Origin of the sequence: Laedolimicola sp., assembly GCF_051972735.1 — a bacterium.
GTDB lineage: Bacteria > Bacillota > Clostridia > Lachnospirales > Lachnospiraceae > Laedolimicola > Laedolimicola intestinihominis.
The window spans coordinates 1-57,671 of record NZ_JBOKYU010000004.1 but is presented as its reverse complement, the minus strand read 5'-3'; the positions used below and the strand labels follow the sequence as shown (position 1 = coordinate 57,671).

52 protein-coding genes and 1 tRNA gene (1 of these 53 running past the window's edge) are annotated in these 57,671 nt (G+C 47.6%); 47 read left to right on the top strand and 6 right to left on the bottom strand.

Annotation, left to right across the window (positions count from 1 at the left end; genetic code table 11):
• The 8 genes from trpE to ACTRC3_RS02240 form a co-directional block, all read left to right on the top strand.
• Nucleotides 1-394, top strand: partial view of an anthranilate synthase component I gene (gene trpE, locus ACTRC3_RS02275; RefSeq protein ID WP_440321244.1) — the end only. It extends 1,148 nt beyond the left edge of the window; 394 of the gene's 1,542 nt are visible here — the last part of the coding sequence; the start codon falls outside the window, past its left edge; the stop codon is at nucleotides 392-394.
• Nucleotides 391-963, top strand: a complete 573-nt coding sequence (locus ACTRC3_RS02270; protein WP_440321242.1) for an anthranilate synthase component II — start codon at nucleotides 391-393, stop codon at nucleotides 961-963. The genes trpE and ACTRC3_RS02270 overlap by 4 nt, the downstream gene beginning before the upstream one ends.
• The gene (gene trpD / locus ACTRC3_RS02265) at nucleotides 960-1,973 is read left to right on the top strand and encodes an anthranilate phosphoribosyltransferase (RefSeq protein WP_440321240.1); all 1,014 of its coding nucleotides are present in this window, start codon (nucleotides 960-962) and stop codon (nucleotides 1,971-1,973) included. The genes ACTRC3_RS02270 and trpD overlap by 4 nt, the downstream gene beginning before the upstream one ends.
• On the top strand, nucleotides 1,970-2,812 hold the full coding sequence (gene trpC, locus ACTRC3_RS02260; protein ID WP_440321238.1) for an indole-3-glycerol phosphate synthase TrpC: 843 nt from the start codon (nucleotides 1,970-1,972) through the stop codon (nucleotides 2,810-2,812). Before trpD ends, trpC begins: the two co-directional genes overlap by 4 nt.
• A 90-nt stretch (nucleotides 2,813-2,902) precedes the next feature.
• Nucleotides 2,903-3,520: a phosphoribosylanthranilate isomerase gene (locus tag ACTRC3_RS02255; protein WP_440321236.1), complete on the top strand. Its 618-nt coding sequence runs from the start codon at nucleotides 2,903-2,905 to the stop codon at nucleotides 3,518-3,520.
• A gap of 70 nt (nucleotides 3,521-3,590) precedes the next feature.
• Nucleotides 3,591-4,775 carry a tryptophan synthase subunit beta gene (trpB, locus tag ACTRC3_RS02250; protein WP_440321234.1) on the top strand — a complete coding sequence of 395 codons (1,185 nt, stop codon included), beginning with the start codon at nucleotides 3,591-3,593 and terminating at the stop codon, nucleotides 4,773-4,775.
• Entirely contained in the window at nucleotides 4,768-5,553 is a 786-nt protein-coding gene (trpA, locus tag ACTRC3_RS02245) for a tryptophan synthase subunit alpha (RefSeq protein ID WP_440321232.1), read from the top strand. Before trpB ends, trpA begins: the two co-directional genes overlap by 8 nt.
• A gap of 75 nt (nucleotides 5,554-5,628) precedes the next feature.
• A complete protein-coding gene (locus ACTRC3_RS02240) occupies nucleotides 5,629-6,156 on the top strand; it encodes a VanZ family protein (RefSeq protein WP_440321230.1) in 528 nt (175 codons plus the stop codon).
• 92 nt (nucleotides 6,157-6,248) lie between these two features.
• On the opposite strand, the gene ACTRC3_RS02235 is transcribed toward ACTRC3_RS02240, so the two are convergent.
• Nucleotides 6,249-6,322, bottom strand: a tRNA-Pro gene (locus tag ACTRC3_RS02235).
• A gap of 222 nt (nucleotides 6,323-6,544) precedes the next feature.
• On the opposite strand from ACTRC3_RS02235, the gene ACTRC3_RS02230 reads away from it, so the two are divergent.
• On the top strand, nucleotides 6,545-8,125 hold the full coding sequence (locus tag ACTRC3_RS02230) for a glucose-6-phosphate isomerase (RefSeq protein ID WP_440321228.1): 1,581 nt from the start codon (nucleotides 6,545-6,547) through the stop codon (nucleotides 8,123-8,125).
• A gap of 217 nt (nucleotides 8,126-8,342) precedes the next feature.
• Here ACTRC3_RS02230 and ACTRC3_RS02225 read toward each other — a convergent pair whose 3' ends face one another.
• Nucleotides 8,343-10,436: a hypothetical protein gene (locus ACTRC3_RS02225; protein WP_440321226.1), complete on the bottom strand. Its 2,094-nt coding sequence runs from the start codon at nucleotides 10,434-10,436 to the stop codon at nucleotides 8,343-8,345.
• Between the two features lie 197 nt (nucleotides 10,437-10,633).
• Between ACTRC3_RS02225 and ACTRC3_RS02220 the strand changes: the two genes are divergently transcribed.
• The 13 genes from ACTRC3_RS02220 (at nucleotide 10,634) to ACTRC3_RS02160 (ending at nucleotide 25,932) form a co-directional block, all read left to right on the top strand.
• Complete coding sequence (locus ACTRC3_RS02220; protein WP_440321225.1) at nucleotides 10,634-11,260, top strand: AAA family ATPase; 627 nt, start codon at nucleotides 10,634-10,636, stop codon at nucleotides 11,258-11,260.
• A gap of 79 nt (nucleotides 11,261-11,339) precedes the next feature.
• Nucleotides 11,340-12,302: an alpha/beta fold hydrolase gene (locus ACTRC3_RS02215; protein ID WP_440321223.1), complete on the top strand. Its 963-nt coding sequence runs from the start codon at nucleotides 11,340-11,342 to the stop codon at nucleotides 12,300-12,302.
• Nucleotides 12,303-12,304: 2 nt separating this feature from the next.
• Nucleotides 12,305-13,201 carry a DUF1002 domain-containing protein gene (locus tag ACTRC3_RS02210; protein WP_440321221.1) on the top strand — a complete coding sequence of 299 codons (897 nt, stop codon included), beginning with the start codon at nucleotides 12,305-12,307 and terminating at the stop codon, nucleotides 13,199-13,201.
• A 24-nt stretch (nucleotides 13,202-13,225) separates the two neighbouring features.
• The gene (locus tag ACTRC3_RS02205; RefSeq protein ID WP_440321219.1) at nucleotides 13,226-14,839 is read left to right on the top strand and encodes a response regulator; all 1,614 of its coding nucleotides are present in this window, start codon (nucleotides 13,226-13,228) and stop codon (nucleotides 14,837-14,839) included.
• Nucleotides 14,836-16,620 carry a cache domain-containing sensor histidine kinase gene (locus ACTRC3_RS02200; protein ID WP_440321217.1) on the top strand — a complete coding sequence of 595 codons (1,785 nt, stop codon included), beginning with the start codon at nucleotides 14,836-14,838 and terminating at the stop codon, nucleotides 16,618-16,620. The genes ACTRC3_RS02205 and ACTRC3_RS02200 overlap by 4 nt, the downstream gene beginning before the upstream one ends.
• Complete coding sequence (locus tag ACTRC3_RS02195; protein WP_178039012.1) at nucleotides 16,613-17,590, top strand: substrate-binding domain-containing protein; 978 nt, start codon at nucleotides 16,613-16,615, stop codon at nucleotides 17,588-17,590. The genes ACTRC3_RS02200 and ACTRC3_RS02195 overlap by 8 nt, the downstream gene beginning before the upstream one ends.
• Before the next feature lie 264 nt (nucleotides 17,591-17,854).
• A complete protein-coding gene (locus ACTRC3_RS02190) occupies nucleotides 17,855-18,856 on the top strand; it encodes an ABC transporter permease (RefSeq protein WP_440321214.1) in 1,002 nt (333 codons plus the stop codon).
• Nucleotides 18,857-18,876: 20 nt separating this feature from the next.
• Nucleotides 18,877-20,370: a sugar ABC transporter ATP-binding protein gene (locus ACTRC3_RS02185; protein ID WP_440321212.1), complete on the top strand. Its 1,494-nt coding sequence runs from the start codon at nucleotides 18,877-18,879 to the stop codon at nucleotides 20,368-20,370.
• A 14-nt stretch (nucleotides 20,371-20,384) separates the two neighbouring features.
• Complete coding sequence (locus tag ACTRC3_RS02180) at nucleotides 20,385-21,389, top strand: ABC transporter permease (RefSeq protein ID WP_440321210.1); 1,005 nt, start codon at nucleotides 20,385-20,387, stop codon at nucleotides 21,387-21,389.
• 96 nt (nucleotides 21,390-21,485) lie between these two features.
• A complete protein-coding gene (locus ACTRC3_RS02175) occupies nucleotides 21,486-22,631 on the top strand; it encodes a substrate-binding domain-containing protein (RefSeq protein ID WP_440321208.1) in 1,146 nt (381 codons plus the stop codon).
• A gap of 97 nt (nucleotides 22,632-22,728) precedes the next feature.
• On the top strand, nucleotides 22,729-23,169 hold the full coding sequence (locus tag ACTRC3_RS02170; protein WP_178039017.1) for an RbsD/FucU domain-containing protein: 441 nt from the start codon (nucleotides 22,729-22,731) through the stop codon (nucleotides 23,167-23,169).
• Nucleotides 23,170-23,287: 118 nt separating this feature from the next.
• Nucleotides 23,288-24,760 carry a GDSL-type esterase/lipase family protein gene (locus tag ACTRC3_RS02165; protein WP_440321206.1) on the top strand — a complete coding sequence of 491 codons (1,473 nt, stop codon included), beginning with the start codon at nucleotides 23,288-23,290 and terminating at the stop codon, nucleotides 24,758-24,760.
• Nucleotides 24,757-25,932, top strand: coding sequence for a substrate-binding domain-containing protein (locus tag ACTRC3_RS02160; protein ID WP_440321205.1), 1,176 nt, complete (start codon nucleotides 24,757-24,759; stop codon nucleotides 25,930-25,932). Before ACTRC3_RS02165 ends, ACTRC3_RS02160 begins: the two co-directional genes overlap by 4 nt.
• A 16-nt stretch (nucleotides 25,933-25,948) precedes the next feature.
• Here the strand turns inward: ACTRC3_RS02160 and ACTRC3_RS02155 are convergent, their stop codons facing one another.
• On the bottom strand, nucleotides 25,949-26,818 hold the full coding sequence (locus ACTRC3_RS02155) for an AraC family transcriptional regulator (protein WP_440321203.1): 870 nt from the start codon (nucleotides 26,816-26,818) through the stop codon (nucleotides 25,949-25,951).
• Between the two features lie 212 nt (nucleotides 26,819-27,030).
• Between ACTRC3_RS02155 and ACTRC3_RS02150 the strand changes: the two genes are divergently transcribed.
• From ACTRC3_RS02150 to ACTRC3_RS02115, 8 genes are all read left to right on the top strand, one after another.
• Nucleotides 27,031-28,389, top strand: coding sequence for a sugar phosphate nucleotidyltransferase (locus ACTRC3_RS02150; RefSeq protein WP_440321200.1), 1,359 nt, complete (start codon nucleotides 27,031-27,033; stop codon nucleotides 28,387-28,389).
• A 58-nt stretch (nucleotides 28,390-28,447) separates the two neighbouring features.
• Nucleotides 28,448-29,515 carry a GDP-mannose 4,6-dehydratase gene (gmd, locus tag ACTRC3_RS02145; protein WP_440321198.1) on the top strand — a complete coding sequence of 356 codons (1,068 nt, stop codon included), beginning with the start codon at nucleotides 28,448-28,450 and terminating at the stop codon, nucleotides 29,513-29,515.
• Between the two features lie 107 nt (nucleotides 29,516-29,622).
• Nucleotides 29,623-30,609 carry a GDP-L-fucose synthase family protein gene (locus ACTRC3_RS02140; RefSeq protein ID WP_440321197.1) on the top strand — a complete coding sequence of 329 codons (987 nt, stop codon included), beginning with the start codon at nucleotides 29,623-29,625 and terminating at the stop codon, nucleotides 30,607-30,609.
• A 56-nt stretch (nucleotides 30,610-30,665) separates the two neighbouring features.
• Nucleotides 30,666-31,496 carry a class I mannose-6-phosphate isomerase gene (locus tag ACTRC3_RS02135; RefSeq protein ID WP_440321196.1) on the top strand — a complete coding sequence of 277 codons (831 nt, stop codon included), beginning with the start codon at nucleotides 30,666-30,668 and terminating at the stop codon, nucleotides 31,494-31,496.
• 9 nt (nucleotides 31,497-31,505) lie between these two features.
• The gene (locus ACTRC3_RS02130; protein WP_440321195.1) at nucleotides 31,506-32,996 is read left to right on the top strand and encodes a phospho-sugar mutase; all 1,491 of its coding nucleotides are present in this window, start codon (nucleotides 31,506-31,508) and stop codon (nucleotides 32,994-32,996) included.
• Between the two features lie 356 nt (nucleotides 32,997-33,352).
• The gene (locus tag ACTRC3_RS02125; RefSeq protein WP_440321193.1) at nucleotides 33,353-33,760 is read left to right on the top strand and encodes a hypothetical protein; all 408 of its coding nucleotides are present in this window, start codon (nucleotides 33,353-33,355) and stop codon (nucleotides 33,758-33,760) included.
• A gap of 82 nt (nucleotides 33,761-33,842) precedes the next feature.
• Nucleotides 33,843-34,631 carry a nickel pincer cofactor biosynthesis protein LarB gene (gene larB / locus ACTRC3_RS02120; protein ID WP_440321191.1) on the top strand — a complete coding sequence of 263 codons (789 nt, stop codon included), beginning with the start codon at nucleotides 33,843-33,845 and terminating at the stop codon, nucleotides 34,629-34,631.
• Nucleotides 34,624-35,388: a LarC family nickel insertion protein gene (locus ACTRC3_RS02115; RefSeq protein WP_440321189.1), complete on the top strand. Its 765-nt coding sequence runs from the start codon at nucleotides 34,624-34,626 to the stop codon at nucleotides 35,386-35,388. Before larB ends, ACTRC3_RS02115 begins: the two co-directional genes overlap by 8 nt.
• Before the next feature lie 30 nt (nucleotides 35,389-35,418).
• On the opposite strand, the gene ACTRC3_RS02110 is transcribed toward ACTRC3_RS02115, so the two are convergent.
• On the bottom strand, nucleotides 35,419-35,988 hold the full coding sequence (locus tag ACTRC3_RS02110; protein ID WP_440321187.1) for a chromate transporter: 570 nt from the start codon (nucleotides 35,986-35,988) through the stop codon (nucleotides 35,419-35,421).
• Between the two features lie 79 nt (nucleotides 35,989-36,067).
• On the bottom strand, nucleotides 36,068-36,628 hold the full coding sequence (locus ACTRC3_RS02105; protein ID WP_440321185.1) for a chromate transporter: 561 nt from the start codon (nucleotides 36,626-36,628) through the stop codon (nucleotides 36,068-36,070).
• Between the two features lie 104 nt (nucleotides 36,629-36,732).
• Here ACTRC3_RS02105 and ACTRC3_RS02100 point away from each other — a divergent pair, with 104 nt between their 5' ends.
• From ACTRC3_RS02100 to ACTRC3_RS02085, 4 genes are all read left to right on the top strand, one after another.
• Complete coding sequence (locus tag ACTRC3_RS02100; protein ID WP_440321184.1) at nucleotides 36,733-37,623, top strand: LysR family transcriptional regulator; 891 nt, start codon at nucleotides 36,733-36,735, stop codon at nucleotides 37,621-37,623.
• Entirely contained in the window at nucleotides 37,616-38,518 is a 903-nt protein-coding gene (locus ACTRC3_RS02095) for a LarC family nickel insertion protein (protein WP_440321182.1), read from the top strand. Before ACTRC3_RS02100 ends, ACTRC3_RS02095 begins: the two co-directional genes overlap by 8 nt.
• Before the next feature lie 78 nt (nucleotides 38,519-38,596).
• On the top strand, nucleotides 38,597-39,793 hold the full coding sequence (locus ACTRC3_RS02090) for an AAA family ATPase (protein ID WP_440321180.1): 1,197 nt from the start codon (nucleotides 38,597-38,599) through the stop codon (nucleotides 39,791-39,793).
• On the top strand, nucleotides 39,790-40,530 hold the full coding sequence (locus tag ACTRC3_RS02085; RefSeq protein ID WP_440321179.1) for a hypothetical protein: 741 nt from the start codon (nucleotides 39,790-39,792) through the stop codon (nucleotides 40,528-40,530). Before ACTRC3_RS02090 ends, ACTRC3_RS02085 begins: the two co-directional genes overlap by 4 nt.
• Before the next feature lie 31 nt (nucleotides 40,531-40,561).
• On the opposite strand, the gene ACTRC3_RS02080 is transcribed toward ACTRC3_RS02085, so the two are convergent.
• Nucleotides 40,562-41,944, bottom strand: a complete 1,383-nt coding sequence (locus tag ACTRC3_RS02080; RefSeq protein WP_440321177.1) for an alanine/glycine:cation symporter family protein — start codon at nucleotides 41,942-41,944, stop codon at nucleotides 40,562-40,564.
• A 333-nt stretch (nucleotides 41,945-42,277) separates the two neighbouring features.
• On the opposite strand from ACTRC3_RS02080, the gene loaP reads away from it, so the two are divergent.
• From loaP to ACTRC3_RS02015, 13 genes are all read left to right on the top strand, one after another.
• The gene (loaP, locus tag ACTRC3_RS02075; RefSeq protein WP_440321175.1) at nucleotides 42,278-42,805 is read left to right on the top strand and encodes an antiterminator LoaP; all 528 of its coding nucleotides are present in this window, start codon (nucleotides 42,278-42,280) and stop codon (nucleotides 42,803-42,805) included.
• Between the two features lie 82 nt (nucleotides 42,806-42,887).
• Complete coding sequence (gene cps2T, locus ACTRC3_RS02070) at nucleotides 42,888-44,120, top strand: beta 1-4 rhamnosyltransferase Cps2T (protein WP_440321173.1); 1,233 nt, start codon at nucleotides 42,888-42,890, stop codon at nucleotides 44,118-44,120.
• 717 nt (nucleotides 44,121-44,837) lie between these two features.
• Nucleotides 44,838-45,473: a glycosyltransferase gene (locus ACTRC3_RS02065; RefSeq protein WP_440321171.1), complete on the top strand. Its 636-nt coding sequence runs from the start codon at nucleotides 44,838-44,840 to the stop codon at nucleotides 45,471-45,473.
• Nucleotides 45,474-45,508: 35 nt separating this feature from the next.
• Nucleotides 45,509-46,348 (top strand): glycosyltransferase, encoded by an 840-nt coding sequence (locus ACTRC3_RS02060; RefSeq protein ID WP_440321170.1) that lies wholly within the window; start codon nucleotides 45,509-45,511, stop codon nucleotides 46,346-46,348.
• 52 nt (nucleotides 46,349-46,400) lie between these two features.
• On the top strand, nucleotides 46,401-47,666 hold the full coding sequence (locus tag ACTRC3_RS02055) for an O-antigen ligase family protein (RefSeq protein WP_440321168.1): 1,266 nt from the start codon (nucleotides 46,401-46,403) through the stop codon (nucleotides 47,664-47,666).
• Nucleotides 47,638-48,255: a CatB-related O-acetyltransferase gene (locus ACTRC3_RS02050; RefSeq protein WP_440321166.1), complete on the top strand. Its 618-nt coding sequence runs from the start codon at nucleotides 47,638-47,640 to the stop codon at nucleotides 48,253-48,255. The genes ACTRC3_RS02055 and ACTRC3_RS02050 overlap by 29 nt, the downstream gene beginning before the upstream one ends.
• A gap of 1 nt (nucleotide 48,256) precedes the next feature.
• On the top strand, nucleotides 48,257-49,171 hold the full coding sequence (locus ACTRC3_RS02045; protein WP_440321164.1) for a glycosyltransferase: 915 nt from the start codon (nucleotides 48,257-48,259) through the stop codon (nucleotides 49,169-49,171).
• A gap of 12 nt (nucleotides 49,172-49,183) precedes the next feature.
• A complete protein-coding gene (locus ACTRC3_RS02040; RefSeq protein WP_440321162.1) occupies nucleotides 49,184-50,116 on the top strand; it encodes an NAD-dependent epimerase/dehydratase family protein in 933 nt (310 codons plus the stop codon).
• A gap of 18 nt (nucleotides 50,117-50,134) precedes the next feature.
• Nucleotides 50,135-51,469, top strand: a complete 1,335-nt coding sequence (locus ACTRC3_RS02035) for a lipopolysaccharide biosynthesis protein (protein ID WP_440321160.1) — start codon at nucleotides 50,135-50,137, stop codon at nucleotides 51,467-51,469.
• Nucleotides 51,450-52,409: a glycosyltransferase family 92 protein gene (locus tag ACTRC3_RS02030; protein ID WP_440321158.1), complete on the top strand. Its 960-nt coding sequence runs from the start codon at nucleotides 51,450-51,452 to the stop codon at nucleotides 52,407-52,409. The genes ACTRC3_RS02035 and ACTRC3_RS02030 overlap by 20 nt, the downstream gene beginning before the upstream one ends.
• Complete coding sequence (locus ACTRC3_RS02025) at nucleotides 52,409-53,515, top strand: acyltransferase (protein WP_440321157.1); 1,107 nt, start codon at nucleotides 52,409-52,411, stop codon at nucleotides 53,513-53,515. The genes ACTRC3_RS02030 and ACTRC3_RS02025 overlap by 1 nt, the downstream gene beginning before the upstream one ends.
• A gap of 1,445 nt (nucleotides 53,516-54,960) precedes the next feature.
• Nucleotides 54,961-56,304 carry an antiviral reverse transcriptase Drt2 gene (gene drt2, locus ACTRC3_RS02020; RefSeq protein ID WP_440321155.1) on the top strand — a complete coding sequence of 448 codons (1,344 nt, stop codon included), beginning with the start codon at nucleotides 54,961-54,963 and terminating at the stop codon, nucleotides 56,302-56,304.
• A 273-nt stretch (nucleotides 56,305-56,577) separates the two neighbouring features.
• On the top strand, nucleotides 56,578-57,671 hold a 1,094-nt coding region (locus ACTRC3_RS02015; protein ID WP_440321153.1), incomplete at its 3' end, for a hypothetical protein.

Below are 57,671 nucleotides of genomic sequence, written 5' to 3'. Positions count from 1 at the left end.
GACTGTGGAGCATTTCTCCCATGTGATGCATCTGGGTTCCACTGTCACCGGAATCATCCGGGACGATAAGGACGCGGTAGATGCGGTGGACGCCATTCTCCCGGCAGGCACCCTTTCAGGCGCGCCGAAGTTCCGGGCCTGCCAGATTATAGAGGAGCTGGAGCAGTCCAAGCGGGGCATCTACGGCGGGGCCATCGGTTATCTGGATTTCGCCGGGAACCTGGATACCTGCATCGCCATCCGGCTGGTCTACAAGAAAAACGGAGAAATCTGTATCCGCTCCGGCGCGGGCATCGTGGCGGACAGCGTACCGGAGAAAGAATTCGAGGAGTGCTGCAGCAAGGCCCGGGCCGTGGTACAGGCCATCGAAAAGGCACAGGAGGGACTGGAATGATACTATTAATCGACAATTATGACAGCTTTTCCTATAACCTCTACCAGCTGGTGGGCTCGGTGGAGCCGGACATCCGGGTTATTCGAAATGACGAAGCCACCGTGAAGGAAATTGATAGCCTAAAGCCGGAAGCAATTCTGCTTTCTCCCGGCCCCGGCAGACCCGCGGACGCAGGCATCTGTATTCCGGTCATCCGTCATTTCGCGGGCAAGGTTCCCATCTTCGGAGTCTGCCTGGGGCATCAGGCCATCTGCGAGGCCTTCGGCGGAACGGTCTCCTACGCAAAAGAGCTGATGCACGGCAAGAAAAAGCTGATCCATAAGACCGGAGAAAGTCAGCTATTCAAAGGCTTGGATGAGACATTCCCGGCGGCCCGGTACCATTCATTGGCGGCCCTGGAGGAGACTTTACCGGAGGAGCTTCGGGTGACGGCCCGCTCCGACGACGGCGAGGTCATGGCAGTGGAACATACGAAATATCCCATTTTCGGCGTACAGTTTCATCCCGAATCGGTGATGACGCCCGATGGGAAACAGATGATAGAAAATTTTATGGAGGTAGTAAGATGATTAAGGAAGCGATTTTAAAACTGGCAAAGAAAGAGAACCTGACTTATGAAGAGGCAGAAGCAGTCATGAATGAGATCATGAGCGGCGAGGCGACGCCGGTGCAGATGTCCTCTTATCTGACAGCTCTGTCTCTGAAGGGTGAGACCATCGATGAAATTACGGCTTCGGCGGCCGGTATGCGGGCCCACTGCGTGAAGCTGCTTCACGACATGGATGTGCTGGAAATCGTGGGAACCGGCGGCGACGGCTCCAATTCCTTCAATATCTCCACCACGGCTTCCATGGTCATCGCGGCAGGTGGCGTCCCCGTAGCCAAGCACGGCAACCGGGCGGCATCCTCTAAATCCGGCGCAGCGGATGTGCTGGAGGCTCTGGGCGTGAACATCACCATTTCCCCGGAAAAGAGCGCGGAGCTTCTGAAGAAGATTAACATCTGTTTCCTGTTTGCCCAGAATTATCATATCGCCATGAAATATGTGGCTCCCATCCGCAAGGAGCTGGGCATCCGCACCGTGTTTAACATCCTTGGACCATTAAGTAACCCGGCCGGAGCCAATATGGAGCTGATGGGCGTCTTCGACGGCAGTCTGGTGGAGCCTCTGGCACAGGTTATGGAAAATCTGGGCGTGACGAAAGGCATGGTAGTCTACGGACAGGATAAGCTGGACGAAATCTCCATGTGCGCACCCACCTCCGTCTGCGAGATTCGGGATGGCAAGTTCACCTCCTACGAAATCGCACCGGAGCAGTTCGGTTATACACGTTGCAAAAAGGATGCGCTGAAGGGCGGTACACCCCAGGAAAATGCGGAGATTACCAGGAATATTTTAAATGGCGCTGACAAAGGTCCGAAGCGCCAGGCGGTCTGCCTGAACGCAGGCGCAGCCCTCTATATCGCAGGCAAGGCCGAGACCATGGAGCAGGGCGTGCGGATGGCCGAAGAACTGATCGACAGCGGCGCGGCACAAAAGAAACTGGAAGAATTTGTAAAGGAAAGCAATGCGGAATGAATATCTTAGAGGAAATAGCAGGAAAGACAAGGGAACGAATCGAAGAGGAAAAACGGCGGTGCAGTCCGGCGGAAATGAAAGGGTTGGCGGAAGAACTGCTTCGATCTAAGAAACATGGCGGGGCGGGGGCTTTGACAGGAGCAGATAACGCCGCAGCAGGCGGATGCTTTTACCGGGCTTTGGCGGTACCGGGCATGTCCTACATCTGCGAGGTGAAGAAAGCGTCCCCATCCAAGGGGCTCATTGCGCCGGATTTTCCGTATCTGGAGATTGCCAAGGAATATGAGGTGGCAGGTGCGTCGGCCATCTCCTGCCTGACGGAGCCCTTTTATTTCCGGGGTGCGGATCAGTATCTGAAGGAGATCACCGGCTCGGCGCGGATTCCGGTGCTGCGAAAAGACTTTACCGTGGACGAGTACATGATTTACCAGGCAAAGACATTGGGAGCATCGGCGGTACTGCTGATTTGCGCGATTCTCGACAAAGTGCAGCTTCGGGACTATCGGCAGCAGGCCGAAAGCCTGGGGCTGGACGCGCTGGTGGAGGCCCACGATGAAACAGAGGTGGAAATGGCGCTGGACGTCGGCGCAAAGATCGTCGGCGTCAATAACCGGGATCTGAAGACTTTTCAGGTGGATATGCAGAACAGCATAAGACTTCGGAATCTGGCTCCCAGAGAGGTGCTTTTCGTATCCGAGAGCGGGATTAAGGGACCGGAGGAAATCAGTATCTTAAGGGAACATCAGGTGGACGCGGTGCTGATTGGCGAGACGCTGATGCGGAGTACAGATAAGAAAGCGGAGTTGGAGCGGTTAAACGGAAGCCCGCTGAAAAGATAACCAGCAGGAAATTTTTGAGAGAACGCATGGAAAGGATAAGCAAGAGTTCCTGCGAGGCTTTCGGCGGGACGCCGCAAGGAGTGAAAGAACATGACAAAAATCAAAATCTGCGGCCTGAAACGACCCGAAGACATCCGGGCAGTCAACGAGGCACAGCCGGATTTCGCAGGCTTCGTCATCGAAGTGTTGAAGAGCCGCCGGAATGTAAGCGTCGAACAGGTACGGGAGCTGGCGAAAGGCCTGTCAGAGCAGATACAGGCCGTGGGCGTCTTTGTAAACGCGCCCCTGGATTTGGTGGCCGGACTGCTGAACGACGGCACATTGGCGCTGGCACAGCTTCACGGCAGTGAGGATGAGGCCTATATCCGGCAGCTGCGGCAGATGATCGATAAGCCGCTGCTCCAGGCTTTTTCCATCCGCACAGAGGCTGACATAGAACGGGCCTTACAGAGCAGCGCCGACTATCTGCTCCTCGATCAGGGAGGCGGCGGAACCGGCCAGTGCTTCGACTGGTCCCTGGTTCCGGAGCTTGCAAGGCCGTTTTTCCTGGCGGGAGGCCTCGGCGCTTCGAACCTGTCCGAAGCCATCTCCCAGGTGAAGCCCTGGGCGGTGGACTTAAGCAGCAGCCTGGAGACGGATGGCGTAAAGGATCCGATAAAGATACAGGCAGCGGTGAAAATGGTGCGAACACTGGAAATCGGTTTCTGATAAAAAAGACATAAGATAGAAACGATCAGACTGGGCGGAAAACGCGCAGCCAACATACAGGAGGAACCATATGTCAAAGGGAAGATTTGGAATCCACGGAGGCCAGTACATTCCGGAAACACTGATGAATGCAGTGATTGAGCTGGAAGAGGCCTATAATCACTATAAGGATGACCCGGAATTCAACCGGGAGCTGACAGAGCTTCTGAACGATTACGCGGGACGGCCCTCCAGACTTTATTATGCGGAGCGCATGACAAAGGATCTGGGCGGTGCGAAGATTTACCTGAAGCGTGAGGACCTGAACCACACCGGAGCCCACAAGATCAACAACGTGCTGGGTCAGGTGCTGCTGGCGAAAAAGATGGGCAAGACCCGCGTCATCGCCGAGACCGGCGCAGGCCAGCACGGTGTAGCGACGGCCACTGCAGCGGCGCTCATGGATATGGAATGCGAGATTTTCATGGGAAAAGAGGATACAGAGCGGCAGGCGCTGAATGTGTACCGGATGCGGCTCTTAGGCGCGCAGGTACATGCGGTCACCAGCGGCACGGCCACCCTGAAGGATGCGGTTTCTGAGACCATGCGGGAGTGGACCAACCGGATTTCGGATACCCACTATGTGCTGGGTTCCGTCATGGGACCTCATCCGTTCCCAACAATTGTAAGAGATTTCCAGGCAGTTATTTCCAAGGAGACGAAGCAACAGCTCATGGAGAAAGAAGGACGGCTGCCGGATGCGGTGCTGGCCTGCGTGGGCGGCGGCTCCAATGCCATCGGAAACTTCTACCACTTCATCGAGGATCCGGAGGTGCAGCTCATCGGCTGCGAGGCGGCAGGACGGGGCGTCAATACGGCGGAGACGGCGGCTACTATCGCCACAGGCCGCTTAGGTATCTTCCACGGCATGAAGTCCTATTTCTGCCAGGATGAATATGGACAGATAGCGCCGGTATACTCCATTTCCGCAGGACTGGATTATCCGGGCGTGGGACCGGAGCATGCGCATCTTTACGATATTGGCCGGGCTCAGTATGTGCCGGTGACCGACGACGAGGCTGTGGAGGCCTTCGAGTACCTGTCCCGGACTGAGGGAATCATTCCGGCCATCGAGAGCGCCCATGCGGTGGCCTACGCAAGAAAGCTGGCGCCCACCATGGACAAGGAGCAGATTATCGTCGTTACTATTTCCGGACGGGGCGACAAGGACTGCGCGGCCATTGCCCGTTACAGAGGGGAGGATCTTCATGAGTAAAAAAGTTGCAGACGCATTTGCAAATGGAAAGGCATTTATCCCGTTCATTACCTGCGGCGACCCGTCGCTGGAGGTGACGGAACAGCTGGTCTATGCCTGCGAGGAGGCGGGCGCGGACTTGATTGAGCTGGGTATTCCGTTTTCAGACCCTACCGCAGAGGGTCCGGTCATTCAGGCGGCCAATATGCGGGCCCTGGCGGGCGGCGTGACCACGGACAAGATCTTTGCCATGGTAGAGCAGATCCGGCAAAAGACCGATATTCCCATGGTATTCATGACCTACGCCAATGTGGTATTTTCCTATGGAAAAGGTACCGAAGACTTTATTGGCCGGGCAGCGGAAATCGGTATGAACGGCCTGATTCTTCCGGATGTGCCCTTTGAAGAAAAGGAAGAATTTGACAGCGTATGCAGGCAGTACGGACTGGATTTGATTTCCCTGATTGCACCCACATCCCATGAACGCATCAAAATGATCGCAAAAGAGGCGAACGGTTTCGTTTACTGCGTATCTTCCTTAGGCGTTACCGGAACTCGGACTGAGATTACCACGGATATCGGAGCCATGGTGAGGCTGGTAAAAGAGGCGAAGGACGTCCCCTGCGCCGTGGGCTTTGGCATCGCTACCCCGGAGCAGGCGAAGAACATGGCCTCTCAGTCCGACGGTGCCATCGTGGGTTCCGCCATCGTGAAGCTCTGCGCGGCCTACGGAACCGAGTGTGTGCCAAAGGTGAAGGAGTATGTGAAAGCCATGAAGGACGCGGTGCGGGAAGCGTAAATTTTCTTAGTGTTTCCTTAATCTTCCGTTTACCGCCTAGACAGCCCGGGGAAATGGTGCTATGATAGCCCCGTTATGATAAAAGCATTATTAAGAGCGATTTTAAAGCCCCTGTCCTTCCTTCCGGCGTTGGCCATGATGTATGTCATCTACGGTTTCTCGGCCCAGGATGGAATCACATCGGGGAATTTAAGCTACAAGGTAAGTGAAATCATCGTCGAGACGGCAAATGAGAGCTTTGATCTGCACTGGAGCGCGCAGGAGGAGGCGCAGTATATTCAGAGAATCAATTATCCGGTGCGGAAGCTGGCTCATATGACAGAATATTTTCTGCTGGCGGTCTCGGTATCCTTTCCGCTGTATGTATACGGCGTGCGCGGGATCTGGTTGCTGCTTCTGGCAGGCGGTTTTTGTGTGGGCTTCGCGGCGCTGGACGAGTACCACCAGTCCTTTGTGGCGGGCCGCGGACCGTCGAAGCGGGACGTGGCTATCGACAGCGTCGGCGTGACGGTGGGCGTCATTCTGGTGCAGATTATCTGTTTTATTGGCAGGGTGACGGTCTTCCGTCCGTTGGCGAAGAAGAAAAAGAAGAGACGGGCATAAAACGAAAGAGCGAAGCGTCGGAAAATCAGTGCTTCGCTCTTTCATTTCTATCACAAAAAAGGAACCCTTCTCCAAGGATTCCTTTTCATTCGTCGGCGTGACAGGATTTGAACCTGCGACCTCTACGTCCCGAACGTAGCGCTCTACCAAGCTGAGCCACACGCCGTTTTTGTGACTTGCCGTCAACAAATGATATAATAGCATAAGTTTAAGAGTTTGTCCAGTAGAAAATTAAAAAAATTTAAAATATTTCGCAGGGTAGATCAATCGATGTAAATGTGATACAATGCAAAAGAATATAGGCTCTGCTCCCGGACACTGACTGAGGAGAATTGTGTCATAAAAACGGAGAGTGGTAAGCTTATCAGAAATGGAGGAATTATCTATCATGGTTGAATGGAAAAATCTGGATACCCTGAAATCCTATCAGGAGCTGAAAGACACCGCACGCGTAAACCTGGCGGAAGTCATGTCCGGTGAGAACGGAGCAGAGCGTGTGAAGACATACAGTGTGCCAATGGCAGAAGGCATGGCATACAACTACGCCGCAAAGGCCGTAGACGATAACGTACTGGCAGTACTGGCGAAGCTTGCAAAGGAAGCACAGCTGACGGAGAAGTTCGCGGCTCTCTATAACGGCGAGGTGATCAACACCGGCGAGAAGCGTCTGGTGCTTCACCAGTTGACCCGCGGCCAGCTGGGCGACGCAGTAGTAGCGGACGGCGTGGACAAGCGCGCGTTCTACGTAGAGCAGCAGAAGAAGGTAGCGGACTTTGTGAATAAGGTACACGCAGGCGAAATCACCAACGCGGCAGGCGAGAAATTCACCACTGTCGTTCAGATCGGTATCGGCGGCAGCGACCTGGGTCCCCGTGCAATGTACCTGGCGCTGGAGAACTGGGCAAAGAAGAATGACACCTTCAAGATGGAAGCGAAGTTCATCAGCAACGTAGACCCGGACGACGCGGCAGCCGTACTGGCTTCTATCGATGTGGCTCATTCCCTGTTTGTACTGGTATCCAAGTCCGGTACGACTCTGGAGACTCTGACAAATGAGTCCTTCGTCAAGGACGCGCTCGCAAAGGCAGGTCTGGACGCTTCCAGGCATATGGTAGCTGTCACCAGCGAGACCTCTCCGCTGGCTAAGAGCGACGATTATCTGGCGGCCTTCTTCATGGACGACTACATCGGCGGACGTTATTCTTCCACCTCCGCAGTAGGCGGCGCTGTCTTATCCCTGGCCTTCGGTCCCGGGGTATTTGATCGCTTCCTGGCAGGCGCAGCTGCAGAGGACGTGCTGGCAAAGAATGAGAACCTTCTGGAGAATCCGGCGATGCTGGACGCTCTGATCGGCGTATACGAGCGCAATGTTCTGGGTATGGGCTGCACAGCAGTTCTGCCGTACTCCCAGGCACTGAGCCGCTTCCCGGCCCATCTGCAGCAGGCAGATATGGAGTCCAACGGAAAATCTGTGAACCGCTTCGGCGAGCCGGTAGATTACGTGACCGGACCGGTCATCTTCGGCGAGCCGGGAACCAACGGGCAGCATTCCTTCTATCAGCTGCTTCACCAGGGAACCGACATCGTACCGCTGCAGTTCATCGGATTTAAGAACAACCAGTGCGGCGTGGATGTGGACATCCAGGGCAGCACCAGCCAGCAGAAGCTCTGCGCCAATGTAGTTGCTCAGATGGTAGCCTTCGCGTGCGGCAAGGAAGACGAGAATCGCAACAAGTACTTTGCAGGCGGCCGTCCCTCCAGCATCATTGTAGGCGATCAGCTGACTCCGGAGACTCTGGGCGCGCTGCTGTCTCATTTTGAGAATAAGATTATGTTCCAGGGCTTCGCATGGAACCTGAACAGCTTCGACCAGGAGGGCGTACAGCTTGGCAAGGTACTGGCAAAGCGGGTACTGGCGCATGATACGGACGGAGCGCTGAAGGCTTACAGCGATCTGCTGAATATCTAATCAGATCATAGAAAATAAAATCGCAGCAGAATAGAGAAATCTGAATAGCGAAAACAGAAAATCTCATGTATGGATGACAGAAGCCATCCGTACATGAGATTTTTTATGAGAAATATTGTTTTTACAACTTTCAGTTAAAGATAGGAAAAGTAGTTCTTAGTTATATTTCATCTATTTGTTCTAAATATTTAGTTTACATAAGATTGTAGCTGGATATCTATCCATGAAACATCCGGCTTACGTACAGATAGAAATCCGGGTTCCTGTGCAAAACGAAGTTGGTCTCATTGGAGAAAATCGTCAATAGTCCGCGCCCAATGGTAAGGACCAGCAGGAAGCATACAAGCCCATACAGGATCCGCGCTGATCGCGTTCCATCATAATGAATCTGATCCAGTATCAGAAACAGGGCCAGCACCGACAGCGCCGGCGACAGGTCGCAGACATACCGGATCAGAATACCGCCCAGGATAAAGTCCAGATACCCCAGTACCAGCGCAGCCAGCAGTACCAGAACCGCCGTCTGCTTTTTCAAAAGCTCTTTTTTGCCTGAAGACTTCGTGCAGACAACCGGAATCAGCAGGAAAATGCCCAGATTCAGCGGCATCTGTAAGAGCCCCGCGCTGTATTCCTGATAGAGATAGTTTCCGAAATCCAGGCAGATGTCGTCGGTAAATTTCAGGAATGGGAAAAACTCCTTGTATACAAAAGGCTCCATAAAATAGTGATACAGCATATTACCGAAGTGATGCAGGCTTAAGGTCACCGAATTAAACCGGATATCGCTCTCCGTCAGCTGATAGGAGGTGCCAAACTCAAAGAAAGAGTCAAAGCGGATGTAATTGTAGTACATGATTCCGGCAGCTCCGATGAGAACCGGAATCAGGAACGGCAGGGCGCTCTCCAGAAAGCGTTGTCTTGCGGAAAGCTTCTTATCAAAGAGAATCCGCAGGAACAGCGGCGCGCCGAAGGCCATGGCCAAGAGTACCACATTGGGCCGGGACAGTACCAGCATGACTACGGAAAGACCGCAGAGTGCGAAAAGCAGCACTCGTTTCCGGGCAGTCTGTGCCAGATAACCGTAAGAAGCCAGGGCCGTAAACGCTGCCAGCCAGCCGAAAGCGGCAATGGATGGCAGATAATAAAAGCTGCCGGAAGAAGCCTGCATCAGCCACAGAAAGCTGCCGCCCGGCACCGCGATTTCTCCGATCAGAAGGATCAGCAGATTGGCTTTGGGAGCAAAGAGCCGCAAGAGCCCATGAATGGCCGCGAAAGTACACAGCACGGCGAACAATGTCAGCAGCGTTCCCGCGAAAGCCGTCGTCGGCAGCATGCCGGTTACCAGATAAATGGGATAATACACCATAAAGAGGGGGGCAAGCCCGAAATAAGAATAATATTTTCCGTTGTAATAAGCCCGATCCCAGTGATAATCCACATCCATTTTTTCACGTTCCGTCTTATCATAAGGGTTGGGAAGAGTTTCCAGATCCGGATTAACGTCCAGATCAAGATATACCTGGCCTTTCGCAAAGGCGTCCAGCTGCTGCATGTAAGCGTCCGCGCCCATATCCATGGAACGGATATCCTGAAGCGACGGATAGGGACGCAAAAGCTGATGGGAAGCATCGCCTGCGTACAGGATACCTGCGGAGATAAAGAGGGACAGCAAAAGCGCCCCAAGCTGCAGACGTCGGTGGCTGCGTTTCCCGGGCTGATAATCCTGTGCGTAAATGCGGAAACGATAAATCAGAAACAGTACGGTAAAGAAAGCAGTCAGAAGAAGCACCCGGAGGCCATGGATGGACAGCGGCACCCGGGTATTGAGTGTCACAGACAGCAGAAAGACCGGTTCAGTCAGTTCATCGGTAAAGGTCAGGCGGAGCCGGTTCAGATCCCCATGGCTGTGGAGGCGTACAGTAAAGGTATTTTCCCGGCCGCCGGGATTGACGGTAAAGCTTCCGGCTCCGGTGGTCTTGGACGAAGTGGCCGCGTCGCAGATTCCCACATTTCCGGAAAGCACTTTGGCGGAACCGGCTGTGACCACTGTTACGCTGCGGACCGGCAGGGAAAGATTGTCGAAAGATGCGGATGGATTGTCCGGCAGCAGGGCCAGAGCCTCACCGTTCCAGCCTGCTTCCGCCGAAAGATCCATGGCGGTCTCGGGATAATCCCCGAAGGACTGTATAAAATAAGAAAACTGAAAAACACCAATCTCCAGCGCCAGCGCCAGAAAAAGAGCCGCGCCCAGTGAGACAAGAACGGCGGCGGGCACGGAAAGCTGCCGAAATTTTGTGCTTATATGATTCATAAAAGGAAATCCTTTCTTCTGTAAAAACAGAGTACCAATGCTAATCTGATAATAGCAGAGCGCGCGTCATTTGACAAGCCAAACAGAATTCGTCCGGGCGCAGAAAAAATCTCCGATTTCCCGGGAACAATTGACAAACCCTCGAAAAAAAACTACAATAAAAATACCTATAAGCGGAGAAAAGAGGAGGCTTGTATATGGATAAATTCGTAATTGCAATCACCAGAACCTGCGGAAGCGGGGCGACCTCTATCGGAAAAATTCTTGCAAAGAATCTGGGCGTGGAGATTTATGACCGGAATATCCTGCGTCTGGCGTCAGACGACAGCGGCATCAGCGAGGAGCTGTTCGCCAGGGCGGATGAGGATCAGAAGCAGAGCCTTTTGTTCCGGGCGTCCCAGAAGGTATATACAGGAGGCCTGATCCCGCCGGAGAAGGAGGATTTTACCTCGAACAATAACCTGTTCAACTATCAGGCTAAGGTGCTCCGCGAGCTGGCGGACGAGTCCAACTATGTGGTCATTGGCCGTGCGGCAGATTATGTGCTTCGCGACAAGCCGGGACTGGTTCGTGTGTACATTTACGCATCCCGGGAAAAGTGTATTGAGAAAGAGATGAACCGCCAGAAGATCGACTGGAAGACGGCGGATAAGTTCATCACCAAGACGGATAAGTACCGCCGCGATTACTATCGCTATTTTACCGGTCAGGAATGGGAGAATATGCAGAACTACGATCTGTGCATCAATACCACACAGATGACCTATGAGCAGGCGGCAAAGGCCATTCAGGATTTTGCGGAAAATATGCTGGCTGATAAATAACACAGACTGACAGAGATAAGAGGGGGTATCTGAAAGGAAAGATACCCCTTTTTGGATATTGGGATAAAAGGAAAATGACATGGCAGTAAAACGGGAATTTTCATACGCGTCCGCGGACGGGCGGACGAAGATCCATGGCGTGGAGTGGAAGCCGGAAGCAGGAGAGCCGAAAGCGGTGCTTCAGATCTTCCACGGCATGGTGGAGTATATCGAACGCTATGAGGAGTTCGCCTCTTACCTGACGGAAAAGGGCCTTCTGGTGGTGGGCAATGACCATCTGGGCCACGGCGGCTCCATTGTAAATAAAGAGGATTACGGATATTTCGCAGAGAAGAACGGTAACGGAATCGTGCTGCGGGATCTGAGAACTCTGCACAAGAGGACGGCGAAGCGGTATCCGGAGCTGCCCTATTATATACTGGGCCACAGCATGGGATCTTTTTTGCTTCGTCAGTATCTGTGCCGTTACGGTGATGAGCTGGACGGTGCGATTATCATGGGAACCGGAAGCCAGCCGATGGCGGCATTGCGCTTTGGGCAGAACCTCTGTCGGTTGATGGCGAAGGTGAAGGGATGGCGTTACCGCTGGCCCTTTGTTGACAATATGGCCTTCGGGGGCTATAATAAGCACTTCCGACCGGCCCGCACCACCAGAGACTGGCTGACGAAGGACGAGCGGATTGTAGACGCTTATCTCGCAGATGAGCGCTGTACCTTCTTATTTACACTGAACGGCTATTATAATCTGTTCCATAGCATCGAGGAGGCCTCGATGCCGGAAAATCTTCAGAAAATGCCGATGGATTTGCCGGTGCTGTTCGTATCCGGAGCCGAAGATCCGGTGGGAAATTTTGGAAAAGGCGTGGAGCAGGTGCGGAAGGCCTTTCAGGCTTTAGGTATGGAGGACGTTACCTGGATTTTATATGAAAATGACAGACATGAGATCCTCAACGAGACAGATCGTGCCACGGTCTACAAGGATCTCTACGCATGGTTGTACGTACGGATGAACGATCCGCGGCGTAAAACAGGAGGAAAATAATTATGAAAATAACAAAGAAGCTTTTAGCACTGGTACTGGTTCTGACCATGACTCTGGGACTTGGCGTGACAGCGAATGCCGCCTCCGATGACAAACCGATTCTGGCGCTGGGCGCGGATTTAAGCACGGATCAGCGGGCTGCGGTTCTGGGACTTCTGGGCGTGGATGAGAGCGATCTGGCCAATTACGACGTCATCAGCATCACCAATGCGGAGGAGCATCAGTATCTGGACGCTTACCTTTCATCCAGCGTTATCGGCACCCACGCCTTATCATCCGTGCTGATCCGTCCGGCTGAGGAGGGCGCCGGCCTGAATGTTACCACTTATAACATCAGCTACTGCACCATCGACATGTATACCAACGCACTGCTGACCGCAGGCCTTCAGGACGCCAACGTATTCGTGGCGGCTCCGTCCAACATCTCCGGAACCTCCGCTCTGATCGGCGCGGTCAAGGGTTACGCGGATATGACCGGCACCAAGGTAGATGAGCAGGCTCTGGAGACCGCCGTCAACGAGCTGGTAGTGACCGGCGATCTGGGTGATCAGCTGGGCGATTCCGAGACCGCTTCCGACATGGTGGCCTATATCAAGCAGCAAATTCTGGAAAATAATGTAAAAGACGACGCAGACATTGAGAAAATCATCCGTGATGCCATGGACAAATTTAACATCAAGCTGACCGATGATCAGGTTCAGCAGCTGATTGGCCTGATGAACAAGATCAGCAAGCTGGATATCGACGTGGACGCCCTGTCGAAGCAGGCCACAGAGATTTACAACAAGCTGAAGGGCATGGGCCTGGATCTGGACAAGATCGATACCAAGCAGGTCGGCAATTTTATTACCCGCTTTTTTGATAAGATTATGAGTCTGGTAAATCAGTTTATCGGATAAAAAGAATAACATTGGGGGAGCAACATGTACAAGGTATTGCTGGTAGACGATGAAGCCCTGACCCGCGAAGCAATCAGTGAAAATATCCCGTGGGGGAAGCTGGGATTTGAGCTGGTAGCAAGCTGTGAAAATGGCCGGGACGCCATGGAAGTAATTCGACAGAAGAAGCCGGATCTGGTACTGACGGATATTTGTATGCCTTATGTGGATGGAATAGAGCTGGCGAAGTATATCTTCGAGAACTGCCCGGACACAAAGACGATTATTATCAGCGGCTACGATGAATTTGAGTATGCCAAGCAGGCGGTGCGCTATCAGGTGATGGAGTATATTCTGAAACCGATCACACCGTCGGAGCTGACGGAAGTGCTTTTGAAGGCAAAGACGCGTTTGGATGAAGCGCGGACCGAACGAACCACATTAAAGAAATTAAAAGGGGCCTATCAGAGCAACAGGCCTCTTTTGCGCGGGCGCTTTTTGAACAGTCTCCTGCGGGGAGACGAGCGCCGGGAGAACCTGGAAGAGAAAATGAAGGATCTGGATGTTTCTCTGCCGGGTTCCTTCTATAATACAGCCATTGTGACAGGGGACGACCTGTCGCCGTTTCTGGATCGGTACCCGGGCGTGCGGGAGGAACTGGCACAGTTTTCCATTTACAATATTACCCAGGAGCTCATTGAACAGCGGAAGCTGGGCGTAGTATTTCAAAATATGGACGCCAGCACGGTAGTCATTTTCTATGGGGATAATAAAAAAGAGCTGGACGAGCGGGCGGAGGCTGCGCTGACGGAAGTGCAGAAGACGGTCAAAGAGCTGCTGTTTATTGATACAACGGCAGGCGTAGGCGAGGATGTATCGGACATTATGAAGCTCTATCAGTCCTTTGAAAAAGCGAAGGCGGCGCTGGAGCTTCGGTGGCTTCTTGGCGGTTCCCGGATTCTCTGGTCGGAAATGCTGGATGCCAGTAAGAGCGCGCCCATCGACGTGTCCCATTGGGCGGAACGGGTTCTGGCAGGTGTGAAGGCCGGGAATACGGAGATTATTGAAAAAGAAGTGCGGGGCTTCGCCCAGGAGCTCCGGGAGCGGCGGACCAATCGGACCCGTTCCATTATCTATATGCAGAACCTGCTCCTCAGCGTGATAAACAGCGCGGATTTGGAAGAAGAACAGGAAAATGAGATATACAAAGAAGAAAAAGAGCTGATGAACCGGCTTTATACCTACGAGCGGCTTCGGGATATGTCCACGGACATCATTGCTATCTGCGGACATCTTTCCAGGCTTCTGAATGAGCAGCGGGACAGCTACGGGAAAAAGCAGGCAGCCAGAGCGCAGGAATACATTGAACGCAACTATATGAATTCAGATGTGACCCTGAATTCCGTCTGCACCTATCTGGCCATGAGTACCAGCTATTTCAGCACCATGTTCAAGATGCATACCGGAGAGACCTTTATCGAGGCGCTGACAAAAAAGAGGATGGAAAAGGCGAAACAGCTACTGGAAAATACTTCCAAACGCGCCTATGAGGTAGCTGAAGAAGTGGGATTTTCCGATCCCCATTATTTCAGCGTGGCCTTTAAGAAAGCCACCGGCAAAACCCCGACCGAATACGCGAAGGAGAAACGGAAGAAATGAAAAAAAATCTGCTGACGCGGTTCCGCAGTATCCGTACTTCGATTATAGTGGTCTTCAGTGTGCTGATTGTCTTTTCCCTGCTGACCTATCTGGTGATTTCTCTGCGGTATACGGAAAATACGGTTCTGAAGAATTCCAAGGCCTATACCTCGCAGCTGATTGGCCAGGTAAACAACGACATTGATTCTTATATCAACTATATGGAAAATATTTCCTATATCGTATCCAGCAACTATGATGTCCGGGATTATCTCTTTACGGAAAATTTGAGTGACGAGCGCGCAAGGCAGCTGCGGGAGCGGATTACCACCGTATTTAAGACTGTGTCGGATACCCGCGGGGATATTACGAATATTGCTTTACTGCCTCAGGATCGGGATCCGGTCATCAATGACGGGGACGCGGAGCTGAATCCCTATACGAAGGTGAGCGCCATGTCCTGGTATCAGGAGGCGTTGGAGCTGAATGGACAGGCGGCTATCTCATCCTCGCATGTGCAGAACGCGGTGCGGGATAAATATGACTGGGTGGTGACCTTAAGCCGGAGCATCACCAACAAGGCGAATCCCGGCGTCTGCGGCGTATTTTTTGTGGATTTGAATTACAACTCCATCCGGGAACTGTGCGAACGCATCAGCCTGGGCAATAAGGGTTATATCTATATCCTGGATAAAGACGGAAGTATTGTCTATCATCCCCAGCAGCAGCTGATCTACAGTGGTATGAAGCATGAATTGATTTCCGAGGTCATGGAGAGCACAGACTCCTCTTTCCTGACAGAGGATGGAAAGCTATACACCGTTTCCCGGTCGGAGGCCACCGGCTGGATCGTGGTGGGCGTTTCCAGCGTGGCGGAGCTGATGGCGGACGCGGACGCGGCACGGCTGATTTATGTGGTCATGGCGCTGCTGCTTTTTACCGTGGCGCTGACATTGGCCTACCTGCTTTCCAGCGAAATTACCAGGCCCATTAAGGGACTGGAGCGCTCCATGAAGGAAGTGGAGCGGGGCAATTTCAGTAATGCGGCCCTAGCAGTGCGGGACAGCAATGAGATTGGCTCCCTGACCCGCAGCTTCAATATTATGACTGAGGAAATTCAGAACCTGATGCGGCAGAGCGAGCAGGAGCAGCGGGCCAAGCGCAAGTACGAGCTGAAGGCGTTGCAATCCCAGATTAGCCCTCATTTTCTGTATAATACCCTGGATTCCATCATCTGGATGGCCGAGTGGGGCAAAAACAAGGAGGTTGTAACCATGACGTCGTCCCTGGCGCGTCTGCTGCGTCGGACCATCAGTAACGAACAGGAGCTGGTGACCATCGGCGAGGAGTTGGACTGCACCGAGGCATATCTGACCATTCAGAAAATGCGGTATAAGGATAAACTGGAATATTCGATTTCGGTAGAAGAAGACATAAAAGAGGAAAAAATTGTAAAACTCCTTTTGCAGCCCCTGGTAGAGAATGCCATTTATCACGGTATCAAATATAAAGAAGGAAAAGGCACCATTGAAATCCGCGGTTTCCGAACCGGCGGCCTCATACAGCTGGATGTGGAGGACGACGGCATCGGCATGGACGCGGAGGCTCTGGCCCATATCTTCGAAAAACACATCCGGGATACAAAGTCCAACGGCGTGGGCGTCTCCAATGTAAATGAACGGATCCGGCTGTTCTACGGCCCGGAATACGGGCTGCATTTTGAGAGTGAGCCGGGACAGGGAACCAGGGCTATCGTGGTGATTCCGGCCGGAAAGGACGTGACGGCAGTTGAAAATGAGTAAAAAACGGGCACGGATGCTTCTGGCTGCCGGCACGGCCCTGATTGTGCTGGCCGGCGGCCTCTGGTACTGGAAAAAGGCCCGGGACACGGCGCGCCCGTTGGATATCGTGCTGATACAGAAGGCTCTGGATGATACGGATTTCTGGACCTCCGTGTATCAGGGCGGGGAGACCGCAGCAGAAGAATATAATGTGAATCTGACTGTCATGGGTCCGAAAAATGAGCGTGAGGTGGATACGCAGAACCAGATGATTCTGGACGCCATTGCATCGAAGCCGGACGCTATCGTGCTCTGCCCCAGCAGTACGGATCAGACCGCAGCATATGCGGAGCAGATTGAAAAAGCAGGAATCCGGCTGGTGTTGGCAGACTCCACCATGGATGAGCCCATGGGCAGCGCAGTGGTGGCCACCGATAATTATGAGGCCGGTTATAAGCTGGGCAGCTATATGAAGCAGTTTGTGAAGGAGGACAGTGTCATTGGAATCGTGGGGCATGTGAAGGGCAGCTCCACGGCAGTGGGACGGGAGGCAGGCTTTCGCGCAGGTCTGGGTGACGCCGGCTCACAGGTGGCGGAGATTGTATTCTGCGATTCCGACGCAGACAAAGCCTATGAGCAGACGAAGGAGCTTCTGAAAAAATATCCGGACATGGATATGATCGTGGGTCTCAATGAGTATTCTGCCGTGGGAGCGGCCCGGGCTGTGAAGGCTCTCGGGAAGACCGACCAGATCCGGATGGGCAGTATCGACAGCTCCATGGAACAGATCCAGTATCTGGAGGCGGGTATTTATGAAGCCCTGGTGATCCAGAAGCCCTTTAATATGGGATACCTGGGCGTGGAGACAGCGGTGAACGCAGTACGGGGGCGAAAGATCGCGAAAAGCACAGACTCCGGTTCGGAGCTGATTACAAAAGAGAATATGTACACGGAGGAGAATCAGAAGCTTCTCTTTCCGATCGCAAAATAAGGATTTCGCGAGCGGCTGTTTCGGACAGCAGCCTGCGAAATCTTTATTTATGTTGAAAAAGGTGCTTTATTTACCGCATTTTAGTTGATTTAAAGAAGATTTTCAACCTTTCCAAAAAGATTTTCTATTACTTTATTCATATTTTGGACATATAATAGTCATAGATTGACAGAGCGGACAAGACTGAAGAAATGGTTGTTCCGTTCCTTTTGTCTCTTTATGGGGTGAGGCAGGAGGGGCAGTCAGAAGTTAGGAGGAAGGAAAGTGGAGAAGATAAAAGAAAATGCGTTCGTCAAAAAGATTGGCTTTAACACATTGGTTCTGCTGTGTGTTATGGTGGTGCTGTACATACTGTTTGCCATTGCGACGCCGCTGATTAAGACAAATGCAAGCTTCGTAAGTTATTCTCGAATCGTAAGTGCTCTGAACTACGCTTACTTTTTAGGATTTCTTGCACTGGGTGTAACATTTGTAATTGCGACCGGAGGAATCGATTTCTCAATCGGACCGGTTATGTTCTGTTCAGCACTGATTTCAGGATATATGCTGACCCTGAAGGGTGTACCGCTTCCGGTATGTCTGCTGGTAAGCATTCTGGTAGGAACCATCTTCGGTATCATCAATGGTTTCCTGGTAGCTTACGCAGGACTGCCTTCCTTCATCACTTCCATGGCGAGCATGATGATTGCGAAGGGTGTCGGCTCCGTATTTACCAAGACACAGTCTGTCAGCTGGCCCCAGTCAGCAGACGCCAACGGCTGGTTCCGTAATCTGGTAAAGATGAAGGTAAACGGTATGGATATTCCGACCGGTCTTATCTACCTGATTATCGGCGCGGTTATCTGCTCCATTATTTTAAATAAGACAAAAGCCGGAAGATACATTCTCTGTATCGGAAGCAACCGCGAGGCGGTTCGTCTGTCCGGTGTAAATACAAAGAAATGGGAAATGCTTGCCTACATCATCTGTGGCCTGCTGGCAGGACTTGCAGCTATCTTCTATGTAGGAGCATACACCACCGTTCAGCCGGGTCTGGGCGATACCTTCAACAACGAGGCAATCGCGGGCTGCGTAATGGGCGGTACCTCCATGACCGGTGGAGTGGCATCCATCGCCGGAACCCTGGTAGGAGTTCTGATTATAGCCCTTCTGCAGGAAGGAATCCTGGCTATGGGATTCCAGATCAATTATCAGTATATCATTACTGGTATCATCGTACTGGTGGTTGTTTACGCTGACCTTAGAAGCCGGCGCAGACGGAATTAATCGGAAGGGGGAAGCGAAAAATGGGTGACGTAATTTTAACCATGAAGGGAATTGACAAGTCGTTCCCCGGCGTACATGCGCTGGATCACGTAGACCTGGAGATCCGCAAGGGAGAGGTTCACGCCCTGATGGGTGAGAACGGAGCCGGCAAGTCAACTCTGATGAAGGTTCTGACAGGTATTTACCATAAGGATGCGGGAACCATTACCTATGAGGGTAAGGAAGTAGAATTCACCAATCCGAGAGAGGCCCAGGATGCAGGTATCGTTATTGTGCACCAGGAGCTGAACATGATGGGTCATTTGACCGTAGCTCAGAACATTTTTATCGGCCGTGAGTACATGAACGGAAAGCTCATCGACGATAAGAAGATGAATGAAGAAGCAAAGAAGCTGTTCGATCAGCTTGGTATCAATATCGATCCGAAGGAGACCATGAGCCGCCTGACAGTCGGAAAGCAGCAGATGTGCGAGATCGCCAAGGCTATCTCCCATGACGCAAAGGTTATTATCTTCGACGAGCCGTCAGCAGCGCTGACCGAGGCAGAGATCGAGGAGCTGTTCAAGATTATCCGCGACCTGCGCGACAAGCAGATGGGTATCGTATATATCTCACACCGTATGGATGAGATTAAGGTTATCACAGACCGCGTAACCGTTATGCGTGACGGCGGATATGTAGGAACCCTGATTACCAAGGATTCCACCAAGGACGACATCATCAACATGATGGTTGGCCGTGTTATCTATGAGGACCCGAAGACAGAAAGCCAGGTTGCGCCGGACGCGCCGGTAGTTCTGAAGGTAGAGCACCTGAATGCGGGAAGAATGGTAAAGGATGTAAGCTTTGAGCTTCATAAGGGCGAAATCCTCGGCTTCTCCGGACTGATGGGCGCGGGCCGTACCGAGACAGCCAGAGCGCTGTTCGGAGCAGACCCGAAGGACAGCGGCGATATCTATGTCAATGGACAGAAGGTAGACATCAAGACTCCGCAGGATGCTGTTAAATGTGGTATCGGATACCTTTCCGAGGACCGTAAGCGTTTCGGTATTGTAGTAGACAAGACAGTAGCTGAGAACTCCACCATGGCTACCATGGAGAACTTCATGAAGGGCATCTTCATTGATAAGAAGAAGGAGAAGGATGTAGCTCAGGAATATGTAGAGGCCCTGAAGACCAAGACTCCCAGCGTGGATCAGCTGGTAGTCAACCTGTCCGGAGGAAACCAGCAGAAGGTGGTTATCGCCAAGTGGCTGGTAAGAAACTGTGACATCCTGATTTTCGACGAGCCTACCAGAGGTATCGACGTAGGCGCGAAGAGCGAGATTTATCATCTGATGAACGAGCTGGTAGCGGAAGGAAAATCCATTATCATGATTTCTTCAGAGATGACAGAGATTCTGCGAATGAGTGACCGTATCGTAGTCATGTGTGAGGGAAGAAAGACCGGCGAGCTGGGAATCGAAGAAGCCACACAGGAGCGGATCATGCACGCGGCAACGCTTAGAAATTAGGAGGGAATAAGACAATGACAGACAAGAAAAACGGAAATGCTTTTACAAACAATCCGCTTGTGAGAGCGATTGGTGTACAGAAAATTGTCGTCGTGATTGTGCTGATTGCCCTGATAGCGTTTTTCAGCGCGGTAAGCCCCTCATTCCGGCAGTATTCTACACTGTTAAGTATCATGGATTATACATACTACCTGGCATTCCTTGGAATCGGCGTAACCTTCTGCCTGATTACAGGCGGTGTTGACCTTTCCATCGGAACCGGTATGTTCTGCTACGCACTGATTGGCGGATACCTGATTACACGTCAGGGAATGCCGGTTATCGTAGGTATTCTGGCAACCCTGATTTGCGGTCTGGTAATGGGAATTATCAACGGACTGATTGTTTCCAAGGGCGGACACGCTCCGTTCCTGGCAACCCTCTGTACCATGATGATTGCCAGAGGTCTGGGCGCTATTGCCACCGGCGGAGCCAGTGTAACCTGGCCGGGCGCTACCGCACCCAACGGCTGGACCAGAAGCCTGTTCAAGCTGACGATAGGCGAGACAAAGCTTCCCCTGGGCTTCCTGTGGGTTATGATTCTGGCAGTGGTTATGAGCATCGTGCTCAATAAGACACGTACAGGACGTTACATCATCGCAATCGGAAGTAACAAAGAGGCAACCCGTCTGTCCGGTATCAACGTAGCAAAATATCAGACCATGGCGTATATATTCTCCGGTATCTTCACAGGACTTGCAGCGCTGGCTTACAGCTCCGCGTTCCAGTCCATGGCGCCCGGCGGCGGTGGTGGAGTAGAGCTGAACGCTATCGGCGGAGCTATCATCGGAGGAACCTCCATGAGCGGCGGAGCCGGAAGTATCTCCGGTACTATTCTGGGAGTATTTATTATGTCCGTACTCCAGACAGGACTTCCGCTTATCGGACTTCAGGCAAACTATCAGCAGATTATCATCGGACTGGTACTGATTGTAGCTGTTTACATCGACGTACTGAAGAATAAGAAGCTGGATAAGTAAGGGAAATTCAAAATTATATAACGATGTGTACTGCGGCGAGCAGTTCATATAAAAAAGAATCCAATAAGGAGAACTTAATAAAAGGAGGATTTTTACATGAAAAAGAAGGTATTGGCAGCAGTTCTTGCAGCAACGATGGTAGTTGGACTGACCGCATGCGGCGGCTCCAAGGATACCACCACAACCACAACTCCTGACGCAGAAACTGAGGAGACCACAGACGACGCAGCAGCTCCGGCAGCTGACGCAAGTGAAATGTCTTTCGAGATCGTTTCCAAGGGTCTGCAGCATCAGTACTGGCAGGCAGTTAAGAAGGGTGTTGAGCAGAAGGCTGCAGAGCTCGGAGTTACTGTTAACTTTGTAGGTCCGGACAGTGAGTCCAACATTTCTCAGCAGGTTCAGCAGCTTGAGAGTGCTCTGAACGCTAACCCGACAGCAGTTGGTCTGGCAGCTCTGGATACAGAGTCCGTTAAGGATCTGCTTCAGAAGGCTATGGACAGCAACATTCCGGTAATCGGATTTGACTCTGGTGTTCCGGGTGCTCCGGAAGGATCCGTACTTGCAAACTGCTCTACTGACAACTACGCAGCAGGCGCTCTGGCAGCAGAGAAGGTTTACGAGGCAGTTAAGGATCAGGTAGCTAACGCAACCGCTCCGGTTCGTGTTGGTGTTGTAGCTCAGGATGCTACTTCCGAGTCCGTTATCAACAGAGGTCTTGGCTTCATCGACAAGTTCGCTGAGCTGGCTAAGGCTGATGGCAAGACTTCCAACGTAGTTGGAAACGACAAGTACATCGCAGATTCCAAGGCTGAGAAGACCGATGGCGCTGACGTTGTTATCGACGTTCGTGTACCGGCAAGCGTTACCTCTGAGCTGTCTGCAGCAGATGCAACCGCTCTGATGAACGAGAAGGATACTATCGCAATCTATGGCTCCAACGAGCATTCCGCAAACGCTATCATCACCGCAAATGAGAACCTGAACAAGTGCGGCGTTGGCGAGGGCAAGATCGTTGCAGCAGGCTTTGACTCTGGCGCAGCTCAGATTCAGGCAGTTAAGGACGGCGTTCTGCTTGGTTCCATTACTCAGGCTCCGGTAGCTATGGGTGAGACTCTGGTTCAGCTTCTGTACGATGCAGCTTCCGGAAATACCGCAGCTGTTAAGGATACAGATACAGGATGCCAGTGGTATACAGCAGAGAACTGCGGTGACGCAGAGATCGCACAGAACCTGTACGAGTAATTTCGGTCAGACAGTATATCTGAAAACTAAATAAAATAATGAGGGGCACACCGTCTGGTGTGCCCTTTCTGGAATAACAAAGAAAAGGAGAACTATTATGTTAAAAGGAATTCCGAGTATCTTATCCCCTGAGCTCTTAAAAGTACTTTGTGAGATGGGGCACAGTGACCGCATCGTTATCGGCGACGGCAATTTCCCGGCAGAATCCATGGGAAAAGACGCTATCGTCATCCGCTGCGACGGCCATGGCGTACCGGAGCTTCTGGACGCTATCCTGCAGGTAATGCCGCTGGATACCTATGTGGAGAAGCCTATGAACCTGATGGAGGTAATGCCGGGCGATCCCGTAGAAACTCCGATCTGGGACACCTACAAAGAGATCGTTGCGAAGCATGATAAGCGCGGAGCTGCCTGCGTCGGCAATATTGAGCGCTTTCAGTTCTATGAAGAGGCAAAGAAAGCCTATGCGATCATTGCCACAGGCGAGAGCGCGGTTTACGCGAATGTGATGCTTCAGAAGGGCGTAGTCATTAACTAAAGTGTGTTAAAAGTGTGAAAAAATCTTAATATTTTCGGTATTTTCAGGGATATGCCTTGCGGCATATCCCTTTTTAAGTTATACTTTACTGCGTGTTATAAGAAGAAATGGGGACATTATGAAAAAATGGAAAAAATGTCTGTCCGCAATACTTTGCGCGGCCGTTCTGCTTCCGGGCAGCGAAGCGCTGGCTTCAGAAGGCGATCCGGAGCTGGAGAAAGAGCTGGCGCAGGTAATGCCGGAGAAAGATGAGTGTATGTTTGAAGATGGCGATGTAGTCGGCTTTATCGGCGACAGCATTACCCAGGTGGAATATACAGGCATCAGTTATCAGGAATTTATTTACAATTATTATATTACACGGCATCCGGACTGGAAGCTGGAATTCCGGAATCTGGGAACAGCTTCCTATATGGCGGCAGATGCGGTCCGTCTGTACAGTGACAGCGCGGTGGTGACAGATAAGGCCATTGACGGGATCAATAAGGCAGTCATTATGTTCGGTATGAACGAGGCCTTGCATAACTGGTCGGCCAAGCGGTATATTCAGAGTATTAACCAGCTGATTGAGCTGCTGAATGACCGGGGAATTACCAACGATCAGATTATTCTGGTGGCGCCTACGCCTTACGACCAGACCCGAAGCTCCAATTATGATGAAAATGGTAAGCAGAAGGATGACACCGATGATTTGCTGAGTGAATATACCGGAGAACTGAAGATTCTGGCGGACGAGCTGGGAACTCACTATATTGATTTGCATACGCCGATGCTCTGGGTGACAGAGATCGTGCAGGGGCGCATCCCGGATGACACGCTGACAGTCACGGACAATGTGCATCCCAATGCCATGGGAAATACGATCGCCGGCTTTTTCTTCCTGTACCAGCAGGGAGCGGATAAGGAGGTGGCGTCCGTGGAAGTGGGTGAGGATGAGACGGCAGTGACCCGCAATGCCACTGTGGCGAAGCTGAAGCGAAAGGGAGACCGCTATGTGTCCTTCCGCTATCAGCCACACAGTATTCCGATGGCAGTGACCTATGAATTTAACGAGGCGAGTCAGTATTTTGAGATTGTTGATGAGATAAGCTGGGAAAACCTTCAGGTAGCCGGTCTTCATCCGGATGTGACCTACCGGGTTTATATGAATCGGATTCTGGTGGGACAGTACAAAGGTTCCGAACTGGCGCAGGGCGTCAATCTGACGAACCTGGACTGGAATCCCGGCCAGGAAGCTGCCAAGCAGATGGAGACATTGAATCAGAGCTGGCACACCAATTCATCGGATTACCGGGCAGTGGTCAGACAGGCCATGAAGGGAAAGGCTACGCAGGCGGATGTGGATGCGGCTTACGGTACGTGGAGCGGAACCACAGCGGCACTGATCGGACAGATGTATGACATCGCCGGAAAAAGTGTGGAACACGCCAGAGTCGTGGAAATTGTAAGTGAAGATTATCATGTCTGGATGGGACAGGAAATCTGGCAGTGGATCGTGGCGGCAGTAGCAGCCATAGCGAGCATGGGGGGATTTATCCTATGGAGAAAGAGACGGAGACGTCTTCGGAAAGAACAGGAGAATGGAAAATGAAAAAGTTTGTAGCAATGTTGTGTGTGGCAGGGCTGCTGACCGGATGCGCGGTGAGTGGCGAGAAGAAAACAGATGAGGTAAAGCCGGAGGCTCCGGCGCAGACCGAGGAAACGAAAGAAGAGACAGCGAAGCCGGAGGAAAAGACGGAGACCGCTGCGGAGACAGAGAACGAAGGTGACGAGCAGGTTATGCCGGAAAACTTCCGGGAGCTGTTCGCGATCGAAGCGGAAGGCATTGATTATCTGTCGGTGGAAGGGATCGAGGTGCCGGAAGGCACTGCTATTTCTATGATTGGAAAGGATTCCGCAAGCGGCTTCTGGAAGCGTGTAAAAGCAGGCGCGGAGCAGGCGGTGACAGATATCAATGAAGCGCTGGGTTACACAGGAAACGCCAAAGTGAAGCTGACCTACGATGCTCCTTCCAAGGAGAATGTATCCGAGCAGATCGATATCATTGATCAGATGCTGGACAAAAACCCGGACGCCCTGATTGTGGGCTATGTTGACGTGAATTCCGGCAAAACCCAGCTGGAGCTGGCGGAGGCCAACGGCGTACCGGTGTTTGCGGTGGATTCCAGCATCCAGAATTCCCTGATTGAGACGGAAACCAAGACCGATAATTACAAGGCGGCTGCTGAAGCGGCAGACAGACTCTGTGAAGCTATCGGAGATTCCGGTGAGGTAGCGCTTCTGGTACACAGCTCCGAGACCGAGACCGGTATCGAGCGTGAGAAGGGCTTCCGGGAGGAAATCGAGCAGAATCACCCGGATGTACAGATTATAGATACGACTTATGTAAACGAGGATGAACGCAGCGCCGAGGAGATCGTGGCAGCTGTCATGGCAGAACACCCGGATCTGAAGGCATACTTTGGAACCAATGATAATGTGACCCGTGTGCTTGCCACCGTGGTATCTAAGTTTGCGCTGGAAGGACAGACCGTACTGGCCGCAGGCTTTGATACCTCTGCCAAGCTGGTGCAGGCTGTGAAGGACGGCACATTGACAGGCGTTATGGGTCAGGACGCCTTTGGCATGGGCTATGCCTGTGCCGTATCCGCGCTCCGCTCCATTGCGAGTCTGGACAATGCTTCCGTAATCGAGCCGGGTTACTACTGGATTAACGCGGAAAATGCGGATGACTCCGTAACCCAGATGCTGACTTATAAATAGAATCATACAGGAAATATTAATTTTTCCATTTTTTTCGAAACTCCGAGGCGGTAATTCCCTCGGAGTTTTTAAATTGGCGGTTCAGATAGCTGGCGTCATAGAAACCGCAGCTGCGGGCAATCTCATCCAGAGTCAGGACAGAGAAGCGTAGGAGTTTTTTCGCCCGGGTCAGCCGCCGGGAGATTACATACTGGTTCAGCGTGGTTCCATAGTACTGGTGAAATTCCCGGGACAGATGATATTTACTGATAAAGAACCGCTCCGAAAGCTCGTCCAGGGAGAACTTTTCCGTATAATGCTCATCCAGATATTTTTTTACCTCGGTCATCTTCAGGCGGCCCGGGTATTTTTCTTCCCTGGATTCTGTAATGTCCTGCAATAAAATGGACAGAATATCTACAATTAGACGGGCTGAATTGATCTCCGTCTGAAAATCGGAATTTTCATTCAACTCCAGAAGTCCATCCAGCTTCTGCCGGAGCGTATCAAAATCTGACGGCAGAAAGGCGGGCGCGCTGTTGGCCGCGAAATACTGATAATATTCCCGGGAGGAGGAGCCGTTAAAATGCACCCAGATGAGCTCCCAGGGATCGGTCTCACTGCTCTGGTGATAATAGGGCACCATGCAGTCGATGAAAAAACAGGAGCCCTTATGCAGCTCATAAATCGTACCGTCATACATGAGCACGCCGCTGCCGGAGAGTACCAGCACCACCAGATAGGATTCCAGATTCTTACGGCTGGCCACGTGGCTTTCGCGAAGCTTCAGGTAACCGGTTTCCTGCACATAGAAAAAGGCCGAGCGGGCGAAGGCGCTGGGCGTCTGAATCCGCCGCCGGGAGCTTTCCAGGTAGGAATCCGGGAATTTATCAAAATAGTTTTTCATGGGAAATGACCTCCTGAACGGGGAACAGCAAACAGCAATAAAATACCTATTTACGGCAATATCCTCACTTGTTAAGTATAATATACAGGTATATACTAGCAAAAGCAAGAAAAAGATATGAAGAGATGTAGACAAAATAATACATATTTAGATGCTTTCGAAGCAGGAATGCAAGAAAGCGTGAGAGTGTAATCTGGCAAAGGAGAAGCTGTATGTACTACGTATTACTGTCCGGAGGCTCCGGAAAACGGCTTTGGCCCCTGTCCAACGACGCGCGGCCCAAGCAGTACCTGAAGGTGGTCAATAAAGAGAATAATTCCATGGAACACTGCTCTATGCTCCAGAGAGTCTGGGAGCAGCTGGACGAAGCCGGAATCGCCGGACAGGCTGTCATCACGGCAGGCCGGGAGCAGGTGGAGCTGATCAAAAGTCAGGTGAAAGAGGCGCAGATCGCGGTGGAGCCGGGGCGCCGGGATACCTTTGCCGCTGTGCTGCTCTCCTGCGCCTGGCTTCTGAAAAACGGAGCGACGCGGGAAGATTATGCGGCGATTATGCCGGTGGATCCCTACACCGAGGGCAGCTATTTTGAGACTGTGAAGAAGCTGGAAGCCGTTATGCGGGAATCCGGCGCGGAGGTGGGGCTGATGGGCGCGGCTCCCAGCTACCCGGCCAGCAAATACGGCTATATCCTGCCGGGAGCAAGGAAGGACGGCTGGTTCGAAGTCCGGGGCTTTGCGGAGAAGCCGGACGAGGAAAAGGCTGAGGCCCTGCTGAAAGAGGGCGCATTGTGGAACTGCGGCGTATTCTGCGTGAAAATCGGGGATATCCTGGAGCGCACGAAGAAGTACGGCGTACCGGAGGATTACGATGCCCTCTGCGCCGCCTATGAAAGCCTGCCGAAAATCAGCTTCGATTACGAGGTGCTGGAAAAAGCGGATCACCTGGCCGCTGTAGAATTCGACGGGTACTGGAAAGATCTGGGAACCTGGGACGCCCTGGCAGATCAGATGAGCACCGACACCATCGGAAATGTAGTCATGGACGACACCTGCGAGAATACTCAGGTCATCAACGAACTGAAAATGCCTGTGGCGGTCATGGGAACCCGGGATCTGGTGGTGGTGGCCGCCCAGGACGGCATTCTGGTAGCGGATAAAAGCCAGACCGCCAATGTGAAGGCCGTTGCGTCAGCCTTTGATACGAAGCCCATGTTTGAGGAGCGCCGCTGGGGCACCCTGGAGACCCTGGATGATACCGAGAGCCAGGGCCAGACAACTTTAACCCGGAAAATCTGCATTTACGATGGAATGACATCCAGTTATCACTACCATGAGCACCGGGATGAGATCTGGACGGTTCTTCGGGGTACCGGAGAATTAATTCTGGAGGGCACGAAGATTCCCTTAAGCCAGGGAAAGGCCGTCTGTATCCGCAAGAATCAGCGGCACGCGGTCAAAGCATTCCATGATTTCGAGTACATTGAGATTCATGTGGGAACCAGCAGTGGAAATGAGGATATCAATCGAATCACATTCCATTGGGATGAGATAGAACTGAGCCATATTTTGTAACGATCAGTACAGCCGGAGGCTTTGCAGCGGAAGGTGCAGAAAAATGAGGAGAACGAAGATGAAAAAGACAGCGTTAATCACAGGAATTACAGGACAGGACGGCTCCTATCTGGCGGAGCTTCTGCTGGAGAAGGGCTATGAGGTATACGGCTTATTCCGCCGGGGCTCTACTAACACTGCGGAACGTATCGAGCACCTTTTAAAGGAGCGGGAAGCGAAAGGTGACGGCCTGCATCTGGTCTACGGCGACATGGCAGACTCCATGAATCTGGTGCGCCTGATGCTGGAAATCAAGCCGGACGAAATCTATAACCTGGCGGCCCAGTCCCATGTGGCAGTTTCTTTCGAGGAGCCGGAATACACAGCCAACGCGGACGGCATCGGTGTGCTGCGGGTGCTGGAGGCAGTTCGCATCGCGGGTCTTGCGAAGACCACCCGCATTTACCAGGCGTCTACTTCCGAGCTGTTCGGCAAGGTGGAGGAGATTCCCCAGAAAGAGACCACCCCGTTCCACCCCCGTTCCCCTTACGCGGTGGCAAAGATGTATGGCTACTGGATCACGAAGCATTACCGGGAGGCCTACGGCATGTTCGCGGTAAATGGTATTCTCTTCAACCATGAATCCGAGCGTCGGGGAGAGACCTTCGTAACCAGAAAGATCACCCTGGCGGTAGCCAATATCCTGGCGGGCCGTCAGGAGAAGCTGTACCTGGGCAACTTGAATGCCAAGCGCGACTGGGGCTACGCAAAGGATTATGTGGAATGTATGTGGCTGATTCTTCAGCACGATACCCCGGAGGATTTCGTCATTGCCACCGGAGAGACAAGAACCGTCCGCGAGTTCACGGAGGCGGCTTTTGCCCATGCGGGCGTACAGCTTCGCTGGGAAGGCGAGGGCGTGGACGAGAAGGGCATCGACATGGCTACGGGCCGGGTGCTGGTGGAGGTATCTCCCGAGTTCTTCCGTCCGGCGGAGGTAGATCTGCTGCTGGGTGACCCAACCAAGGCGCGTGAGACTCTGGGCTGGAATCCGCGGAAGACTTCCTTTGACGAGCTGGTGAAAATCATGACTGAGCATGATATGGAGCTGGTGAAGAGGTCGGCGACGGCGGGCGTGTTGAAATAAAAGGAAAAGCAACTGTCAGAAAGCGGCCCATATCAGGAATGTAAAATAAACAGAAAAGATAAAGACAGTAAGATTCGTAAAAGTGTAAGAAGAAAGCAGGGAATATCATGACAGAAATAAAAGAAACTCAGGCAGTCGAGCCCCTCGACCGCAACAAAAAAATCTACGTGGCAGGCCACCGCGGCCTGGTAGGCAGCGGACTGGTGCGCTGTCTTCAGAGAGCCGGATTTAAAAATATTGTAACGAGAACCCACGCCGAGCTGGACCTGACCCGTCAGGCCGATGTAGAGGCCTTCTTCGCCGAGGAAAAGCCAGACTACGTGATTTTGGCCGCAGCCAAAGTGGGAGGCATCCACGCCAACGATACCTACCCGGCGGATTTCATCATGAAAAATCTGCAGATCGAAACCAACGTTATCGACGCGGCTTATAAAAATCAGGTGCAGAAGCTGCTGTTCCTGGGAAGCTCCTGCATCTACCCCAGAGATTGCCCGCAGCCGATTAAGGAGGAGTACCTGTTAAGCGGCTATCTGGAGAAGACCAACGAAGCCTATGCCCTGGCGAAAATTGCAGGCCTGAAAATGTGCGCCTTCTACAACCGTCAGTACGGCACTCACTACATCAGCGTCATGCCCTGCAATCTCTACGGCATCAACGACAACTTCGCCTTGGAGAATTCCCATGTACTTCCGGCCCTGATCCGCAAGTTCCATGAGGCAAAAATCAACCAGGCCCCCACCGTCACCGTCTGGGGCAGCGGCAAGCCCTTGCGGGAGTTCCTGAACGTGGACGACCTGGCAGACGCCTGCCTGTATCTGATGGATCACTACGATGGCGATGACTTCTTCAACGTGGGCTACGGTCAGGAAGTGACCATCCGCGAGCTGGCCGAGCTGGTGAAGAAGGTGACCGGATATGAGGGCGAGATTGTCCTGGATCCGACGAAGCCCGACGGAACGCCCAGAAAGCTCACCGATATCAGCCGCATCAAAGCCACCGGCTGGGAGCCGAAGATCGATCTGGAGACAGGACTGCGCCAGACTTACGAGTGGTTTTGCGGGCATTATGCGACAGGCGATTTCGCGCAGCGATAAAAGAAAATGTAAAAAACTGGAATTAAAAGCACAACGCAGAAAGGGGGACGCCACGCATGCAGCCCGCACAGCCGCAGAAATTAACGCCTATCCGAAAAACCTACATCTGGGGTACCGAAGACTGGATGCTTTCCTGGTTCAACGAGGGACTGGAGGACGTTCCCCTGCTCATTAAAATCATCAAAGCCCGGGAGGCCCTGTCCGTACAGGTGCACCCGGGTAATGCATTTGCCGAGGAAAAGGAACATAAAAGTGGCAAAACCGAGATGTGGTATGTGCTGGACTGTGAGCCGGGCGCATACCTGTATTATGGCCTGAAGCACAAGATATCCGAGGACGAATTCCGCAAGCGCATCCAGAACCAGACCATTCTGGAGGTCTGCCGGAAAATGCCTGTGAAGAAGGGCGACGTCTTTTACATCCCGGCGGGCCTCCTCCACGCCATCGGCGCCGGTATCACCGTGGCGGAGATTCAGCAGAGCTCCGATGTAACCTACCGGGTCTACGACTACAACCGGGAAAATGCCAACCATGAAAAGCGCCCCCTCCACATTGAGAAAGCCGCCCTGGTGGCAGGCTTCATGCCGCCCCTGGCCGGACACCGTCCCATGGGTCCCCGTATTCGGAAAAATGGATATTCCAGAACTTTATTAGTGCAATGTCCGTATTTTGTGGTACAATTATATGAGATAAGCGAAAGTGTGACCGACGATACCGCCGGAGGCTTTCAATCGCTTCTGATTCTGGAGGGCGAGGGCGTTCTGAAGACCCGCTTTGGGGAAATGTCCCTGAAGGCCGGAGACAGCATTTACCTTCCCAAGGAGACAGGAGACTATCAAATCATCGGAACATTACAGCTTCTCCGCTCAACCGCGGAGCGAAAGTGAGGTAAGAATATGAATCTGAAATTTGGAACAGGCGGATTGCGCGCCACCATGGGACCGGGACCGGACCATATGAATCTGGAGACCATTCAGGAAGCGACCCTGGGCGTAGCGGCTTATGCGAAGGAGCAGAGCGGCAACCCAAGCGCAGCGCTGGCCTACGACAGCCGGAACCATTCGGAGGAGTTCGCCCGCGAGGCGGCCCGGGTGCTGGCCATGCAGGGCTGCAAGGCATACATTTACCCGAAGCTGATGCCGACCCCGACCCTTTCCTTCGCAGTGCGCCATCTGAAGACAACCGTGGGCATCGTGGTGACCGCAAGCCATAACCCACGGGAATACAACGGCTACAAGGTATATGGTTCCGACGGTTGCCAGGTGACCAACGAGGCGGCGGACCGGATTCAGCAGCATATCTGGGCAGCAGATAAGAGCCAGGCCCGGGGCGGCAAGACCTTCGAAGAGTACGTGGAGGACGGACAGATCGTCCTGATCGACGAGAAGACCCTGAAAGCGTTCCTGGCGGCTATCATCCGCAAGCGGACGAAGAAGGAGCTGACCTCCGGCCTGAAGGTAGTCTACACGCCGTTGTACGGCGCAGGCCTGATTCCGGTCACCAGTATCCTGAAATACATCGGTATCAAAGATCTGCAGATCGTCACCGAGCAGGCAAAGCCCAATGGCGACTTCCCCACCTGCCCCTACCCGAATCCGGAGTCTCTGGACGCCCTGAAGATTGGCCTGGAGTGGTGTGAGAAGACCGGCGCGGATCTGCTGATTGCTACGGATCCGGACAGCGACCGTCTGGGCGTGGTGGCGAAGAAGGGCGATAAATATGAGCGCCTGAACGGAAATGAAGTGGGCATTCTTTTGCTGGAGTACATCCTGCGCTGCAGAAAGGCAGCAGGAACCCTGCCGGAGCATCCGGTGACTGTCCGCACCATCGTAAGTACCTCCATGGTCGACCGTATCGCGGAAGCCTACGGTGTGGAAGTCATCCAGACCCTGACCGGCTTCAAATGGATTGGCGAGCAGATCGGCAAGCTGGAACAGGCAGGAGAGGAAGACCGCTACGTCTTCGGCTTCGAGGAGAGCTGCGGCTACCTCATCGGCAGCTATGTACGCGATAAAGACGCCGTAGGCGCAGCCATGATGTTCTGTGAGATGGCCGATACCTACAAGGCCGAGGGCAAGACGGTCTGGGATGCCCTGGATGACCTGTACGCCAAGTACGGACACTATGAGACAACTCTCAAAACCTATGAATTCAACGGCGCCGAAGCCGACAAGCGCATGGCCCAGATCCGCGAGGGCCTGAACAGCCCGGAGGGCATGAAGTTTGGGGGCTCCAAAGTAGTGCGCTATAAAGATTATAAAGACGGCGTCGACGGCCTCCCGGCCTCCAACGTCCTCCAGATGTGGATGGAAGACGGCAGCGAAGCAGTAATCCGCCCGTCGGGCACGGAGCCGAAGATTAAGGTGTATACAGAGAAGCTGGTATAAAAGCTGAGAGATAAAGAAAGGACACTTCCCATCCAGGAGGTGTCCTTTTTCATGAAGCAACCATAAGAAATTACAGCTGGTAAATTCCTACGGATAGAAAAGAGTAATAAACCCTATGAATAAGGCGGATTTTGTAGAAAAATAGAGAAGGTGGCGAGGAATTTTGTCGTTTGGTACTGTCTACGCTTTTGGAGCGAGAGGTAGGCAAGATTCATGTAAATGCTCAGAAGGCAAATCGTTTTTATCAGGCAAAGATTGATAGTCGATATATGGAGAGCGGGGAACGTGATTTTACAAAATTACCCAACCTGTATATTATTACAATTTTACCGTATGATCCATTCGGAGAGAATTACATGATGTACCAGATTATAAATCAATGTCTGGAGGTGCCGGGATTTGAATATAAAGACGGATTGCGGTATATTTATTTTAATACAACGGGGAAGAAAGGCGGAAGTCCTGCCATTCGAGAATTGCTCCAATACTTTCAGAACAGTACAGAGACCAACGCCAGAAGTGAAAGATTACAGAGGATACACGAACACGTTAAAAAGGCAAAGGTATTACCGGAGGTGAGAGAAGAATTTATGAGGTTGGATGATATTATTTACTATGAGCGGGAAGAAGCAGATCAGAATCGCGCAGTTCAGGATATCCTGGAACTGTTGGAAGACTGCGGTGAGGTATCAGAAGAACTCAAAAACCGAATCAAAGCACAGACCGATAAAGAAACTCTGAGAAGATGGCATAAGCTTGCATGAATCCCCCTTGTTATTATTCCGGGAACTATTTATAATATCAATAGATCTGACCAATTGAACCGACAGACCGAGGTGCTGACACATGGACGTAGCAAAGCTTTTAACTCAGATAAAAAATAATGAAATATCGATAGAACAGGCCGAAGCCGAGTTGAAGAACCTCCCCTACGAGGATCTGGGCTTCGCCAAGCTGGATCATCACCGGAAGGTGCGGCAGGGCTTCGAGGAAGTGGTGTACTGCCAGGGAAAGGCGACGCCCCATCTGGTAAAGATTTATCAGACGCTGACGGCGGAGGGCATCGACGTGCTGGGCACCCGGGCCAGCCGGGAGCAGTATGAGGCGGTGAAAGAGGCGATTCCGGAGGCAGTCTGGGACGAGGTATCCCGGGTGTTGAAGGTGGAGAAGCGGGACAGGAAGCGGATAGGCCGCATCGTGGTCTGTACCGGCGGTACGGCGGATGTGCCGGTGGCGGAGGAAGCGGCCCAGGTGGCGGAATTCTTCGGTACCAATGTGACGCGGCTTTATGACGTGGGCGTGGCCGGTATCCACCGCCTGCTTTCGAATATGAAGGCCTTCCGGGGCGCCAGCTGCGTCATTGCGGTAGCCGGTATGGAGGGCGCGCTGGCAGGCGTGGTGGCGGGCCTGGTGGACGTGCCGGTCATCGCAGTGCCGACTTCAGTGGGATATGGCGCGAACTTCGGCGGCCTGTCGGCCCTTTTAACCATGCTGAATTCCTGCGCCAACGGCATTACCACCGTGAATATCGACAATGGTTACGGGGCGGCTTATGTGGCAACCCAGATCAACCGGCTGGCCTGCGGCGGCAGACATCTCAGTGAAGAGGTAGTGGAGGAAGAAAAAGATGAGTAATGGCAATACCTTATATCTGGAGTGCCGCTCCGGCATCAGCGGCGACATGACCGTGGCAGCCCTGCTGGATCTGGGCGCGACCGAGGAGAACCTGCGGGCGGAGCTTGCAAAGCTGCCGGTGGACGGCTATGATATACAGATTAAAAAAGTGATGAAGAGCGGACTGCTGGTTAGCGATTTTGACGTGATCCTAGAACATGAGGTACCGGCGCATACACATGAACATTCCCACATGCATCCCCATGTCCATCGCAGCTGGGCCGACATCGAAAAGATGCTTCTGGAATCCGACCTGAAGCCCCGTGTCAAGGCTCTGTCCCTGCAGATGTTCCGTACCGTAGCCGAGGCTGAGGCAAAGGTCCATGGTCATCCGGTGGACGAGGTACATTTCCACGAGGTGGGCGCTGTGGATTCCATTGTGGATATTGTGGGTACGGCAGCCTGCCTGGACGAGTTAAATGTGGATAAAGTGGTCGTTTCCGAATTGACCGAGGGCTGCGGCCACATCCGCTGTCAGCACGGCGTACTGCCAGTGCCGGTTCCGGCGGTGTTGGAGATTGCGGCGGCCCATCACCTGACCTTCCACCAGATCGAGCAGGAGGGCGAAATGGTTACCCCGACCGGCGCCGCGATTGCGGCATTATCCGAGGGACAGATCCCGGCTGCTTACTGCGTGAAAAAAGTCGGCATGGGTGCGGGGAAGCGGGAGTATCAGAATACGAATATATTGCGGGCGATGCTGATCGAAGAGAAATAGAAAAGACACGGGAAATTTCCCGTGTCTTTTCTACAGAAACCCTACTACCACATCTACAACCACCTTCATTACGCCCGCCAGCACCATTACCAGAATCGGATTCATCTTACATTTCTGCAATAACACGATGCAGAGAATGAAGATCACCACCAAATCCCAGTTGGTATCCGCCAGCGCGATGGCGGCGCTGCTACCCCAGAACGCCGTAATCAGAATCGAGATCCCAGCCGATGCAATCATGGCCACTACCGCAGGCCGGAGCGACCCCAGGATTCCCTGCATCAGGGACAGGTTCCGATATTTCAGATAGAGTGAAGCAATCAGCGTCACGATGATACAGGAGGGCAGGATACAGCCCATGGTGGCCACCAGCGCTCCCGGCACCCCGGCGATTTTCGTACCCACGAAGGTAGCTGAATTGACTGCGATGGGGCCGGGCGTCATTTCCGCGATGGTGATCAGGTTCGTGAATTCTTCCATGGTGAGCCAGCCGTATTTGATGACCACCTGAGCCTGAATCAGCGGCATGGCCGCATAGCCGCCGCCGAAGCTGAAGGCTCCGATCTGCAGAAAGCTTAAAAATAATTCCAGTAAAATCATTCCAATAACCTCTTTCTATTTATAAATCATTTTCCAAAAGTCAGGACTGTCTGTCATGAGGAGTATGCGAGGTATCAGCTCAGCTGTTCCGATTTTTCGCCAGCGTCCGTACCGTCCCCAGCGTCCCGCAGGCCAAAATAATATAGATGACATTGATGCCGTACACACAGGACGCGATAAAAGCTGCCAGCATAATCAGGATGGACACAATATTTTTACTGTGTACGATGCCAGAGCCCATATCATAGACCACGGAAGCGATGACTGCGCCTACGCCCGCTTGCATCCCCAGGAGCAGTCGGCTGATGACAAAATTATCGCGGAACGCCGCATAGAAGATCGAGATCACCGAGATAATCAGGAATGGCGGAATAATCGTCCCCAGAATCGCCACCAGCGTACCGGGCAGTCCCGCCAGCTTAAAGCCCACCACGATGGCTCCGTTTACCGCGATAGCGCCCGGCGATGACTGGGCGATGGCCACCAGATCCAGCATCTCATCTTCCTCGATCCAGTGATATTCATCCACAAATTTTTTCTTCATCAGCGTCACGATGACATAACCGCCGCCGAAGGTAAAGGCGCTCAGGTAGAGCGTCGAGATAAATATTTTCCATAAAACCTTCTTTTTATTATTCATTGAAAAACCCTCCTACGCAACCAGTATAAGGATTCTTGACTTATATGTAAAATAGTATTATTTTATAATTATCATAATAAATTTATTATAAAGGAACGAAAGCCATGACACTGCGACATATGAAAATTTACGTGGCCGTCTTTCAGCACAGCAACATCACCCGGGCGGCGGAGGAGCTGCATCTGGCCCAGCCGTCGGTGAGCCTGGCGGTAAAGGAGCTGGAGGAATATTACGGTGTGCGGCTCTTCGAGCGGCGGGGACGGCGGATTCTGCCCACCGAGGCCGGGCGGGAATTCTACGGCTACGCCCTGCACATTGCGTCCCTCTTTGACGAGATGGAGACCCGCATCAAAAACTGGGACCGCATCGGTACCCTGCGCATCGGCACCAGCATCACCATCGGCACCCACATCCTGCCGGAGCTGCTGCACCGTTTTCAGGAGCAGTTTCCGGAGGTGCGGACGGAAGCAGAGATCAACAATTCCTCCCTCATCGAGCGTCGGGTGCTGGACAATGCCATCGACATCGGTCTTATCGAAAATCAGCCCGAGCATGAGGATATCTGCGCCGTGCCCTTTATGCGGGACGCACTGTCCGTCATCCTGCCGCCCGGGCATGCGCTTGGCCGCTGGAAGAAAGTAACCCTGGAGCAATTGGCGGAACATCCCTTCCTCATGCGGGAAAAGGGCAGCGCAGGCCGGGAAATCCTGGACGCGGCCTTTGCGCTGCGGCAGCAGGCTGTCCATCCGGTCATGGAGAGTGTCAGCACTCAGGCCATCGTTCAGGGGGTGGCCGAAGGGCTGGGGGTGGCTGTATTGCCCTATCTGTTGGTCGAACGGGCCATTGAAGAGGGCGTCGTAGAGCAGGTTCCGTTGACCGAACCCATGGAACGGAACCTGAACATCATTTATCATAAGAGTAAATATCTGACCGGCAATATGAACACCTTCATCGAGTTATGTAAACAATATGGGGAGGAGACCGACCATGAGTAAGAATACACTATATCTGGAGTGCTACGAGGGAATCACCGGGGAAATGGTGCTGGGGGCGCTGAAAGATCTGGCGGAAGCCCTGGAAACAGAAGAAAAAGACCGTATAAGCTTTCCAAAAGAAAGGGAGCATACGGAAATCAGATTTTCAAAGGAAAGAAGAAAACAGGATATAGAAAGACAAAGTAAGGAGCAGGGAACCATACAGGAAGAACTCCTTCCCCAGATAGACCTCCTTCTTGAGAAATTACAGATAGAAAAAATCACTGCCTCTCCCGTCTGGTCCGACAAAGGCCCCACCGATGCCCTGGGATTGGCCATCGCAGCCCGCGCCGAGGGCGCTTGCCCGGAGCGTTTTGTAGTAAAAAAGGTTGGCACCGGAACAACTTATGTAAACTTGGAGAACAACACCCGCGAACCCAGAACCCTCCGCGCCATGCTCATCGAAGAAGTCCCCGCCGGAGAGCTTTGGATCCTGGAAAGCAACATCGACGACTGCGCCGGAGAAATCCTGGGCTACACTATGGATCTCCTCTTCGAAGCCGGAGCACGGGACGTCTGGTTCACCCCCATTTTCATGAAGAAAAACCGCCCGGCCTACCAGCTGTCCGTTCTCTGCGCCGAAGACCAGATCCGCGCCCTGGACGCCATCCTCTTCCGGGAGACCACCACCATCGGCGTCCGCCGCTACCGCGTAGAGCGCACCGCCCTGCCCCGCCGCTTCTTCGAAGCCCGGGTTCCCGGCGGTACTGTCCGCATCAAAGCCTGCGAACAGCCCGACGGCGCCGAAAAATGCTATCCCGAATATGAGGACGTGAAGCGCGTCGCGCGGGAGACGGGGAAGTCGTATCATGAAGTGTACCAGACAGCGAAAAAAATGGCGGAAAAGAAAGAATAGATATGTATAAAAGCGGAAAAACAGCTATATTTAATCAGGGTTCTATGCTATACTTAATGCCAAAGGAGTGGTGGTGTTATGAAGCTAAAAAGGGTTTCTTTTAGAAATTTCAAATCATTATATGATGCATCCTTTGAGCCGGGGAAAGTAAATGTTTTTATAGGAGCAAATGGAGCTGGAAAGACAACCATTTTGGAAGCAATGGGTTTGCTCAGCGCAGCAATGACAGATCGCGTAAATGATAACAGTCTGCAAAGAAAAGGCGTCCGGCTTAGTGCTGCATCCATGTATAAATCCAGATTTAAAGATGTGGAACGGATTAAAGCAAATATAACTTTATCACTCGAATGGGAGGATGTTCCGGGAGAGGAACATTTTAAGTATGATGTGCATTTGGCACCGCCCAGGGATGCAGATGAAGATTATTGGAAATACCATTCAGAAGCACTCTGGTATAATGGAGAAAAGAAATGGGGGCGCAGCAATGCGTCTCAAAATCAGAGTAATAGCCATATAGGATTCTTTTTATTGGAAGATAAGCCTGAGCCGGAGGTGGAAAAGGGAAGAAAAATAGCAAAATATTTTGAAAGTTACGGAATTTTTCAGCCCAATACATTGACTTTACGTGGAACAGTGGCAGATCCGAATCAAATGGCACCACTTGGTTTAAATGGAGGAAGACTGGCAGAGGCATTAGAGGATATCATTCATGTAGAAGACGGAGATACCATGATGGGGTCTTTATATATGGAGGATGTTCTGGAATTAATTGACTGGGCTGCGGATATTTCAATAAATGTGCCTACAAAAACACGTATTAATCCGAGCGTTCCGATGACTCGCCAGATTATAGAATTTACAGATAATTTTTTGAAAGATACCGCAAAATTCACAGGATATGATGCAAGTGAAGGAGCCTTATATGTTTTATTTATGCTTTGCCTGGCAATGCATCCCAAGGGACCGGCCGTGTTTGCTGTAGACAGTTTTGATCATGCATTAAATCCCAGACTGGCAAAGAAATTAGTACAGGTATTTTGTCAGAAGATATTGGAAAATGATAAATACGTATTTCTAACGACACACAATCCGTTGGTTCTGGACGGATTGGATTTGGAAAATGATGATATCAGATTGTTTGCTGTAGACAGGGATAAATATGGACATGCGGAGATTAGACGAATTACGGTATCACAGGAACTGATGAAAGAAGGTCAGTCCTTGTCCAGATTGTGGATCAATGGAAGACTTGGAGGAGTTCCGGAGTTAATATGAATATAGGAATTGTATGTGAGGGACCAACCGATTATATTTTATTAAAAGCAATTACAGATCATATTACAAAAGAAGAGAATCATTTCAATGCGTTACAGCCGGAACAGGATTTGTGCGGAAGATATGGAAACGGATGGAAAGGTGTATGGAAATGGTGCACAGATAATGCGGAACAAAAAGAAAAATTGATGAAAGAGATATCCCCTGGGTTGGATTTGTTGATTGTACAAATGGACGGCGATGTGTCACGAAAGGAGAAGATCGCACATTGTTGGTGTGAATCAACTCTGTGTGATAAAAAATATATCGAAAATCCGATAAAATGTGATGAAGAAAAGACGGTTAGAGAACAGTGTCCGATAGTTCTTCCGTGTGCAAATCACAGTGAATGTGCAGAGGGATACAGAAAGCATTTGGAAAATTTGATTGAAAAATGCCTGGTCAATATGGAAGATACATGTACGGTCATTCCTTGTGATAGTACAGAAGCCTGGATTGTGGCAGCATACGACGAAATGGAAAAAGTAGAAGAAATAAAAAATCCATGGGAAAATGTCATTGCAAAGAAGAAATATTATCATGATATTCGGGTAAGAAAAGAGAAAAAGAGTACCATTATATTCAAAGAATTTGCCAATGAGGTATGTAGAAATTGGAATAAAGTTACAGAATTATGTATGAGTGCTAAAATATTTGAAGAAAATCTTTTACATATGAAAAGAGGTCAGGGAGCATAAATCCTGGCCTCTTTTCGTAGGTTGAACTAAATTAAATCGCATCCGGATGCCGCGTCAGCTTCACCATGGTTCCGCCAAGCAGAAACAGGGCAATCAGGTTCGGAATGGACATCAGGCCATTGAAGGTATCTGCCACGCCCCACAGCAGGCCCAGATCCACGGTCGCACCGAGAATCGCTACGGCAGAGTAAACCACCATAAAAGGTTTATTGACCTTAGAGCCAAACAGAAACTCGATGCAGCGTGTGCCATAGAGGCCCCAGCCGATAATCGTAGACAGAGCGAAACAGCAAAGAGCCACCGCCGTAAAGATGGAAACCCAGCTGCCATAGGTGGAAGTAAATCCGCTGATGGTCAGCGCCGCGCCCGCAGCCGCGCCAAAGTTCACCGGCACGCCGCTGCACAGAATAACGAGAGCCGTCATGGTACAGATAATAATCGTATCCGTAAATACCTCAAAGATACCGAAATAACCCTGGTTCACCGCCATACGGGTATCCGCCGCCGCATGTGCGATGGAACCGGTACCGAGGCCGGCCTCATTGGAGAAGATACCACGGGATACGCCATTTTTCATACTCAGGAAAAAGGTACCGACCGCGCCGCCGGTCACGGCAGAGGGAGTAAATGCGCCCTCGAAAATCGAAGCAAAGACAGCGGGTACGCGCTGAATATTCAGCGCGATAACGCCGATGGCAAGAACAATATAAAACAGGGCCATAAACGGAACCAGCTTCTCCGTCACCTGGCCGATCCGCTTGATGCCGCCCAGCAGAATCATCGCGACCACAACGGCGATAACGATACCGATGATCAGATTCATCGTATGAATAAACTGATCCGAAGCAGAAGCATAGCTGAGCACCGCCGTGTCGATGGCCGTGGTAATCGTATTGACCTGGGTGGCGTTGCCGGTACCGAAGACGGTCAATACGCCCAGCACCGCATAGATGCAGGCCAACCATTTGAACTTAGGTCCGAGACCATTTTTAATATAATACATGGGACCGCCGACCCAGTCGCCCTTCTCGTTTTTCTCGCGGAAATGTACAGCCAGTGTCACCTCGGAAAACTTCGTACACATGCCGAGCAGGGCCGAGCACCACATCCAGAACACCGCGCCCGGACCGCCGAGAGCGATGGCGCCCGCTACGCCTGCGATATTGCCGGTGCCGACCGTGGAGGCCAGAGCCGTACAGACCGCCTGGAACGGCGTCACTGCGCCCTCGGCGGCTCCCTTCTTATGAAAAAGCTTCCCCAAAGTCACCTTAAAGGTATAGCCAAACTTGCGAAACTGAATGCCGTGGGTTCGAATGGTCAGATACAGACCGACGCCGATGATACAGACCATAGCCGGGATTCCCCAGACAAAGCCATTGACGGCGCTGTTGATGCGTTCGATGGTTTCCAACATAATAAAATCTCCTCATAACCGTAAATAACTGAACTATAGCGAATGTTTTATAATTTTACCATATTTTAGTGCTGATTGCGAGAAAAGATCACGTGGTTTAAGGGTTTCCACCGAAAAATTTACGGCACATTAGTAAAAAAGCGGAAAAAACAAAATCAGGTTTACCTTTGAAAGGAACTGTGTTAAGATATATTAGATAAAAAAGCATTTTTTTGAGGTCAATCGTCGCTTTGCCGCGTTGGAGGAGAAAAAAGATCAGAGCATCAAGCGGAGTCTGCTTATATTTCATAAGCGGAACGGCGAAGCCTACCCAAAAAAAGGAGGAAATCAGTCATGTGGTACGTCCTGCAGGTACCAACAGGACGCGAAGATCGGCTCATCGAGGAGATTCGAAGTTACCGAATCCAGGAGTATTTTGAGGAAGTATTCGCGCCGCGCTCTGTACGCAAGAAAAAATACCGGGGAAAATGGCAGATCAGCGAAGAGCTGCTCTTTCCCGGTTATCTGTTTGTCATCAGCGAGAACCCGGAGGAGCTCTACCAGGCCCTGAAACGGATTCCCCGCATGACCCGCATCCTCGGCACCGGCGAAAAATGGACCGCCATGACCGCGAATGATATTGAAACCGTCCGCCGCCTGGCGGCGCCTCATACACAGGCCCAACATGGGAAATGGCTTATGGACTTCTCCGAGGGCTATCTCAAGGGCGACAAAATCATCGTCACCGAAGGCCCCCTGCAAGGAATGGAGAGCCGCATCCGCCGCATCGACCGCCACAAGCGCCTGGCCTGGCTGACCATCGACGTCCTGGGCGAGCCCCGCGAAATTGCGGTGGGGCTGGAAATCATTCGAAAAGAATAAAAAACAAAGAGACAAAAGAAGCCTGTATACAGCGAGAAAAGCTGTATGCAGGCTTTTGTCGTGGGAAAAAACGAGGAGCATTATGAAACAGGAAAATCAGGTACAGCATGTATTTCTGGTGGGCGCCAAAAGCCTGGGAGCATACGGCGGCTACGAAACCTTTGTATACAAGCTGACCGAGTACCATCAGAACAACCCGCATATCCGCTATCACGTAGCCTGCAAAGCCAACGGCGACGGCTGCATGGATGAGACCAAAGTAGAGGGCGTCACCCGAATCTCTGACCGGGAATTCGAGTTCCACAACGCCCGCTGCTTCAAGATCCACATCCCCCAGATCGGCCCGGCCCAGGCTATCTACTACGACGTGGCCGCCCTCCGGGAATGCTGCAGCTACATCCGCAAGCATCGGATTCCGCATCCCATCATCTACATCATGGCCTGCCGCATCGGTCCCTTTGCAAGGCATTATTATAAGGAAATCCATCGTCTGGGCGGTCAGGTCTACCTAAACCCCGACGGCCACGAATGGATGCGCGCCAAATGGAGCAAGCCCATCCGGAAATATTGGAAAATCTCCGAACAGATGATGGTGAAATACAGCGACCTGGTCATCTGCGATTCCATCAACATTGAGAAATACATCCACGAGCAATACGACGGCAAAGGCATCGGAGGCCGCAGTCCGAAGACCACCTTCATCGCCTACGGCGCAGACCTGACGCCCAGCAAGCTGGCTGATGAGGACGAGAAGCTGGCCAACTGGTACCGGGAAAAGGGGCTGCGAAAAAAAGACTATTATCTGGTAGTCGGTCGGTTTGTCCCGGAGAATTCCTTTGAAATTATGATAAGGGAATTCATGAAGTCCCATTCCAAACGGGATTTTGCCCTGATTACGAACGTCAATGAAAAGTTCCTGAATGAGCTGGAGGAAAAGCTTCATTTTAAACAGGACAAGCGAATCAAATTCGTGGGTACCGTATACGACCAGGAGCTTTTAAAGAAGATTCGGGAAAATGCGTACGCGTATTTCCATGGGCACACCGTCGGCGGAACGAACCCGTCGCTTATCGAGGCGCTGGGCAGCACCGACCTGAATCTGCTGGTGGACGTGGGCTTTAACCGGGAGGTAGCCGAGGAGAGTGCCCTGTACTGGGGCAGAGAGCCGGGTGAGCTGGCGAAGCTGATTGACCGGGCGGACGAGATGCCTGCAGATGAGATCCGGGAGATGGGCCGAAGAGCGAAGAAGAGAGTGGCGGAGGCTTATACCTGGGGGAAGATTTGTGGGGAGTATGAGGCTGTGTTTACGAAATAAACAGGGAGAATGCAAGTGCGAATTCTACATTATTTTCTGGGATTTCCGCCATATAGAACAGGCGGGCTTACAAAATATGCATATGATTTGATGTGCGCACAGGCCGACAAAGGCGATGAAGTATCCGCTTTATGGCCCGGAAAGATGGAAATGGTAAAGCATGATCCGAAAATCGTAAAACAAAAAGCCATTCATGGAATCCATAATTATGAATTGGTGAATCCGTTACCGGTTCCCCTTGACGAAGGAATCCGGGAAACAGACGCATTTACAGAAGCCTGCGATATAAAAGTATATATAGAATTCCTGGAGAAAATAAATCCGGAAGTGATTCATATTCATACCTTAATGGGACTGCACAGAGAATTCATTCAGGCAGCAAAAGCAATGAATATAAGGATGCTGTTTACATCGCACGATTATTTTGGCTTATGTCCGAAGGTTACGTTATATAAGGAAAATGGAGCCTGTGATGATGATCACAATTGTAGAGACTGCGTTTCCTGTAATCAGAGCGCGTTGTCCTTAAAAAAGATATGGCTGATGCAGTCGCCCTTATATAGAAAGCTGAAAAATGCAAGCGTGGTAAAGCTCCTTCGTAAAAGACACAGAAATGAGTTTTTTACGGACGACACACAGACACAGGACATTCTGGTTGATGAGAAGGACGCAAAAAAATACAGAGAATTGAGACAGTATTATATAGGAATGCTTTCCATGATAGACTGCATTCATTTCAACTCGACAGTCACAGAAAAAATCTATAAAAGATATTTTACACCGGCAAGCAGCAGAGTTATCAGTATCACACATAAAGATATTGCGGACAACAGAGAAAAAAATCCCTGGAGTTACACCGGCAAGCTTCGCATTACAAGTTTGGCACCGGCCAAACCGTTTAAAGGCTATAACGTTTTATGTCAGGCACTAGATGAACTCTGGCAAGAGGGAAAAAGAGATTTTGAATTAAAATTATTCAGCCCGGTTTCGGTGAGAAAGCCTTATATGGTAGTTCAGGAAGAAGGCTTTGCATACAGTCAGCTGGGTAAAATCATGGCAGATACCGATGTGCTGGTTGCGCCTAGTGTCTGGTATGAAACCTTTGGCTTTACGGTGCTGGAGGCATTGAGCTATGTAGTGCCGGTGATTGTGAGCGAGCATGTGGGGGCGAAGGATATTGTTGGAGATGGCGGAATTGTCGTAAAGGCGGGAGATAAGGAAGCGCTGAAGAAAACAATCGGAGCATTGGATGCGGAAAGCTTGGAAAAGCTGCGTAAAAATATCAGAGAAGAGCTTCAGATAAAAACCTGGAAGCAGTTTCTGGAGGAAAACGATAGCTTATATAAAGAGTAAGTGTCGGAATTGAACAGCATGTAGGAGAAAGATAAATGTGTAGGATTGCAGTGGTTATTTTACATTATGAAAATTTACAAGATACCCTTGAGTGCATAAACTCACTGAATACGCAAGACGAAAAAAACTTTGATATTGTAGTGGTGGATAATGGTTCAAAAAACGGGAAAACAGAATCTGTGGAGCATTTATTTTCAGACAATGAGCGGATACACTTTTTATATTCGAAAACCAATTTAGGCTTTGCAAAAGGTAATAATTTAGGGTTTTGTTATGCAAAAGAAGAATTACATTCAGACATTATTGTGTTAGCAAATAATGATCTGATTTTTAGTCAACCAGATTTCATAACAAAAGTTCAGAAGGCATATATAGAAGAAGGATATGATGTTGCTGGTCCCAGAATTATATCGTTAGTTGATGGAATGAATCAGAATCCAGTGGCAAGAATGTTCTATAGTAAGCGAGATGTGTTAAAAAGATATTTAAAAACGCTTATTTTATATGCTTTAAATACTTTTAGTCTGGATTTGTTTTTTAAAAAGATTTTTGCAAAACCGATACAGGAATTTCAATATGATAGTTCGAAAGATTTTCAACTGTACGGTGCATGTTTAATTTTTGGAACAGAATATATAAAAAAATTTAACGGTTTGTATCCTGGCACCTTTATGTATGTTGAGGAAGATATATTAAGATATCAAGTAGAAGTGAACCATTTGAAAATGGTTTATTTGGACGAGATTGAAGTGAAGCATAAGGAAGGCTCTTCTACGGAAACTGTATATGAAAAAGGCAGGTTAAAGCGGCGGTTCTTCTACAAATGGAGCTTAAATAGCTTGAAACAGCTTATTGGAATGATAGGTTCACAATAAAGCAGAAATACTTGTGTATCATATACCGATATATAGAAAACAGAGGTCGTTAATGAAAGTTAAAAATATAGATTGGAAAGTAAAACAAAAATATATAAAGCAAATTATAGGAGCGATTCTCTTTATTCTCGCTATTTCTTATGCTTCAGAAGAATTTATACCTGGACGCTTGCAATTGCAAAAAAAGATATTTATTGTGGTCGCTTTATTAGGAATTTTAGGTTGGGTATATAAGAATATAAACCGTGTAAAGAACAAATATTGGATGGTCTTGGTATGGTTCTGCATTCCGTTTGTTTTAACTTCGTTTTATACAATATTAATATGCAGTATAAATGGAGATCAGATAGGAACGGCAGGACAGGCAATTACAACGTCAATGTTTCTTGTGGTTGACTTTTTTGTAAGCATTGCATTGATAATATTGTTTGACAAAAGTGTAATAAAAGTAATGACATTTTCCGTATTAGGAGCATATGCATATATCATTCTTTTTAAAATCCAGAAAGTGGGCGTGGGTAGTGCAGTTAGACAATTATTAGGGAAAGAACTTGAAAGAAACGACATCGGAGTGGCGGTAGTACCACTGATATTGTATTATCTTTATATTTTTCTAGTTAAAAAGAATAAGAATAAATCGAATTTATTTTTTACGGGATTATTATTTGTCGTAATGGTGCTTTGCGCAAAGAGAAGCGCAATCTTGTCCCTTGCAGTTGGAATAGTGATGATTCTGATGACAAAATACACAAATAAGAATGCAACTACACTATTGAAAATAATTTCAGTTTTGACAATAGTATTTAGCTTTTTGTATGTTGTTGGTATTCATGTGGGTGCGTTCGATCAGGTGTTAGCCGGAAAAGGTACCTTATCAGATAGATTATATGTTTGGAAATATTTTGATGATATGTATGAAATATCACCTTTGTATTTTGGAAAAGGCTTTAGCTTTGTGCATAGATACATGACGGCAGGATTAGGTGACTGGATGGTTAATCATTATGAGTATTTGCACAATAGTATTCTGCAATTATACATTGAGACAGGCTTTTGGGGGTTTCTTATTTGGACAGGGAATTATTTTATTTTAATACCACATATTGCAATGAAAAAGTATGGGAAGAATGCCTGCAATTTTACAATTATTAGTATAGTATCGATGTTTGCAATGTTTACTGTAGATAATAATTTGACATATCCGTTATATCAGATATGTTTGTATTGTTCGTTATATTCATTATATCGTTCTGAAGAATTAGAACAAAGACAGGAAATGAGGGATAAGAATGGGTATACTTTCGGAAATTCGAATTAGTTTATATAAGATAAAATGGAGAAAGCATAATAAGCATAATGGAACATATCCTATAACTTTATTTGATGAAAACGCTGTGAATGTTGGAAATATGACATACGGAGAACTGTATGTCTTAAAGTATGGAAAACAAGGAAAATTAAGTATAGGAAATTTCTGCTCTATTGCTCCTCAAGTAGCGTTTATTCTTAGTGCGGATCATTACACAAATCACATATCATCATTCCCGTTTAAGGTGAAAATGTTGGGAGCAGTGGAATTAGAAAGCATTTCAAAAGGAGATATCATAGTAGAGGATGATGTGTGGATAGGCTTTAGAGCGACCATTTTATCGGGCGTTCATATTGGACAAGGGGCGATAGTTGCTGCGGGTTCTGTTGTTACAAAAGACGTACCGCCGTATGCGATAGTGGGTGGAATTCCTGCGAAAGTTATTAAATATAGATTTTCTGAAAAGATGATAAAGGAATTACTGAAAATAGATTATGGTAAATTAACAAATGAAATGATAAAGAAACAGGTAGATGATTTGTATACCGAATTAAATGATACAGATCAATTGAACTGGTTGCCTAAAAAGGAGAAATAGGATGACGTCGACGATATTCTTATCACTTTGCATTCCTACGAATGGAGTAACAGAATGGGTGGTTCCTGTTCTTGATAGTATTTACAGAGAACAAATAGCAGAGGAGTTATTTGAAATTGTTGTAACAGACAATGGAGAGAATGAAGAATTTTTTCAAAAAATGAAGAAATACTCTGAGCTACATCAAAATTTAATATATAAAAAAACAGCAGCAATTGGTTTTGAAAATCAAATTGAAGCATTTAAGATAGCAAAAGGGCAATTGATTAAATTTGTAAATCATCGAATGCAATTTGTTCCGGGAGGATTAAAGTATTTAGTTGAATATGCAGAAAAAAATCGGGAGAAAAAACCGATTACATATTTTATGAACGGTGAAAACAAAAAATTGAAGCAATATAATATGTACAGTTCATTTGATGAGTATATTCGAGCGATGTCGTATTGGTCCTCATGGTCAGCTGGAACGGCAGTATGGAAGGAGGACTTTGAAAATATTGATTTATCAATAAAGTGCAATTCATTATTTCCGCATACAGCTCTGATTTTCAGTAATAGAAAATCAGAGCTGTATGTTATTGATAATCAAATTATCATGAAAGATCTACTTACAGATGAAACAAAAAAAGGAAAATACAATTTATTTTACGCATTTGCAGTTGAATATGTAAGTATAATACTGCAACTTTACAGAGAAAAGAGTATAAGTATTGGAACATTTTTGAATGTTAAGAAAGATAATTTGGAATTCATTAGCGGATTGTATTGGCGATATATTATACGAAAAAAAGCATGTTCCTATGATTTGTCAGGATATAAAGAGGCTATAGAGGTCTATTACAATAAAAGTGAATTAAATATGGGACTCGTGAAGTGGTTGGCAAAACGCGTGAAAAATAAAATCGCACATAAATAAAGGATTGAGAATATGAAAATAGCATTAATTGGCGGAGCTGGGTTTATCGGGACAAATATAGCATTGCAGTTGTCATTGACAGATGAAGTAACAGTTATCGATAGAGATGAAAAATTCTTTTTAACATTAAAGGCATTAAAAGTGCCACTTAATTTTAAAGTAGGAGATTTTTCATTAGAAGCAGATTTTGATGCTCAAGTAGAGGGACAAGATATTGTTTATCATTTAGCATCTACAGTGATTCCAGGAAATTCAAATCGAAATATAGGGGAAGAGTTAGAAGCAAATGTTGTGGTTACATGTAAATTACTAGATGCATGTGTTCGACAAAAGGTAAAAAAAATCGTATTTATTTCTTCGGGCGGAGCTGTATATGGAAAAAAGGGAAAGTGTCCAGTTGAAGAAGATATGGTGACTTATCCAATTTCGTCATATGGTATACAGAAAATTACAATCGAAAAATTGTTATATTTGTATAGATATCAGGAAAAGTTGGATTATAGAATCATACGATTGGCAAATCCGTATGGACCATACCAACGACCAAATGGAAAGCTTGGAGTAGTAACTACGTTTGTATATAAGGCATTAACAGATGGAATATTGGAAGTGTATGGAGATGGAACGGTGGTTCGAGATTTTATTTATATTGAAGATGCAGTCCGAGGAATAAAAAATATAGTAGAAGGTGAAAGTGAACTTCGTGTATTTAATTTAGGATCTGGAAAAGGAACCAGTGTAAATGAAGTTATAGAAGCTATAAAAAATTCAGTAAGAAAAGATCTAACAGTTAATTATATTGCGGCAAGGTCAACAGATGTACCAGAAAATTATTTAGATATAAGAAGGTATGAGGAAGCTTACGGAAAATTGAAACCAATATGTCTACAAGAGGGGATAAAGAAAACGGCTGAATTTATGAAAAATACAGGGATGATAGTATAACAGATACGGAGAATATAGATGGAGATAACATATAGTAGTAAGAAGGTCTTTAAAAACTCAGCATTATCGGTTTTATATAAAGGTATCGGAATGGTGCTATCACTTATATCGGCTCCATTGATCCTTAATTGCTTGGGGGAAGAAAAATATGGAGTGTGGGTATCGCTGTTATCTATCGTATCCTGGATTTATTATTTGGATTTGGGAATTGGTAACGGCCTTCGTATTCGTCTTAGCGAAAGCCTGGCAGAGAAAAAGAAAGAACAGGCGGAAAAATATATCAGTGTTTCATATGCAATATTAAGTACAATTTCATTTGTGGCATTTATTGTAGTTGCGTTTTTTTTAAAAATAATAGATTTAAAAAGTATATTAAATATTCATGGTGAGATTAATGAAAATATTAATTTAATATTTGCGGTCGCCATATTATTTGTATGCATAAATTTTGTTTTTTCATTAGTGAATAATATCTTTTATGCAGTGCAGAACGCGAGTGCAGTTAGTGCTTTAACTATTATAGGACAGGCAATATATATTTTAGGGCTGCTTTTATATAGTAAGACAGGAAGCGGAACAATACTTGTTATAGCAACAATAGAAGGAATAAGTCAATTCCTAAAAAATATTATTGGAAGTATCTGGGCATATGTAAAGTATCCGGAATGCAGAATCAAAATTGAAAAGCCAGATATGCAATATTCACAAGGAATTTTATCCTTTGGTTTACAAACATTCATTTCGAATATAGCTGCTTTAATATTGAATTCTACCGATAATATCATTATTCTGAGATATTTAGGAGCGGATGTGGTTACACCGTATAGTTTTTGTTATAAATATTTTGCTATGATAAGCACAGTTTTTGCGGTTATAGTTGTACCATTACAGTCCGCATATACAATGGCGTATACAAATAATAATATTAAGTGGATTATCAAAAATTTGAAACGAGCAATGATGATATTAACCGTATTTTCTGTTGGAACGGTGATGGCTGGAATTATATTTAGACCATTTACTGTAATTTGGTTACAAAAAAAATTGCATTTTTCTAATAAGTTAATAGTATATACAGCATTATATTGTATTTTGCTGATGGTTTCTCATACATTTTCGACATTGACAAGTGGAATTGGAAGAATAAAAGAGACAACAATAGCGTCTGTAGTGCAAGCATTCATAAATATTCCAGTTTCTATTTTTTTTGCAGTTAATTTAGGGATGGGAGTTGAGGGCGTCATATTAGGTTCAGTAATAGCGATAGCGATAAGCGCAATTGTTGGCCCAATTGTTTCATATGATGAATTAAGAAAAATAAAGGAGAAGCAGAGTGATAAAAACAGAGAATAAATATTATATATACGATAAACCGAGAAAGATAAATGAGAAGTATATAGTTAAACAAATCATGTATACAATACAGAATATTTTATATAGTTTATGCATGAAAACGATATCCGTAAACTTAGAACAAAAAAAGTATAAAGTTTCTATATGTGCGATTTTTAAAAATGAAGGGAAATACCTGAGAGAATGGATCGAGTTTCACAGAATTATAGGGATAGAACATTTTTATTTATATAATAATAACTCAGATGATAATTATGAAACGGTTATAGAGGATTATATAAAATTAGGCATGGTTACATTAATTCAGTGGCCTAAAAATCAGGCACAAATGGAGGCATATACAGACTGTATAAAAAAGTATGCAAAGGAGACAAGCTGGTTAGGTTTTATTGATATTGATGAATTTGTTGTACCAATAAAGTATGATAGTATTGAAGAATTTTTAAATCAATTTAGAAATCGTCCATCTGTGAAAATTAATTGGAATGTTTTTGGAACATCAGGGTTAATGGACAGAGAAGCAGACACCTTGGTGGTGGAGAGCTTTACTGTTTGCTGGGCAAAAATAGATGAAGTTGGGAAATGCTTTTATAATACAGCATTTGGATTTGAACCAAATTATCTAAAAAATAAGACATTTCACCATAACTTGTGGGGAACATGGAAAAATCATAAGTTACCACCAGTAAATTGTTTTGGACACTTATGTAACGGGTATGAAAGGGCCGATAGTGGAGAATTTCCTATTGTTATAAATCATTATTTCACGAAGTCATATCAAGAGTATATTGATAAAGCTGGAAAAGGTGATGTTTATTTTGCAGACAATCCGCATAACTTAGAGTATTTTTATCGGCATGAGAAATTATGTTCGAAAACAGATTATCACGCGTATAGATACTTAATCAAGTTGAAAAAAGCAATGAGAGGATTCCGATAATGCGACAAATAAAAAGAGAATCCAATTTCGAATTATTAAGGATTATAGCAATGGTAATGATTGTGAGCCATCATTTAGTATACCATGGTCTATTTAACAATATTCTTACTCAAAATTATGGAAATTTATGGGCTGAAGGGAACTTGAGTAATCAAATAGCAGCGTGCTTGTTTTATCCTGGTGGAGAAGTAGGTGTGGCTGTGTTTTTTATGCTCACAGGTTATTTCCTGTGTGAAAAGAAGCAGGGCAGTATTAAAAAAATATGGCTTGAGGTTCAAACATATGGCTTGCTTATGGTGCTGTTCTATTTGATAAGTAATATTATCGGGTTTAAATATATTGGAATATCTCAAGAAGCCATATTTAAAAATATGCTTAGTTACGTATTGTTGCCACAAATGAGTGGTGTATGGTGGTTTGTAACAGCGTATATTATGCTGATTCTATTTTTGCCAATATTATATAATGTTGAAATAAAGCTTAATAAAAAAGGCTGGATATGTTTTATTGGATGCAGTTGGTTTTTCTTTTACGCATTATCTGGATATTTATATACAAAGCAGTATGATTTGCAAATTGCAATTACATATTTTTTAATTGGAGCCTATATAAAAAAGTATTGTAAAAACGAAAGAAGTAATAAGCTATATAATATATTGTTTCTGGTTATAGCTTGGACAGGATACTCATACGGTATCTATTTAACAAGCGGAGGCACAAATACATTGATACCATTGAGTATAATCAGGTTGTGGCCAGTTATTAAGTATATATTTATTACATTGGGAAGTATATCATTATTTTTAATGTTTAAGCAATTGAAGATATGTTCAGGAATGATTAATTATATTTCAGCAACAACATTTGGAGTATACTTACTTCATGATAATATTTTTGCTAGGCAATGGATATGGAATGGAATTTTAAATATTCCTGAAATGTACAAGGAAAATTATTTTGCAATAAAAGTACTTTTGTGGACAGGTATAGTATTTGGTGTGTGTGCTGTATTGGATCGCTTTAGGATACAATGGATTGAACCAAAATATATGAAAGTCTATGACTGTATAAAAGCATATGTAAGAAAAAAATTTAATGATTTTTGAACATAAGTATTAAGAGATAATAGTTCAGGGATTGGAGTAAGAAGCACTCTATCCCTGAATTATGGTAAAAAATTTCATTCTTCATTATCACAGAAATATTGTGTTGTAAAAATTCTTCATAGTTAAAAGTAATTGGATAGGGATATGATATTTCTGTGGTAATGAAGGGTGAAATGGAAACAGAGGAATATAAAATTATTAGTGGTACTGGATAATCAAACTTTAAACAAACAGTAAATCTGGTTCAAAAGTACCTTGAAAGGAGACAGTATTATAAAATGGATTCAGAAAAATTAAATATGAATACATCGGATCAACTTACATATAGTACAGTTCAATTATCTTGTTTAAATTCAGATGGCACAATAATCACAGGGACGGGGTTCTTTGTAAAGTATGACATAATAGCTTGCAGTCAAAAAAGAGTGCAATGGAAGCGTTTGAGTTAAAACGCATTGGTAGTGCTGGTAGTTGCCTTAAACAGCAGCAACGATTTGAAAAAATTGTTGAGGATTTAAAACACTTAGTCCTTGATATAAGGAATATTTCATTTTGAAAAAGTATGATAAAGGATAACGCGATAAAATGTTATATAAAAAAGTATTAAATGTTTTCGAAAAATACTACACAGTGTTTTTTGTTTTTGCAATTGCAATTCTGGCTCTTTTTTGTTATTAAAAATTAGATGTTCAATGAGTCAATTCTTGGGACGAAGCAAGACATGGTGTCAATGCATATGAAATGATACAAAATAATGATTACATAATGCATACCTACAATTATCAACCAGATTATTGGAATCTGAAACCGTCTATGAGCTTCTGGGGAATTGTTTTGGGGTTTGAGATTTTCGGATATTCTGTGATGGGTTTGAGAGCAATGTCTGCATTCGCGTATCTGTTAACCGGAATTGCCTGTGCTCTTTTTGCAAAAAGATATAGTAAAGAAGCTTCAATATTGGTAATTCTCTTTAGATATAGCATTGGGGTCAGACCCCATTAAACTTGAGGGAATGCTCCATACGGTAGCTTTTTCCCTCAAAGAACAGTAGGTGCCCATGATGAACCGAGTCTGTGAAATGTTCAGTATTGTGCTGAGGGATGGGGTGATGTATTGACATCTAGGAGTTTATAGGTTATATTAAAAGCGCCTTACATATAAGATGTAAGGGAAAGGAATTGTTGTCAATACCTGAAAGAGCTCTTTCAGATATGACTGGTGTTCTGGTTGCAAACTTATGAGTGCTAATAACCACATGAAAATGTTAATTGGAATCATCTCCTTCTTATCTATTCTAATATAGATCTGGATTGAACGAATAATGGATAGCTGGAACCACCAATGCTGTCGTGAGACAAAATTGAATACCACGTTGAAAGAAGACCTGTCAGTTTAGAGATGCTATCCCTCATGCTGATGGGTCTTTCGCTATATGAGGAAATGTTATGGAGTTACAGAAGTGGAAAGAAAAAAATGCAAAAGCAAGAAAATATGCACATTTTGATGAAAAGGTTTCGTTAGATAAGGTATGGGATTATATTAGTAATCCGGAAAACATAGTAAGGCATGGTTTCTATCCATTTATTCATTATGAAAAGAAGTTTAATAAGTTTACAAAAACGGCAGGGGTAGGGAAAGTTAAAGAAAAGTCTCGTCATTTATGTTATTCTGCGCATGTTGATAGATATATATATTCTTATTATGGGTATCTTTTAAATCAAAAATATGATAAGTATTTGGCAGAACATGACATGAATATGGTTGCAGTTGCTTATAGAGATAATTTACACAAAAGCAATATTCATTTTGCAAAAGCGGCGTTTGATTGTATTAGGGAAGCGAAGGACTGTTTTGTAATTATAGGAGATTTTTCAAATTTTTTTGATTCATTAGATCATGTTTATTTGAAAGGGCGAATGTGTGATGTCCTAGGTGTCAAGGAATTACCTGCAGATTACTATGCTGTATTTAAAAATATAACGAAATATTCCATATGGGAATTGACGGAATTACTTAAGTTGAATGGACAGGCTGATACGGAGGAGAATATACAAAATTTAAATTCTAAACGTAGAGTTTTATCTGCAAAAAAATTTAAAAAATATAAAAAAGAGTTTGTAATTAAACATAAAGAAAGTTATGGAATACCACAAGGTTCAGCAATTAGTGCGGTTTTGGCTAATATTTATATGCTAAAAATAGATGAGAGTATGCATAAGCTGGTAAGAAAGAGTAATGGCTTGTACATGCGTTATAGTGACGATTTTATAATTGTCTTACCGCAATTATCAAACAATGAATTTAAAATGATGTTAGAAGATATATTAGATGAAATTAAATTGGTTCCTAATTTAATTTTACAACCAGAAAAAACGCAAATATATAAGTATACAAGCACAAAATTGGAAAGCTGTAATGCAATGTTTTTAGATGGCGTGGCTAATGGGAAAAATGAGATTGATTACCTGGGGTTCACATTCGATGGTAATGAAGTTACGATTAGAGATAAGACCATTTCAAAATATTATTACAGGTTGCATCGCAAGCTAAAGACTATTGTAAAAAATGGAGGATATACGTCTTCAGGAAAGAAAATAAGCTGTAAAAATCTGTATGAACAGTATTCTGTTAAAGGAGCGTATTTAAAAGATTCCAATGGCCATGTGAAAGGCAACTTTATAACATATGTTCAACGGGCTCAAAATGTCTTTGGGGACGATGAACCTATAGATAGAAAAACAAGAAAACACATGATTAAAATTCGACGTGTACTAGACGAAATTTTTTAGTAGTAAGAATAGTTTTTTGAGTCTCAATGAGGACTCATGAAAGGTGGCATTTGATGAGAACGAGATAAGTGCTAAAAGTGTGATAAAATCAGAAAAGTATAAGAGAGTTACATTTACGAACCAGGTGCAGAAAGAGATGAGCGTATATCCTCAAACATGAGTACCACCCATCAAAAATCCCTGCATTCTAACGGGGATTGTAGCATTGGGGTCAGACCCTATTAAATGTAAGTTCAAGAGAAAAAGATAGAAACTTAATGCGAGACTTGTCAAATGCGTGCATACAAAGAGGTTGATGAAAAAAGGAAAATCAAAATGACCAATAAAGAGATAAATCATTCAGGCTACATATGTCTAAAAAGAGAAAACAAGCATTTTGCATATGATTTTAAGGATGGTATCGTTACCATACATATGTATGAAGGAATTCCAGAGCTAGATAATGAAAATGTAATGTTGGGAAGATCTTTCGACAATAAGCAATATGCATTTGGCTCGCAGTTACCCTTGGAGATTGGTGAAAATCATTTGTTTCCCATTAATTATAATTTCCAGGCAGATTGGGTAATCCAAAATTTCAGGGCGGGGAGCAAGTTTCATCAGGCTATATTCACATTTGCTGAATTACAGTATTTTTGTCCGTCGAGAGATATTGCTGAAATACAAAGTGATGATAGTATTCTTTTTAAAGGAAGCCCTGTTGTAAAAAAAGAATTTAATTTAACACTGTTTGGAAAAGAATGTAAAACCTCTTTTATAGTTGCTGCAAACGGAACCATGGGTTATGCGAATACTTCAATGCAGACAGAATCGAAGCTTTGCATTGAATTTGAGGCAACTGGAGAAGTGAAGTTCTTGGAAAAATTGTATGAGGTTGTGGATTCTGCGTTTGCGTTCATATGTAATCGAAGAAATACAGATTGTGTATGTATGGAGTTGAAAGGGGAATACCCAGATAAAAGAAGAGATGGGAAAAAAGTAGTTGATTGTACCAATAGTATTAGTTCGACAATGTATTTTTATAATAAATATAGAGAAAGCCCGGAACCGAATAAAATCATCAGTAAGACATTTTATGTGTCTGCGTTTTTGAAACATATCGATGGTTTGTTTGCATTGATCGCAAAGGATGCTGAGAGTGAGAATGCTTTTGAAGCTGCGGCGATATCAATAGCGAGTATTCATCCATCAGCAAAACGCCGGAGACTGATTGATTTGCAGCAAAGCCTTCAAATTACAGGGGCATTTGAATTTTACGTCAGAAAATATTTGCCTTGTATGATAGAAGAAAAAACACATCATACAATTTTGAAAATGGTGTTAGACGAATTCTCCAGAAACAAATCATTCAACAAAAATGAAAGGAA

Coding starts and splice junctions, on each gene's coding strand:
- ACTRC3_RS02270 (WP_440321242.1), top strand. CDS start 391: ATGATACTATTAATCGACAATTATGACAGCTTTTCCTATAACCTCTAC.
- trpD (WP_440321240.1), top strand. CDS start 960: ATGATTAAGGAAGCGATTTTAAAACTGGCAAAGAAAGAGAACCTGACT.
- trpC (WP_440321238.1), top strand. CDS start 1,970: ATGAATATCTTAGAGGAAATAGCAGGAAAGACAAGGGAACGAATCGAA.
- ACTRC3_RS02255 (WP_440321236.1), top strand. CDS start 2,903: ATGACAAAAATCAAAATCTGCGGCCTGAAACGACCCGAAGACATCCGG.
- trpB (WP_440321234.1), top strand. CDS start 3,591: ATGTCAAAGGGAAGATTTGGAATCCACGGAGGCCAGTACATTCCGGAA.
- trpA (WP_440321232.1), top strand. CDS start 4,768: ATGAGTAAAAAAGTTGCAGACGCATTTGCAAATGGAAAGGCATTTATC.
- ACTRC3_RS02240 (WP_440321230.1), top strand. CDS start 5,629: ATGATAAAAGCATTATTAAGAGCGATTTTAAAGCCCCTGTCCTTCCTT.
- ACTRC3_RS02230 (WP_440321228.1), top strand. CDS start 6,545: ATGGTTGAATGGAAAAATCTGGATACCCTGAAATCCTATCAGGAGCTG.
- ACTRC3_RS02225 (WP_440321226.1), bottom strand. CDS start 10,436: ATGAATCATATAAGCACAAAATTTCGGCAGCTTTCCGTGCCCGCCGCC.
- ACTRC3_RS02220 (WP_440321225.1), top strand. CDS start 10,634: ATGGATAAATTCGTAATTGCAATCACCAGAACCTGCGGAAGCGGGGCG.
- ACTRC3_RS02215 (WP_440321223.1), top strand. CDS start 11,340: ATGGCAGTAAAACGGGAATTTTCATACGCGTCCGCGGACGGGCGGACG.
- ACTRC3_RS02210 (WP_440321221.1), top strand. CDS start 12,305: ATGAAAATAACAAAGAAGCTTTTAGCACTGGTACTGGTTCTGACCATG.
- ACTRC3_RS02205 (WP_440321219.1), top strand. CDS start 13,226: ATGTACAAGGTATTGCTGGTAGACGATGAAGCCCTGACCCGCGAAGCA.
- ACTRC3_RS02200 (WP_440321217.1), top strand. CDS start 14,836: ATGAAAAAAAATCTGCTGACGCGGTTCCGCAGTATCCGTACTTCGATT.
- ACTRC3_RS02195 (WP_178039012.1), top strand. CDS start 16,613: ATGAGTAAAAAACGGGCACGGATGCTTCTGGCTGCCGGCACGGCCCTG.
- ACTRC3_RS02185 (WP_440321212.1), top strand. CDS start 18,877: ATGGGTGACGTAATTTTAACCATGAAGGGAATTGACAAGTCGTTCCCC.
- ACTRC3_RS02180 (WP_440321210.1), top strand. CDS start 20,385: ATGACAGACAAGAAAAACGGAAATGCTTTTACAAACAATCCGCTTGTG.
- ACTRC3_RS02175 (WP_440321208.1), top strand. CDS start 21,486: ATGAAAAAGAAGGTATTGGCAGCAGTTCTTGCAGCAACGATGGTAGTT.
- ACTRC3_RS02170 (WP_178039017.1), top strand. CDS start 22,729: ATGTTAAAAGGAATTCCGAGTATCTTATCCCCTGAGCTCTTAAAAGTA.
- ACTRC3_RS02165 (WP_440321206.1), top strand. CDS start 23,288: ATGAAAAAATGGAAAAAATGTCTGTCCGCAATACTTTGCGCGGCCGTT.
- ACTRC3_RS02160 (WP_440321205.1), top strand. CDS start 24,757: ATGAAAAAGTTTGTAGCAATGTTGTGTGTGGCAGGGCTGCTGACCGGA.
- ACTRC3_RS02155 (WP_440321203.1), bottom strand. CDS start 26,818: ATGAAAAACTATTTTGATAAATTCCCGGATTCCTACCTGGAAAGCTCC.
- ACTRC3_RS02150 (WP_440321200.1), top strand. CDS start 27,031: ATGTACTACGTATTACTGTCCGGAGGCTCCGGAAAACGGCTTTGGCCC.
- gmd (WP_440321198.1), top strand. CDS start 28,448: ATGAAAAAGACAGCGTTAATCACAGGAATTACAGGACAGGACGGCTCC.
- ACTRC3_RS02140 (WP_440321197.1), top strand. CDS start 29,623: ATGACAGAAATAAAAGAAACTCAGGCAGTCGAGCCCCTCGACCGCAAC.
- ACTRC3_RS02135 (WP_440321196.1), top strand. CDS start 30,666: ATGCAGCCCGCACAGCCGCAGAAATTAACGCCTATCCGAAAAACCTAC.
- ACTRC3_RS02130 (WP_440321195.1), top strand. CDS start 31,506: ATGAATCTGAAATTTGGAACAGGCGGATTGCGCGCCACCATGGGACCG.
- ACTRC3_RS02125 (WP_440321193.1), top strand. CDS start 33,353: ATGATGTACCAGATTATAAATCAATGTCTGGAGGTGCCGGGATTTGAA.
- larB (WP_440321191.1), top strand. CDS start 33,843: ATGGACGTAGCAAAGCTTTTAACTCAGATAAAAAATAATGAAATATCG.
- ACTRC3_RS02115 (WP_440321189.1), top strand. CDS start 34,624: ATGAGTAATGGCAATACCTTATATCTGGAGTGCCGCTCCGGCATCAGC.
- ACTRC3_RS02110 (WP_440321187.1), bottom strand. CDS start 35,988: ATGATTTTACTGGAATTATTTTTAAGCTTTCTGCAGATCGGAGCCTTC.
- ACTRC3_RS02105 (WP_440321185.1), bottom strand. CDS start 36,628: ATGAATAATAAAAAGAAGGTTTTATGGAAAATATTTATCTCGACGCTC.
- ACTRC3_RS02100 (WP_440321184.1), top strand. CDS start 36,733: ATGACACTGCGACATATGAAAATTTACGTGGCCGTCTTTCAGCACAGC.
- ACTRC3_RS02095 (WP_440321182.1), top strand. CDS start 37,616: ATGAGTAAGAATACACTATATCTGGAGTGCTACGAGGGAATCACCGGG.
- ACTRC3_RS02090 (WP_440321180.1), top strand. CDS start 38,597: ATGAAGCTAAAAAGGGTTTCTTTTAGAAATTTCAAATCATTATATGAT.
- ACTRC3_RS02085 (WP_440321179.1), top strand. CDS start 39,790: ATGAATATAGGAATTGTATGTGAGGGACCAACCGATTATATTTTATTA.
- ACTRC3_RS02080 (WP_440321177.1), bottom strand. CDS start 41,944: ATGTTGGAAACCATCGAACGCATCAACAGCGCCGTCAATGGCTTTGTC.
- loaP (WP_440321175.1), top strand. CDS start 42,278: ATGTGGTACGTCCTGCAGGTACCAACAGGACGCGAAGATCGGCTCATC.
- cps2T (WP_440321173.1), top strand. CDS start 42,888: ATGAAACAGGAAAATCAGGTACAGCATGTATTTCTGGTGGGCGCCAAA.
- ACTRC3_RS02065 (WP_440321171.1), top strand. CDS start 44,838: ATGATAGACTGCATTCATTTCAACTCGACAGTCACAGAAAAAATCTAT.
- ACTRC3_RS02060 (WP_440321170.1), top strand. CDS start 45,509: ATGTGTAGGATTGCAGTGGTTATTTTACATTATGAAAATTTACAAGAT.
- ACTRC3_RS02055 (WP_440321168.1), top strand. CDS start 46,401: ATGAAAGTTAAAAATATAGATTGGAAAGTAAAACAAAAATATATAAAG.
- ACTRC3_RS02050 (WP_440321166.1), top strand. CDS start 47,638: ATGGGTATACTTTCGGAAATTCGAATTAGTTTATATAAGATAAAATGG.
- ACTRC3_RS02045 (WP_440321164.1), top strand. CDS start 48,257: ATGACGTCGACGATATTCTTATCACTTTGCATTCCTACGAATGGAGTA.
- ACTRC3_RS02040 (WP_440321162.1), top strand. CDS start 49,184: ATGAAAATAGCATTAATTGGCGGAGCTGGGTTTATCGGGACAAATATA.
- ACTRC3_RS02035 (WP_440321160.1), top strand. CDS start 50,135: ATGGAGATAACATATAGTAGTAAGAAGGTCTTTAAAAACTCAGCATTA.
- ACTRC3_RS02025 (WP_440321157.1), top strand. CDS start 52,409: ATGCGACAAATAAAAAGAGAATCCAATTTCGAATTATTAAGGATTATA.
- drt2 (WP_440321155.1), top strand. CDS start 54,961: ATGGAGTTACAGAAGTGGAAAGAAAAAAATGCAAAAGCAAGAAAATAT.